The sequence below is a fragment of the Paucilactobacillus vaccinostercus DSM 20634 genome (assembly GCF_001436295.1).
GTDB lineage: Bacteria > Bacillota > Bacilli > Lactobacillales > Lactobacillaceae > Paucilactobacillus > Paucilactobacillus vaccinostercus.
In genome coordinates, this window is record NZ_AYYY01000005.1 from 1 (window position 1) to 57,671 (window position 57,671).

A 57,671-nucleotide genomic window follows, 5' to 3' on the forward strand; every position below is an offset into this window, starting at 1 on the left:
AATTCGAGGTGATGGCTCAATTAATTTTGCCGGTCTGTTATTACGTGCTTACGTTACGACTGAATTGTACTTAATTAAAAAGAGGAGATGCTTTGTGGATGAAGAAAACTAAAATAATGGGAGCGGCAATGTTAGTCGTTATTCTTTTAATCGGATTCATCATGCGGGCACCAATCACAACACCACCGCTTTTTTTAGGAAAGTTAGCGACAGCATTGAATGTGAACCAGAGTAGCTTAGGCATTTTAACAACATTACCATTGGTCATGTTCATGTTGCTATCTAACTTTGCAGCAAAACCAATGGCCTATTTTGGACTCAAGAAGGCCCTCCTGATGGCATTGGGGACTATTGTGACCGGGTCTCTTCTCAGACTCGTGATGACAATGCCAACGATGATTCTGGGGACCGTGTTGATTGGAATTGGTATTGCTCACTTAAATGTTTTTATGCCATCGATGGTAACAGCCTATTTTCCACACAAGATCGGGCTGTACACGACGATGTATTCCTTTGCAATGATTTTTGGTAATACCGTTTTTAATTTAATCACGGCGCCGGTTTCAAGAGTATTTGGTTGGAAGATGATGATGGGGATTCTCCTGTTGACACCTGTAATTGCGTTGCTTGGGTGGGGGATGATTTATCGCTTTGTTGATGAAAAAATTAGGGTTGATCGTTCAAAACAATGGCAAACAACAAAGACGCAATCCGCTAAACTGTGGCGCAATCGACGGGCATGGCCATTTTTATTAACGTTTGGTGGTCAGGCGACGTTAAGCTATACATTCACAGCGTGGATGCCGTCACTAATGCAGTACCATCATGTCAGTGCTGGTAACTCTGGCCTGATTATGGCCTGCTTTGCATTGATTGGCCTACCACTTTCAATTGTGCTACCTAACCTGTTAACAACGGCTACTAACCGAGTATTAATTGTGTTGACGATAGGGGCCGGTATGAGTGGACTAACGGCCAGTTGCATGTTATTTTGGCAGAATACGTCCTCAATGCTGTTTTGGATGCTGGAAAGTTTTTTACTGGGAATTGCGATCGGGTTCTTTTTTATGACTGCAATGACAATGTTTGCGGTTAAAACAAATTCACCCTATGAAACGGCCAGATTATCTGGGATGGCACAATCAGGTGGCTATTTGATGTCCGCGTTTGGTCCATCGTTGTACGGCATGGCGTTTGCTGCGAATCCGGTAGGAAATATCCAAAACGTGGTGTACGTTGTGTTGGTTATGTTAATGTTAATTTCTTGTGTGTTAGTCATAAAAACAGAAAAAATTTAATTTAGCGGTGTAAACACCTTTACCAATTGGTAATCAGTTGATATAATGATACCTGTTGTGGAGAGTTGGCAGAGTGGTAATGCACCGGACTCGAAATCCGGCGAACCGGCTAATACCGGCGCGCAGGTTCAAATCCTGTACTCTCCTTTAATATTTGAGTTTGAAACGTTCTAAGTGTTGACCTATCAGGGGTTACAGTATTTAGAACGTTCTTTTTTGTTCATTGACTACCATTTTGACTACCATTTGATATTAATCCATCACTTTTGCAAACAATTCAGACGCTGTTTTTTCCATTTTGTCGGTAACGTGTGAATATAAATCTAGCGTGATTTGTATACTGGCATGACCCAAACGCTCACTAATAATTTTAGGGCTTAACCCAGCTTCTAGTAATAAAGTGGCGTGGGTGTGTCGTAGACCGTGAATTGTAATTACTCGTAGGTGGTTATCGGTGATAGTTTTCGTTAACCATTTACGAGGAACGGTAAGCTGTAAAAACCTGTTGTGATCGTTACTGAATACTAGTTGATGCTTGTTCAGAGTGCTATAGCCTAGCTTGAGCATGTCCTTAGACTGTTGCACTTTCCATCGTTTAAGTATTCCCATAGTTTCAGGGTCAATACTAATAGTTCGCTTTGAATGCTTAGTTTTAGGCTGCTCAAGGTATAAACGCCGACCTTTACCCATGGCCAACGTTTGAACGATACTAATAGAATTGCTCTCAAAGTCCACATGTTGCCATTCAAGCCCTAGAAGTTCACCTTGACGGCATCCGGACGCAGACGACAGCTTCATGAATGTGTACGCCTTTTGCGTCTGTTGTTCTTTGGTCAATTCAAGGAACTGTTTAAGTTCGTCCTTGGTGTAGTAGTTTTGGCGTTTGGGTTCATCTAATGACTCTTTGCGTTTGGGGATGGTAACGTGTTGAGCTGGATTGTCCTTGATAAGTCCTAGATTGATGGCATATTCAAATATCCTAGAAATATCAGTAATGAAGTCACGATACTTCACGAACTTTTTAACGTTATCATTTGCAAAGCGTTGAATATCGGCAATTGTAATTTCATCCATCCGCTTATCACCAAACACCGGCAACGTGTGAACCTCATATTGGCTGATAGCCTTGCAGAAAGTACTTTCTTTAACAGTTAACTCGTAGTTCTCTTTCCAAAGCTCAAACACCGCCCTGAACGTCGTTAAATCATTCCCAGAAGGTTCTTCTTTGCGTCCTTTTGGTTTATAGTCCCCATTTTTGTAAGAAGCTTCTAACCGCGCTAGAACGGTTTTAGCTTCTTTTTTCGTGTCGAATCCTCTACGGGTAGTCCTATCTGGTTTGCCTGTCTTAGGGTTGATGCCTAGATAAGTTTTAAATTGCCATTTTTTAGTACCATTCTTTAATTCATATTGACTGAATACAGCCATAATTACACATCCTTTCATATTCAGCACTGTGGCGGGGCATGGATATGTATTGGACTAGTATGTAATTTGATTGAAATTAATATCATGGTTGAGGTCGTTCAGAACGACTAGGAACGTGACACGATAGGTAAGTCGAAATAATCGACCTAGCTACCAGGTGACTATTTGAACCTTGGTGTTTAAGAACGAGGTTAGAAATCCTAACCTTGTACCTTGACTGAACCGAAATAATCGGGCTTGTAGCTATCTGACAATTTGTCATGTAGTTCAACCGGTGCAGAGCTTAAACGAGCTTATCAGATAAGTTGATATAAGGTTGGTAGGCATCCCCAGACAGCATCTAATAATATTGAATCCATCAAGGTTACTCATTCAGTGGGTAGCCTTTTTTATTTGCCACTTGTGGCAATTCGTGCCCTTGTTGACAGAGTCGAAATAATCGACCCTGTTAGGGGGTGTCGTTTTAACACCCCCCAGAACCTCTTCAGTGCTAACGGTTGCTCTATTTGCGTAGTCGTTGGGCTTGTTTGATGTATTCACGGCGTTTGTCTGCTGAAATGCTGTTATCAATGTAATACGTGTGATTACCGACACGAAAGCTGGTTATAGGGGATGAGTAGGAAGCTAGGCGAGTAGGCAATGAGCGGCTAGGCAGTGAATGGACTGTATGACTAACTGAACCGTCGTTATTTGATAGGGTATCAGTCAGTGCCAGAAGCCAACACTTTAACGCCTGTTTGTAACTTTGTTTGCTCCCTAAAGTCACGGTACAGCATTCTATGCGTCTTTATCCTTATTCTCTTTTTCATTGGTCTTTCCTTTTGTTTGGGGAGTGTCTGAATCATCTGTAAGATATTTACCTAGTTCGACGTTTGCCGGATTACGGTAACGAATGTACCTATTATTGAATTTATGACTAGTCATGTATTTGGATAATTTCACATATGCTTCTTCAATGATTTTACTAATTTCATCATAAACTTCTTTATCCATATCATCGTAATAAAGCGATCCGTCGTATTCATCATCATCTATATGCCTAATTCTAACCCCATGCCAAAAAGAATTAGGATCAATTTTATTAGGGTCAATATAAAAATCATCATGAATCCTATGACTTAATTGGTGCAAGCCTCGTCTGGCTTCCTCAACGGCATTTTCATCTGTTTTACCTCGATTATCAAGAAATTCAATTGCTTTGCCAATTTGCTTTTGTAAATCATCATCTTTATTCAATCGTCCAGAATCAAGCAATTCTAGTATTTCAGCTTCAATGGTTTCACGATTATAACCCGTTGCTTCTTCCCACAAGTGCCAGCCAACGCGGTCATTAGAATAGCCCTGTAAGTAATCAATCGGGACTTTGAAGAAGTCTGCTAGTTGTTGCCAAGTTTCATGTTTTGGTTCAACGTCGCCACGTTCATATCTACTTAGGCTTGATTTAGGAATGTTCAACTGCTTGCCTAGGTCAATTAGAGTCACGTTTTTTTCTTTACGAAGTTCTTTAATTCTATTCATTTTTATAACCTCCGTGCCACTAGAATACCCGTTAAAATAGCGAAATACAATAGTTTTTCCTGATTTAAGGGAAAAAGAGTGTTGACTTTCCCTTAAATAGGGAATATATTATTCCCTGTGATAGGGAAATGAGGTGAAACGAAATGGAATTAACGCAACAACAAGTACGAGCAATGAAACGCAAACGCGGTGAATTAGATTTAACCTTGATTGGTTTGGAAAAGGAAACCGGCGTAAGTCGTTGGACCTTGAGCAGTATTTTGAAGCAAGGCCACGTTCATGTAAATTCAGCTACATTCAAACGTATCAATGATTGGATTATTGACGAGTACACAGCAAAGGAGAACTAGCCAATGACAAATGATTTAGTATTTACCGAGACTATGAATATCTTTGATGAGCCATTTACTACAGCGGAAGTAATTGCTAAGTATTCAGGTAACGGAATTAAGACAGTCAATAATCGGATTAATCAGTATAAAAGTGATTTAGAAGAATTTGGGGTTTTGCACTTTAATCGTGCTAAACCTGCTAAAGGTTCAAAGGGTGGACGTCCTCACAAGGTGTACCAATTGAACGAAGAACAAGCCACGTTATTAATTACTTACCTGGACAATACGAAACAGGTACGACGATTTAAGAAAGAGCTTGTCCGCCAGTTCTTTGCCATGAAGCAGGAACTGTTACAACGACAGTTATTCCGTGGAATTGGTAAGGTCGATCGACTAGAATTGACCGACGCAATCAAGCAAAGCGACGTGCTGAACTCACCACATGACTATGGAAACTTCACGAGGTTGGTTTACAAAACAGCAATAGGATATAACGCCAGTCAATTACGCAAAGCACGAGGGGCAAAGCCTAAAGCTGTGGTACGTAACTTCTTAACTGCTGATGAACTAAAGGCGGTCAGCAAACGAGAAGCACAAGTAACGACACTGATTGAATTAGGAATGGATTACAGTCAAGTTAAGGCCGTTCTAACTGGTAAAGGTGTTATCTATCAAACGACACTCAAACTACCAGTAACAGCACAGTAAAGGGGATGAGATGGCATGGCAAATACAATTTCATTAGAACTACCAGCAGACTTTAACGAAGCAATCCGTAAGTTGATGTTTACGACAGCGGTGGAAGCATACAAAAAAGCCGGTGAGTCTAAGACGTTACCGGAGTATATGAAGCTAGGTGAAGCATGTGAATATCTATCTGTTTCACGGGTGACGTTAGATAAATTGATTAGAACGCACGGCTTGAAAGCTACTATGATCGACGGTATCACACGGGTTCGTAAGCAAGACATTATCGAATTTATGGAAGCACACAGCATTTAAAACGGATAGCACTGTGGCGGGGCTAATTCCAGTAAGTGGGACACATAGCAAATAAGATCAATTTTAAGGCTGAAATTACACTAGCAAACGTAAGCCTACGAGATTTTAAAGTGATTCAAGGGTATTTCTACCTAATCAGGTTCAACGCTCACAGCGCCTTATACTGGCTTATCTGTGAAGTATAGAAAGCGAGGTGAATTATATGTATGTACTAGCATGGATATTTAAGGCGGCTTTAGTTATTGCTGTATGTGGTGGCACTGGCTATGGCATTGGTAAGACTGGAATTGGCAACCTATTCAATTAAGGAGAAAGCACAATGAAACTAACCGGATTGTACTTTATTGATGAGTACAAAATTGAAGATGAGCAGGCAGTTAGCAAAATGCCAATATCTGAACAGATAGTACTAAACACGCTAGGCAAAAAGGCCATGACGTTTCATGAATTGATGACTGCTAGTGGCTTAGATAGTCATGAGATATACAGCGCTATTGATTGGTTGATGGGATTAGGCTTTGTACGAATGGAAACCATGCCAGCATCCCCAGAAGACACAGAAAGAGGAGAATAACGCAATGAATGAGAATAATATTATCTATCCAGATTTAGTTGAGCACAGTTATCAAATTATGAAATCGCAAGGCGTTCAAATTACCAAAGCGAAGCTATATAAGAAGCTGGTTAAATCAGGCATGTTAGATAAATATGGACAACCAACACAAATGGCACTTGATGAGGGACTAGTTGACACATACACCCGTCTCGATGATGGTACCTATCAACCCAAGTCACTAGAAACGTTTAAGCAAGACAACCCGATGTATGCAGATTATGCAGACAACCATTTTACTTGGATAGATGGCAAAGGATGGGCGGTTGATGAATATGTAATTAGAGCAGAAGCAAACGACATTATCAACGACCCTAACAGCACACAAGAGCAACGGCAAACAGCATACGATATGTTGAAATATGCCAGCCACGAGGACTAGCACAATGAAAAACAACACAAAAAAACACACTCCCCTAAACTTTGGCCGGTCTAAGAAGTGTGCTAGTCTCTCGATATTTTGTTAACGAAAGGATTTTTACATTGAATAGCATACTATATTTTGAATTGGGTAAACAAGTATTTCATGAACATCACGTAAACGAAGCATTTATTGAATCTGCATTATGTAAATGCCAGGATTACGATCGTTCACTAAACGTACTTAATGCACTAATGGGAACAATTGACAGTAGGACTAGCAATATCTCAAAGAGAACGGGTCTCTCACTAAAGGCCCTTGAAACAACCGTGGTTGAGCTTCAAGCAGTGGGACTAATTCAATTCAGGCTGATTCATGAAAGTGAGGAGACGGAATAAATGAAAATTAACAGAGTGAATCATGACGATAGTAATACATCAACTACGATCAATAACGCCATGTTTAATAGTGGCTTATCAATGCCAGCATTGGGATTATTAGTCACACTGCTACGTACAGATACAACTTTCAGCAATCAAAAAGAAGTTATGCAAGCAACTAATGCGAAGCGAATTGCGTTTACTAATGCACGCAAGGAACTAGAACAAGCCGGCTATTTAATTATCAATCATACACGAAAAGGCGGCCAATTTTATAACGAGTGGATTGTTAATGAATCACTAAACAAATAACTATACGGAGATGGAAGCATGACAATACACCGCGCGCCACATGATAGGGGGCACCCTTACACAGTAATTGACAATACAATTTTAGATAGTGATTTATCAAATAACGCAAAGGTTGTTATGTGGACACTCCTAAGTAATCGTGATGATTGGAAGCCACACAGCCAACAATTAATGGCACGTTTAAATATGAGTAGAAAGCCATTTGATAAAGCGATCAAAGAACTTAAAGAGTATGGATTGCTAAGCATTACTAAAACCAATGGGAACAAAGGGCATTATGATTATGATTGGGATATCAAAGAAGTATCCTCGTCACTGGCTCAAACAAGTACTAATAGCAGCAAGAACGAAGAAAGCACGGAAGTAGAGCCACAACGTTCAATTAGTGATACAGCTAATGGCAACGCAACAATCTATACAATTTCATCATTGTTCAGAATAGACTTTGATTATTTTATTTCAGAATCCCCGTTATGTGATATGAGCGATCAAGATAGGACGGCACTGTTTAATTTAGCCGGTAGATTGAATCATGAAATAAAAATACATGGCTATCAGTATTCTGGCAGTACAGAAAAAGAAACCAGTAGAATGATGAAAGTAGCTTTTATCAAGTCAATACACAAGCAACCTAATCCAATAGGCTATATCATTTCAACCGTTGATGGGTGGATTAAAAGCGATTTGTTAAGTATGGATGATTTAGAACGAGACCAGTTAGAAAGATCTGATAGTGAACTATATGACGTGTTAAAAATGCATGATATTGGTGAAGATTACATAGGTATCCTAGATGATAATGGGGTTGATTGGGATATGATGTAATTCAAATAGTAAAATACATGAAACGTTGATATATAAGCATTTCCACCAGTAACAGTGTACGAGTGTCCCTTTTACGAACGTTCGTTATGGGGACAGCTAATAAGTACTAATATAACAAGTATATTTAACGTGCAGTTTGCACTGCACAACAAGAAAGAAAAAACTTTAACGTGTAATGGTAATTACACAAAATGAATCCTGCTTTTTTCTGTTAGTAATTTAATGAGATGAGACCAACAGACTAGAGCGAACATCTAACTGGAGTGAAAACCACTGAACCACCAGAGAACTAACTTAGTTGGGTGATCAATATCAGAGTTAACAGCAAACAAAGATCAGGAGCGGAAAAGAAAGAAATTTCCGCTAAAGAAAGAAAAGAGGCAAAGCATGAAGCAAACAATTATCTACCCGGCAATCGTAGAAAACATTCATAACATGATGTATCGAACTGGAAAGTATCAAGGGCAACCAGTTAGAAAGAGTGGTATTTATAAAATCATGGTGCAACATGGTTTCATTGATGAGTTAGGACAGCCACTATCTGAATCAATCGACAGTAAGACAATACTAAGAACGATCAGAAGTGAACTCAAATTAAAGTGCTATGAAGATGGCTTTTATCGTTGTATGGATGTAGCAAGCAGTAAAGAACTAGAAACTAGCAAGCTGATTTATTACGGGATTAAGTATTTAGGAAGTGGCTATGTATTTAATCCATTGAAACTAGAACACACTTTTAATTCCTTTGATTTGGTATTGATGGCTATTGATACGATCACACCTAGAAAACTAATGCAGATATTCCCGATTGATAAGAAGTATGATGGTCACAAATGGGAAAGCAAGGACTACTACACCACTATGGACGTAATGAGAGAGCATGGCATGGATAGACAAATAGGGACAGCAGAGGGGCAAGCATTCGATTTTTTGTGGGACTATATGAACCATGATGTAATGATGTTTGTAGTTCGGTTCATGAGTGTGTTATCTGATATGAGCCAGCTTAAAGGCAATGGTGACCCTACTGTAAAGTTCTTTGAAAGCCAAGGTATTGAGGTGAAACACCGTGCAGACTTTGAATAAATTGCTATGTTTAATCGGCAGACATGATTATCAGTACACTGGAGTAATGAAGCTGAACGGTAGCAAGTACCGTTGCTATGTATGTGGTCAGTGTGGCAAGCAGATCAAACAGAGATATTAGATTAGATGGCATCCCCAATTATGGAGGTGTCTTTTTATTTGGTGATAATATTAGGGTAAAGTTATCATGAACGGGGATGAGTACTTGAACCTACAAAGCTATCAAAGTGAAGTACGGAAATTAAACCGTGTCACCAATAACATGCAACAGCTCCGAGATAAGATAGCAGCGACCGACTACACAGGCATATACAACTTCAAACAACGCTTTGACCAACAGGAACTAGAAGACTACCAAACACGGATTAAACGCCTTGAGAAGAGAACACAGACAGCGAGAACGGCAGTTATGGACGCTATTAATGTGGTGGACAATTCCAAGCAACGGCAAGTATTAATCATGCGGTTCATTGATGGCTTGATGATAAAAGAAATTGCCAGCCGGTTGGGTTATTCCGTGGCCTACGTTAGCCATATATCATCATCAGGCATGAAACAGCTAGAGCATTCACAAGGTGGCAGATAGTGGCCCAATTTAGCCCAACTTTGTGGGACGTTTGACACTTATGTATATACGACCTAGCAAGCGTTAGAATGGCATTCAAGGGGGTTAGGTGGGTGATACGTAATTGGTATTGTGAAAATGTAAAGAAATGTTAAGCTTTGGCGCCTTTTTGAAGTGAAGATAATGGACTTAATGCCACTAGTGGCAACGGTTAGAGCCGTGTTAGCTAGTTTGTGAATCTTGCATGACTTATTTTGATCAAAAACAATAGAAAAAAGCAAACAGGAATCCGCCCGCTTGCTTCAAAAAAGACTATTAAACTAATGGCACCAGCTCTTATTACTCAACACACTAATTATACTAGGCGGTGTCCGTGATGGCAAAGAAGTTAAGAAGTACGTATGAATGGCTGGAGCAGTATTTAAATGTTCAACAGGAGATTAGACTGCTTGAATGGAATTTACGACGGACTAAGTTAGAATTGTCACGGTGGGAAGATGGAGACTTGCAGCATGTGGAGACTAACGAGCATTCTAAGTCGTCTCACCTCGAGGAAACTATTACAGAACTTCAAAGGCAAATTGATGAGGATAAAGAACTACTATCCCAGCTAGATGAATTGGTAAACACATTTGATGATACAATTAGCCAGATTGTTTATTTGCACCACTGTAAAGGCATGACACTGGAAGAGGTGGCGGAAGCGGTAGGGTACAGTTATGGACAAACGCGCAAGTACCATGCGGAAGCAATTAAAAGCATGAACTTCTTAGATAAGTTTGGTGATGTGCTGGCAATTAATAAACGGAGTCGGAAAGCGTCTAGATGCTAGGCGCTTTTTATTTACCCCCGTGTCTGAAAAGGTTTGGCCGTAAATTTGAAATGGGAACCGGTGGGTAGGACTCGACTGCGGAAAAATAACATTTATCTGATAGGCAGGGGGAGCCCTAAAATGGATACCCCTTGAATAAAGGTATTGAGGGCAAAATTGAGTATCGAGAATACGACCTAAATCATCCTCGTAAGGTTAACAAAAGTGAACAATTGACGGCCTTTTTTTATTGGAAAATGATGGAATAAATGTTGATACAACAAGTGCAACCACGGTTCCGCTTATTGCGTAATTGTTCAGTGCTGTAAACCCTAATCGGCAAGTAAGAATAGTGAGTTTTCATTAGTCACATTGCACACAAAAATAAAGGAACGTGTTGCACACAAAAATGGGGTAAATCGTAGTAGTATGGGGTTAGTCATTAATCACGCAACGTCAGAAATAGTCAGATTTGTTAAGGTTCATTAGGAACGTTGCACACTAAGATTTGCTAAGTTCCCTAGACGTTTGGTGGCTTAAAAATCAGCTACGACTTTACCCCGTATTCGGTGAGAACCTGTAAAAACCTGAAATATTGCCAATATGAAGATAATCAGTAGAGCAATGAGTTACCTTTATTTACTTATTATCGTTTTGGGCGTAAAGGCATCCATGATACAATAAATTTAGGCAAAAAAAATACCATACACCGTTGATTGATGTATGGAATCATGCCCCGCCAAGCTGGATAATTGACTACCATTGCAGTTACTAATTACTTAAAAACTATACTAAATCATGAATGCCTGCTATTCTATAATCGTTGATATATCAGCATTCTAACAGGTATTAAAAATAGTTAACATGGTACTGCAATACCTGTACTCTCCTTAATTGATTTGATAATAAACGCCTCACTTACGTTAACCAAATGGTTCTCGGTACGTGCGGCGTTTTTTCTGTTGTTTTTCTATTCAGGTTTAAATAGTCATGACTTCATCTGTGGGCCGTGGCTTTGTAGCATAATCAAGCATGTCTAAGTGATGTACGCGGATCGATAGAAATTCGTAAATGGGCGGTTAATGTATGTTGAAAAATGTTTCAGGTAGATTTTGGATAATTTTTTCAACTAAGTTAACACATTTGAAAGCGAGATAATTTTTTTGGGTCAGCGAATTATAACCGAAATTATATAGTTATTGATATGGGTGAGTATTCAGTTTGAATGGACAGTAAAATATAATCTATTTTATCAAATTGGTTCTTTGAGATCAGTGTCAAAATACTCAATAAAATATTAATTGAGAATCATGGATAATTGAAAAGATCAGCTTAACGATTGCTGGTATACCAGAATTATGTAATATACAAATTAAATAATTGTAGTATACATATAACGTCCTTTATTGTATCTGTATGCCGATACGAATGACCATATTGAAAATTGTAAAATGGTTTTGAATCCGTAAATTGAAATTTTATGGTGACTATGCCAGTGTGAATTAAACATCATGACAATATGGGACGTGTGATATAATAAACCCAATAAGCGTTGACTCGAAATGAATGGTGGGGGCGTGTAGGTTATGATGAAAGTAGCAATTTTTCCGGGAGGGTTTGACCCGTTAACACGTGGGCATTTGGATATTATTAAGCGTGGAAGTCAATTGTTTGACGAGTTGGCAGTGGTTGTTAATACTCGAATTGACCAAGAAACAATATTCAGTGTTGACGAGCGGGTTGAACAAGTCAAATACTTGATGTCACCATATGACAATATCACGGTGATTACGGCTAATGAGTTAAATGTTAAACTAATGGATCGGATTGGTGCACAATATTTAATTCGTGGTCTTCGGAATACGACTGATTTTCAGCGTGAACGAGATGTTGCTTCAATGAATGTGCACTTGGACAGTCGGGTAGAAACGGTTTTTATGCTCACTGATCCCAAGTATCAGCATGTTTCAAGCACTCTGATCCGAAAGTATGCCAAAGAAGGTAAAGACGTATCAGACTATCTACCACCATTGGTTAATAAACAACTATTGGAAAAAATTGAACAGATGAAATAGAGCCTGGCCCTATACGGCGAGATGTCATGTTAATAGAGGATTTAATGAATGAAAATTGGAATTGATAAGATTGGTTTTTACACGACGCCGCTATATTTAGATTTAACCGAATTAGCACAGGCACGTGGAGTTGATCCAAACAAGTATTTGATCGGAATTGGTCAGGAAAAGCAAGCAGTTATCCCACCAACTCAAGATATTGTGACAATGGGTGCTAATGCTGCGGATCGAATTTTGACTGACGAAGATCGCAAACAAATTTCAACTATTATTGTAGCGACGGAGTCTGGAATTGATAATTCAAAGGCGGCGGCGATTTATGTGAAAGAGTTGCTGCAGTTAGACCCATTTGTGCGTGCGGTTGAAGTAAAGGAAGCATGCTATTCTGGTACGGCTGCGTTGCAGTTTGCCCGAGGATTGATTAGTCTCAATCCGGACGAGAAGGTTCTAATCATTGCTGCAGATATCGCACGCTATGGTCTCGAAACCTCTGGTGAGGTAACGCAGGGCGGTGGTGCGATTGCGATGATGATTTCAGCCGAGCCGAGAGTGCTAGCAATTGATGGGCCTAGCGTGCCCTATTCGGAGGACGTCATGGATTTTTGGCGGCCACTTTATGCGAGTGAGGCACTCGTTGACGGTAAATATTCAACTAGCGTGTATATTGACTTTTTTCAAAAAACTTGGGAAAGATATCAAACACTTACTGATCAAACACTTAGTGATATGGCAGCCATGATTTTTCATTTGCCATTCACTAAGATGGGAAAGAAAGCTCTTGATGCGATATTAGGTGATCAAAATGATCCGCATAGTGTTCTCATGAGAACGCAATTGGCTGCAAGTCAAGCGTTGAGTCGCCAGGTGGGTAACTTATATACGGGATCTTTGTATTTAGCACTGTTGTCATTGTTGACCCGTAGTCATAATTTACAATCCGGTGATCGAATTGGATTGTTTAGCTATGGTTCTGGTGCGCAGGGGGAATTTTTCACCGGGATATTACAGGCTGATTTTAAAGAAATGGTTCGACAGGCTGATGTTGAAAAACTGATTATGGCAAGGAAGCAAGTGTCAGTGCCGGAATATGAACGGCTATTCCGTGCGCAGATTGGTTATAATTCGAAAAATGTATTTTTAGATTTGTCACAGGATCATGAAAAATACGTGTTGCAGGGGCAGCAAGATCAAAAGCGAGTTTACTTAATTCAATAATAAAAAGCAGTTAACAATTGTGTTAACTGCTTTTTATGTATTTGTTTAGTATATCTCATCACGATATAGACCAACCACTTGTCCCAAAATTGAGACTTGATTTAGAATAATCGGAGCCATTGTATCATTTTCTGGTTGTAGTCGATAATGGTCTGCTTCCTTGTAGAATCGTTTGCAAGTTGCTTCGTTATCTTCATTCATTGCGATAACAATTTCACCGTTGTTAGCGCTAGATTGTTTTCGAACAATTACTTTATCACCATTTAAAATACCAGCATTGATCATACTTTCTCCACGAATTGTTAGCATGAAAAGCTCGTCTTCCTCGTTCATTGTGGGTGGCAGCGGAAAATAATCTGTAGCATCTTCAACGGCCAAAATCGGTTCGCCAGCTGTGACGACACCAAGCAGAGGAATTTGCTCCTGATGTTTTGAAACACCAAGTTCGTTTAATCCATCAGGTGTAATTTCTAGTGCCCGTGGCTTGGTCGGATCTTTCTGAAGAAACCCTTTCTTTATGAGACGGTTAATATGACCGTGGACTGTGGAAGTAGATGATAAATCAACGGCCGCACAAATTTCACGAACCGTCGGTGGATATCCCTGTGCGGTAACCCGATCATGAATGAATCGAAGCACCGCCATTTGTTTGCTTTCGCCAGTTTTTGACATTTCGACACCCCTAAATAGCTTTAATAACACTAGAGTAGCATACATTTAGCAAAGTTTCAAACGTGTGTTCGCTTATTTTGAACTTTTTTAAACGTCCGGCTTGAACAGTAGCCAACGATTGATTATGATAGGAGAAGCTTAGCAACGGATTTTCAAGTGAGGTGAGAGATATTGAGCGAAACACCAGAAGAATTTGCACTTCGTAACAGGATTAATGAACTGGCACATAAGGCTAAAACGGTCGGGTTAACTGACGAAGAAGCTGCTGAACGTAAGAAGCTACGAGCTGAATTTTTGGCGAATTTCAGAGAAGCGTTCAGAAGTAATATTGAAATGTTACAGGTGTACGATAAAGAGGGGAAAGAAGTTACCCCTGAGAAGGTAAAAAAGATACAACGTGATCGCGGATTGCGTGACGATTAAAGAAAATTGCCTTGAATGTGAAGTTTTTCTTTTCAATGGCAGCTTTTTTGTGTAACATTATATATTGAATTAGTAAAGGGGGATGCAACTTGGCAACCGGCGTTTGGATTTTAATTGTAGTGATCGCATTGATCATCGGTTTGGTAGCTGGCTTTTTCATTGCACGTAAGTACATGGAAAACTATCTGAAAAACAATCCACCCATTAATGAAGACATGCTTCGGACGATGATGCTTCAAATGGGACAAAAACCTTCCAATAAAAAACTGCACCAAATGATGCAGGCAATGCAAGCACAATCAAAAAAAGGTAAATAAAAAAAGGGCCGGAATTCCGGCCCCTTTTTTTATGACAAAGGTTATTTTTGGTGCTTTTGAGGAATGACATATTGAAAATTAGGATCGATTTGCTTGTCGAGAGCATCAAAAGCAGCTTGCATTTGTTGTTCCACTAGGTGCTGATTATCATCACTGAGTTTCATTTTACGGTCAATTGTAATGGGTTGACCAAAGGCAACGGTCACTTTTTGACGTGTGAATAGAGATTTAAAAGTGAGCGGTCCTTGGTAGACGGTTGGAATCAAGGGGACGCCTGCCATTTTTGCAATGACGACGGCGCCACCTTTCAACTGGTCTGAATAGCGTGAACCGCTGGGGAAGATGATTGTGGAAAGTTCAGAATTTTTCAGCAGCCGTACTGGCCGCTTAATTACAGAAGGCCCAGGATTTTCGCGATCAACCGGATAGCCGTTAACGTGTTTCAAAATAAAACGAACAATGGGATTTTTAAACAATTCCTGTTTTGCCATGAAGCTGAACTTTTTTGGTGAAGCAGCTAAGGCATAGTAGACAGGATCGAACCATGTACGATGTGGCCCGACTAAGATATAATTACCCTCGGGTAAATTTTCGCGGTTTAAATAGTGCGGCTTACCATTAACAATATAGAGTAAAACACGGACGATGACGCGAAGAATAGAATAAAACATATACAAGACTCCTACAATAGTTTTGGTGCTGTTGTATTTTTGACACATTGCTAAGTATGCAGAAAAAAAGCTTCAGTTGCAAGTTACTTTAACAGAAAAAAGGTGCGAGTTATGGAACTAAACGAACAAAATTATGTACATGATGGTGAGCGAGTTGACCAGCTATACAGCCAAAATATTAAAATTATTCAGAGCCCAGAGGTGTTTTCTTTCTCTTTAGATGCGGTATTGCTTGCTGATTTTGTTCGGCCTGATCAAAAGCTAAAAACACGGGTAGTGGACTTATGTGCTGGTAATGGTGCGGTGGGGTTGTTTTTGAATGAGAAAATTCGTGGGCAAATTACGGAAATCGAATTACAGCCTCGACTCGCTGATATGGCCAAAAGAAGTGTGGCATTGAACCAATTAGTGGATCGCTATCAAGTTTTGAATATGGACATTGCGGATACATTCAGTCAAGTTCCCAAAGATAGTGCAGACATCGTAGTTTGCAATCCGCCCTATTTTACGGATCAACCAGCCAGCAAAAAAAATCCAAATCAGTATTTGGCAATCGCGCGCCATGAATTGACAACTAATTTGGATACGGTCATTGAGATTATGAGTGGACTACTAAAGATGAATGGTCATGGGTACTTGGTTCATCGGCCAGATCGACTGCCAGAAATTTTATCTACGCTAGCAGCTCATCGCTTGGCACCAAAACAAATTCGGTTTGTTTATCCCAAACAGGGTCGCAATGCTAACATGGTTTTGATTGAGGCAATTAAAGATGGACGCAAGGGTGGCACTAAAATTTTACCGCCGCTAATTGTGTCTCAAGATGATGATCAATATGGGCCAGAAGTGAGAGAGATGCTCTATGGCAAACGGTAATCAAGCTTATTATTTTTATGTTTTGTATTGTGCAGACGATACCTTTTATGGCGGCTTTTCTACAGATGTTATGAAGCGATTTGAAACACATCAACAGCGGCGTGGTGCGAAGTATACACGAGTTAAAAAACGTCATCCACTTCATCTAATATATTCGCAACGTTTTGATACAAAATCAGCAGCCCTTAGTGCCGAGTACTATTTTAAACATCAATCACGCAGGGCAAAGGAGCTGTTCTTAGCTCAGCATCAGATTGATTGGCAACAGTATCGAAATTAGTCATGCGTTTTCAATGCTTTCATTTTAGTGATCTGTTACTATCTAGTAGTAATTAAATTGGAGGTGTACCACCAGATGAAAATGATGATGTATGGTGTTCGCGATGATGAACGGCCATTTATTGAGCAGTGGCAAGAACAAAATCATATTGATGTACAACTTACAGATCAGCTATTAACAGAAGAAACCGTTGATCAGGCTCGGGGATATGATGGGATAGTTGCATTTCAACAATTGTCCTATTCGAACCGGATGCTACAGCGAATGACTGAAATTGGAATCTACAATTTATCACTTAGAAACGTTGGTGTTGACAATATTGACCTAAAGCAAGTGGCTAAATTAGGGATTAAACTGACCAATGTACCAGTGTATTCACCCGAAGCAATTGCGGAGTTTACGGTTACCCAGTTGATGCAACTGCTTCGTCGGACAAAGGAATATACACAGAAATTTGAAAAACATGATTTTCGTTGGGCACCACAGATATCGAAAGAACTGAACCAACAAACAGTTGGTGTGATTGGTACGGGGCACATTGGCCAGTGTGCAATTCGAATTTTTCAGGGATTTGGTGCAAAAGTAATTGCCTATGACAAGTTTCATAATCCTGAATTGGAACGGCAAGGGCTCTATGTTGATACACTGGATGAGTTGTACTGCCAAGCAACGGTCATCACACTGCATATTCCGCTATTTCCGTCGACACAGCATATGATTGATGCGACGGCAATTGCGAAAATGAACCCTGGTGTGATTATTCTTAATGCTGCTCGGGGACAGCTGATCGATGAACAAGCGTTAATTGATGGACTTGATCGTGGCATTATTGGTGGTGCTGCTTTGGATGTGATGGAAGATGAAATTAAAGTATTTAATCGTAATTTGGGCGATCAAAAGATTGATTACCCCGAGTTCAATAACCTGTTTAGTCGGGATAATGTTTTGATTTCACCACATACCGCTTTTTATACCGATGTTGCAGTCCGAAACATGGTTGAGGTCAGCTTAAATAATAATCGGCAATTAATTGAGACAGGAACCGCTGATAATCTAATTTCAACGGATTAATTGTGGAAAAAGGCTTGCGTTAAGCGGGCCTTTTTTGTATACTAATTAGCGGTGATTAAAGCCAATTCACACCCGGTGTGATGAGCTGAGTTGTGCTCAATGAGTGCTTAGCTTAATCGAGCGTCGGGGAGGAAAAAACAATTTGGAGGTATATTCATGTCAGTTATTAGCATGAAGCAATTATTAGAAGCTGGTGTTCATTTTGGACACCAAACACGTCGTTGGAACCCAAAGATGAAGCCATTTATCTTTACTGAACGTAATGGTATTTATATCATTGATTTACAAAAAACAGTCAAGATGATCGACTCAGCTTACAACTTTGTTAAGAATGAAGCTGCTGACGAAGGTGTTGTTTTGTTTGTTGGGACTAAGAAACAAGCACAAGACGCCATTGCTGAAGAAGCAACTCGTGCCGGTCAATACTACGTTAACCATCGTTGGTTAGGTGGTACTTTGACTAACTGGGACACAATTCAAACACGGATCAAGCGTTTGAAAGATCTTAAGAAGATGGCAGAAGACGGTAGTTTTGATGTCCTTCCTAAGAAGGAAGTTTCTCTTCTTAACAAGCAACGTGAAAAGCTTGAAAGATTCCTTGGTGGTATCGAAGATATGCCTCGCATCCCAGATGTGATCTTCATCGTTGATCCACATAAGGAACAAATTGCCGTTAAGGAAGCTCAAAAGTTGAACATTCCAATCGTTGCAATGGTTGATACTAACACCGATCCTGATGATATCGATGTAATCATTCCTTCAAACGATGATGCAATTCGTGCCGTACGTTTGATTACTGCAAAGATGGCAGATGCTGTTATCGAAGGTAACCAAGGTGCTGACGACCAGGCTGCTGCTGAAGCTGCTTCTAAGGAAGAAAAGCCTGCAGAAGTAACTGGTGCATCATTGAAAGATCTAAAGAAGACTGTTGAAGGCAAGTAATTTAATTTAATAGTTAAACTTAGGCTGTTTCATTGTGATTAGGACCGTATTGGCCTGAGAACATGAAACGCCTTTTTTTGTAAACCAAACTTTACCCAACTAAGGAGATTATTAAAATGGCAGAAATTAAAGCAGCACAAGTAATGGAATTACGTAAAAAAACTGGTGTCGGTATGATGGACGCAAAGAAGGCGCTTGTCGCAACCGAAGGCGACATGGAAAAAGCCGTTGACTTTTTGCGTGAAAAGGGTATGGCCAAAGCTGCTAAGAAGAGTGGTCGCGTGGCTGCAGAAGGCTTAACTGACATCAAAGTTAACGGTAATACTGCTGCAATCGTGGAAGTTAACTCAGAAACTGACTTCGTATCCGGTGGTGACCAATTTAAGGACTTAATCGAAAAGGTTTCAGCTAAAATTGCTGCGGAAGCACCTGCTGACGTTGAAGCTGCATTGGCTTTGCCTTCAGAAAATGGCACCTTAAATGATGATTTGATTCAAACAACACAGGTAACTGGTGAAAAAGTTAGCTTGCGTCGCTTTGAAGTATTGAAGAAGAGCGATAGCGAAAACTTCGGTGCCTACTTGCATATGGGTGGTCGAATTGGTGCGTTAGTTGTTATTGAAGGCGCTGATGAAGCAACTGCTAAAGACGTTGCAATGCATGTTGCCGCTGTTAATCCAGAATTTGTTTCTCGTGAAGATATCCCACAAGATCGTCTTGATCATGAACGTGAAGTGTTGACTGTTGAAGCACAAAATGAAGGCAAGCCAGCACAAATCATCGAAAAGATGGTTACTGGTCGTTTGAACAAGTTCCTTGCTGAGATTAGCTTGGCAGACCAAGAATTTGTTAAGGATCCAGATGTAACAGTGGCAAAATATGTTGAATCAAAGGGTGGCAAGTTGAAGTCATTCGTTCGTTACGAAGTTGGCGAAGGAATCGAAAAGAAAGCTGATAACTTTGTTGAAGAAGTTATGGGTCAGATCAAAGACTAATCTTGCCTGAAGACGTACAGTCTGTACGTCTTTTTTTCTGAAGCGTGTTGGCGAAATATAATGGATCATCAAGGTAATCCTGTAGGAGGAACTGCATAATGAGTGACATGAAGTACAAAAGAGTAATCCTAAAGTTGAGTGGTGAAGCACTTGCCGGAGACAAAGGCTTTGGAATCAATCCACCAGTGATTAAGACTGTTGCAGAAGAATTAAAACAAGTTCATGATATGGGTGTTCAGGTTGCTATCGTCGTCGGTGGTGGTAACATGTGGCGTGGTGAAGCTGGTGCACAAATGGGGATGGAACGCGCCCAGGCAGATTATGTCGGTATGCTGGCAACAATTATGAACGCCCTTGCCCTGCAAGACAGTCTTGAATCAATTGGTGTTCCAACTCGTGTTCAAACTTCAATTGAGATGCGTCAAATTGCAGAACCATATATCCGCCGGAAAGCTGTTCGTCATTTGGAGAAAAATCGGATTGTGATTTTTGCAGGTGGAACTGGAAGTCCATACTTTTCAACTGATACAACCGCTGCATTACGCGCGGCTGAAATTAATGCAGATGCAATCTTAATGGCTAAAAATGGTGTTGACGGTGTTTACTCAGCAGATCCGAATAAGGACCAAAATGCAGTTAAGTTTGAAAGTTTGTCACATTTTGATATCATTGAGAAGAACTTACACGTCATGGATTCGACTGCCAGTTCATTATCAATGGATAATGATATTCCGCTGGTTGTGTTTAACCTAAACGAATCTGGTAACATTATGCGTGTAGTCCGTGGTGAAAAAATCGGGACAACCGTTGGAGGAGATCAAGATGACAACAAGTAAGGAAATTTTGTCGGAAGCAAAAGATAAAATGAAAAAGTCTGGCGAAGCATTACAACGCGATTTAGGGAACATTCGTGCTGGACGTGCCAATGCTAGTATTTTAAGCCGTGTTACTGTTGACTATTATGGAGCACAGACACCGGTCAACCAAGTTGCATCAATTGCAATTCCAGAACCACGGATGCTTTTGATTACACCGTTTGATAAAACGCAGCTGGAAGCCATCGAACAAGCAATTTTCGCTTCAGACTTGGGATTGACGCCTGCTAACGACGGTAATGCAATCCGGTTAGTTATTCCGCAATTGACTGAAGAGCGTCGTAAAGAATTAGTCAAGGACGTTAAAGCTGAGACTGAAAAAGCAAAAGTTGCGGTTCGAAATGTTCGTCGTGAGGCAATGGATGCTCTGAAGAAGGGCAATAAAGCTGGGGACTTCAATGATGATGAATTTCATGATCTTGAGGACCAAGTTCAAAAGTTGACTAACAATGCGATCAAGGATCTTGAACAAATTGAAGCCGATAAGGGCCAGGAATTAATGCAGGGTTAAGTTAAATCATTCCCTGACCAAGTCCCTCTAATTGTTGATTTATCATACAATTAGAGGGATTTTTGGTTAAATAATTGTTACGCCTGTTATCAGACCTAGTTTATGGCGTGTTTTTTTGATAGAATATGGTGTATTCGATATAGCAGAATAGGAGAGACAGCAGTGTTTTCAAAGTTTAAAAAAACACAATCAAATTCAGAACAGGCGCCGGATATTGAGTTAGATATGCATCGTATTCCCGCTCATATTGCCATTATTATGGATGGCAATGGTCGCTGGGCCCAAAAACGCCATTTACCACGGATTGCTGGGCATAAAGAAGGTATGCAGACGGTCAAGAAAGTGACGATTGCTGCAAGTAAGCTCGGTGTAAAGGTACTCTCTTTGTATGCCTTTTCAACTGAAAACTGGAAGCGACCAGATGACGAAGTGAACTACCTGATGCAATTACCAATTCGCTTTTTTAATACCTTTGTTCCTGATCTAATCAAGCATAATGTTCGGGTATCGGTAATGGGAGATATTAATCAACTGCCGAGTGGGACACAAAAAGCAGTTTACGATGCGATTGATCAAACCAAAGAATGCAACGGGATGGTGCTCAATTTTGCGCTGAATTATGGCGGTCGTGATGAAATTGTAAGTGCAACTCAGAAAATTGCACAAATGGCGATGGATGGTCAAATAAAGATAGACCAAATTGATGAGTCAGTTTTATCTGATCAGATGATGACAAGCCAATTGGGAGACTATGAAGATCCTGATCTAATGATTCGAACGAGTGGTGAGGAACGGATTAGTAATTTTATGTTGTGGCAGTTGGCGTACAGTGAGTTTGTCTTTGTCGATACACATTGGCCAGACTTTAACGAAGAAACGCTTAAACAAACAATTATTGAGTATCAGGGACGGCACCGTCGTTTTGGCGGCTTGACGAAATAATGCTCAAATTTGAATAATGAATGGAGTAAATAGATGAAACAACGTGTTATAACGGCAGTGATTGCGCTGATAATTTTTATCCCGTTAATCGTATATGGACGAGTACCACTGTCCTTAGCTGCTTTGGTATTGGGAATTATCGCATTAGATGAAGTTTTAATCATGAAAAAGATGCTTCTCGTGTCATTTGAAGCTATTTTTAGTAATATTGGCGTCATTTTGCTAATTGTTCCAGATAATTGGTTAACTTGGTTGCCAAGTCAATTGAACCGTTTCTTTTTATTTTATGTCGTTGTGATGCTAATTTTGTTGCACACGGTGGTTAAGAAAAAACGATTTACATTTGATGATGCTGGTGTCTTGACGTTGGCAATGCTATATATTGGTACTGGTTTCCACTATTTCATTAGTGCCCGAGCAGATGGGCTTACGACATTGCTGTTTGCAATGTTAATCGTATGGCTGACTGATAGTGGCGCATATATGATTGGTAAACAAATTGGTAAACATAAATTGGCACCGCGAATTAGTCCCAATAAGACATGGGAAGGGTCGATTGGCGGAACCGTTGCTGCAACAATTATTCTGGCGGTTTATTTATGGTTCTTTCCCGTTGGTTACAGTTGGGTGGTCATGGTTGGCCTGACATTAATTTTGTCGATTATTGGTCAGTTTGGTGATTTGATTGAGTCTGCACTAAAACGGTTCTATGGCGTTAAAGATTCTGGTAAAATTTTGCCAGGACATGGTGGCATTTTGGATCGATTTGATAGCATGTTGTTGGTAATGCCGTGTTTGTACCTGCTAGGAATTATTTAGTCAAAACAGGTAAGAAGGAGTTCCTTTGATAGTTACGATAATTACATTCATCATTGTTTTTGGAATTCTCGTTTTAGTTCATGAATTTGGGCACTATTACTTTGCCAAGAAAGCGGGAATCTTGGTACGAGAATTTTCAATTGGTATGGGACCCAAAGTTTGGTGGTATAAAAAGAATGGGACAACATATACAATCCGGATATTGCCTTTAGGTGGCTATGTTCGCATGGCTGGATCACAGGATGATGATGAAGATACACTTAAGCCTGGGACACCTGTTAGCCTGCAAATGGGTGATGATGACGTTGTGACCATGATTAATGCTAGCCAGAAAACAACGCTATTTAGTGGTATTCCAATGCAGGTTGTCGATTCTGATTTAGTTGATGAGTTGTATATAGAAGGCTATGTTAATGGCGATGAAAGTGAACTGAAGCATTTCCATGTCGACCATGATGCAACGATTGTTGAACAGGATGGTACCGAGGTACGTATTGCACCCCGGGACGTACAGTTCCAGTCTGCCGGATTATTGCAACGAATGATGACTAATTTTGCCGGACCGATGAATAATTTTATCTTAGCCATTGTGGTGTTTATCGGATTGGGATTTATGTTGCCGGGAATCCCGACGAATAGCAATGTGTTGGGACAAGTTAATCAGTCATCGGTTGCCGCCAAAGCCGGATTAAAGTCTGGTGATAAGGTAGTTTCGGTCAATCAACATCAAACCTCAAATTGGAATGACTTAGCGACTCAAATTTCGGGACATCCCGGACAAAAATTGAAGTTAGCTGTGCACAGAGGATCTAAAAAGCTGACAATGACGGTGACGCCAAAGACAGTTAAGCAGGGTAAAACAACCGTGGGTCAAATTGGTGTGACGGAGCAATTAAATACCAGCTTTACAGCGCGAATTTCGTATGGTTGGACGCAGTTTGCGACGATTGTAAGCTTGATCTTTGGTGTTTTGGGTCATATGATTACACACGGATTTAATTTAAATGACTTTGGTGGTCCGGTCGCAATTTATGCCGGAACCTCGCAAGCAACTACTCTTGGAGTGACAGGGGTGCTTAACTTTTTGGCAGTTCTTTCAATTAATTTGGGGATTGTCAATTTACTACCGATTCCTGCACTTGATGGTGGCAAATTACTATTAAATATATTAGAAGCAATTAGAAGAAAGCCAATTCCAGAGAAAGCAGAAGGAATTGTTACCTTAATTGGGTTTGGTTTGTTGATGTTATTAATGATTTTGGTAACTTGGAATGATATTCAACGATATTTCTTTAGATAATTAGGGAGGATGTTATATTAATGCGACAGTCAAAAATTCTTATTCCAACGGTTAAAGAAGTTCCAAGTGATGCGGAGGCATTGAGTCATAAAATGATGCTTCGTGCCGGCTATATTTATCAAGTTGCAGCTGGGGCCCATGCCTATTTACCACTGGCTTACCGGGTAGTTACAAAGGTCGAGAAAATTGTTCGAGAAGAGCTAGAAAAGATTGATGCGGCCGAAATGGTCGTACCTGCAATTTTACCTGCTGAGTTGTGGAAACAAACAGGTCGGTACGAAACCTATGGTGATAATTTATTTAAGTTTAGCGATCGCCATGATCGTGAATTTGTGTTGGGTCCTACGCATGAAGAAACTTTTACTGAAATTATCCGGGACAGCATTAAGTCATACAAAAAACTACCGTTGACGTTGTATCAAATTCAAAATAAATATCGGGATGAAGATCGGCCACGGTATGGTATTTTGCGGGGACGCGAATTCAGTATGATGGATGCCTATTCATTTAGTGTCAACCAAGAAGGGCTAGATGAAGCATACAACAACATGGCCGTCGCCTATAACCGAATCTTTAATCGAATTGGGTTGAAGTACCGGACAATTATTGCTGATTCAGGTGCAATTGGTGGTAGTGGCTCACAAGAATTTTCCGCTATTGCAGCAGTTGGAGAGGATACAATTGCATATTCTGATGAAAGTGATTATGCAGCTAATTTGGAAATGGCAACGAGTCAATTTGTCAGTCATAAATCACACGCAGCACCACTTGAGTTAGAAAAAATTGAAACGCCAGGAGTTAAAACGGTTGAAGAACTTGCCAAATTTTTAAAGATTGAAACGAGTGGTGTCGTTAAGACTCTGTTCTATATGGCGGACGAAAAACCAGTGATGGTCCTTGTTCGTGGTGATCATGAGGTTAATGAGGTGAAAGTAACCAACTATTTGGATGCTGATGATCTTGAAATGGCAACGCCTGAACAGACTGCCGAAATTTTGCATGCTTCATTCGGATCATTAGGACCCGTTGGTGTTGGTGAAGACGTGACTATTTTAGCGGACCAATACGTTGAAGATATGGTTAACGTACCGGTCGGTGCTGATGAGGATGGGTTCCACTACATTAACGCAAATATCGGTCGCGATTTTCGTGTTGACCAGTTTGGTGATTTTCGACTTGTTCAAGAAGGCGAAATGGCACCAGATGGTAAGGGAACACTTAAATTCACTCGTGGAATCGAAATTGGTCACATTTTTAAGTTGGGAACTCGCTATTCAGAATCACTAAATGCACAAGTGCTAGATGAAAACGGCCGACGTGTTGACGTGATTATGGGATGTTATGGGATTGGCATGACCCGACTACTTTCTGCAGTGGCGGAACAATACGCTGATGAAAATGGGCTTGTATGGCCTAACGCAATTGCACCTTATAACGTTCATATTGTGCCAATCAACTTTAAGGATGATGCGCAAAACAAGTTGGCACTTTCCGTAGAGTCAAACTTGCAAGAGGCTGGGTTAGAAACCTTATTGGATGATCGTAAGGAACGTGCTGGTGTGAAGTTTGCCGATTCTGATCTAATTGGAATTCCAATTCGTGTTACGATTGGTAAAAAAGCAGCTGAGGGCATTGTAGAAGTTAAAATTCGTAAGACTGGCGAAACAATTGAAGTGCGTGAAGATGAACTCGTCAATACGATTCAAATTCTCTTAAAGTCTGACGACCAAAAAAATGGTTAATAAAAAGACGATGTAGTGATGGTTGGAGAAGCTTTACTGGCTCTAATTGAACGACATCGTTTTTTTCTTAGGAGGTCAAATAGTTGAGTTTAGGACAACATGAGTTATTTCAAAAATTATTACAACAAATTCATTTTGAGGATCTCCAAAATGAGGCGTTTGCCGGGGCATCAATTCAGCAAGTGGTTGTTCATCGGCAGTCAAAAACGTGGGAATTTCATTTTCACTTTCAAAATGTTTTGCCATTTGATTTGTTTTCGCAATTTACGACACAATTAAAGCTTGGTTTTGCGGATATTGCAACGGTTAACTGGCAAATTAGTACTGAGATGGAACGACTTGATCAGCGCTTGATTGCCGATTATTGGCGATACGTGATTTCAAATAGTGGTTTATCATCACCGATGTTGCAGGAACTATGTAGTCGTGGTGTGCCAAATGTGACAGATGATCGAGTGATGTTCGTGGCTGAAAACGAAATTGTCAGAAATTATCTGGTTAATCAAGCGTTAGGTCCTATCGAGACTGGATACAGGAATTTAGGATTCCCCAAATTTTCGATTCACACGATGGTGGATGAAAGTGCTTCAGAGGCTCAAATCCAAGCATTGAAGGCACAACAAGTTAAAAAAGATGCCGAACTGGCTGCTAAAGCTGCCGCTCAAATCAAGGCATCTGGGGCGCGCCAACAAAACCACACGGTTGAGGTTACGGGTCCTGTGAAACTTGGAAAAACAATCAGCGACAATGGTGAAACTCGTCGACTCGAAGATATTACTGAGGAAGAACGATCGGTAATTGTTGAAGGCTATATTTTTAGTAAGGAAGTGCGAACCCTCCGATCACAGCGTAAACTGTTGATCTTAGAGATAACGGACTATTCATCATCCATCACGATTAAAAAGTTTTCACGTAATGAAGAAGATGAGGCGCAATTTGACGCAATTAATGAAGGTGACTGGATAAAGGTTCGGGGACCAGTTCAAGAAGATACTTTTATGCGTGATCTAACAATTAATGCCTATGATATTAATGCTGTCAACCATCCAAGTCGTCAAGATACTGCGGAGGGAGAAAAACGGGTAGAATTACACTTGCATTCTTCAATGAGTACGATGGATGCTACTAATTCAATCGGTGATTTTGCTAAACAGGCGGCTAAGTGGGGGCATAAAGCAATTGCCATTACGGATCACTCTGGGGTACAGGGATTTCCAGATGCATTCCATGCAGCGGAAAAAAATGGTATTAAGATGATTTACGGTCTTGAAGCCAATGTTGTTGATGATGGGGTTCCGATTGGCTATAACTCGGCGCATGTTCCTTTGGAAGGAACGACGTACGTTATATTTGATGTTGAAACGACGGGTCTATCTGCGATCTATGATAAAGTGATTGAATTGTCGGCTGTTAAAATGAAAAATGGCGGGGTTCTTGAAGAGTTTGAGGAATTCATCGATCCTGGTTTTCATTTGTCAGAAACAACCACCAATTTAACCAGTATTACGGACGATATGGTGCGCGGTTCAAAATCGGAAGAAGAAGTTTTTAAACTATTCCGTGAGTTCTGTGGTGACTGTATTGTCGCCGGACACAATGTGACGTTTGATGTTGGGTTCATGAATACCGGTTACGCGCGTCATGGAATGCAACCAATTGCGAATCCAATAATTGATACGTTGACATTGGCACGTTTTCTATATCCAGAATTAAAGAGCTACCGATTGAATACCTTAGCTAAGAAATTTGGCGTTGCACTGGAACACCATCACCGTGCAATCTTTGATGCAGAATCTACTGGTCATTTATTACATCTGTTTTTGAAGGATGCCGAAGAACGTTACCAAATTCAATTTCATGATCAGTTAAATGAACATATGAGTGATAATGGTGCATACCGTCATGCGCGACCGTTCCATGTGACCATCTTAGTCAAAAATCAGGTTGGATTGAAAAATCTCTTTAAATTAGTATCGCTTTCGAATGTTGAATACTACTACCGAGTACCACGAATTCCACGTAGTCAGTTAAAAAAGTACCGTGAAGGATTATTACTGGGAACGGCTTGTTCTTCGGGCGAGGTATTTACTTCGATGATGCAAAAGGGGCGTGATGAAGCGCTGGAAAAAGCTAAATTTTACGATTTCATTGAGCTTCAGCCCAAGGCAGTATATGCACCGTTGATCGAAGACGAATTAATTAAAGACGATGCAAACCTAGAAGAAATTTTGATGAACATGACCGAAATTGGTGATGAGTTAGGCAAGCCAGTTGTTGCTACGGGGGATGTTCATTATCTTAATAAAGAGGACAGTATTTACCGAAAAATTTTGATTCATTCCCAGGCGGGTAATCCGTTAAATCGGCAGATGTTACCAGATGTCCATTTCCGAACCACTAATGAAATGTTAGATGCATTTGCATTTATGGGGGATGATAAGGCCCATGAAATTGTAGTCGAAAATTCGAATAAAATTGCAGATATGATTGCTGATGTTCATCCACTGAAAGATAAGCTGTATACGCCTAAGATGGTGGGGGCTGAGGATGAAATTCAGGAACGTACAATTAGCAAGGCGAAAGAATGGTATGGTGATCCACTGCCGGAACTGGTTCAAAAGCGAGTTGATCGGGAGCTCAAGAGTATTGTTGGTAATGGATTTTCGGTCATCTATTTAATTGCGCAACGATTGGTTGCAAAATCAAATAAGGATGGCTACTTGGTTGGTTCACGGGGATCTGTTGGGTCAAGTATTGTGGCGACGCTGACGGGAATTACGGAAGTGAACCCGTTGCCACCACACTATCGGTGCCCAAAGTGTAAATATACACACTTCTATACGAAGGGTGAATATAGTTCAGGATATGATTTACCGGACAAGGAGTGTCCTGAATGCGGGACTTTAATGGTTAAAGATGGTCACGATATTCCGTTTGAAACTTTCCTTGGGTTTACGGGAAATAAAGTACCAGATATTGATTTAAACTTTTCTGGTGATTATCAACCGATTGCGCATAACTATACTAAGGTATTGTTTGGTGAGAAGAATGTGTATCGTGCCGGAACCATTGGAACAGTTGCCGATAAAACCGCCTATGGGTACGTGAAAGCATACGAACGTGACACCAACCAACAACTTCGTAATGCAGAAATTGATCGCCTCGCCAAGGGCGCAACAGGTGTCAAACGGACAACTGGACAACATCCGGCCGGAATCATTGTTGTGCCGGATTATATGGACATTTATGATTTTACGCCGGTTCAATATCCTGCTGACGATCAAACTGCGGCTTGGCAGACGACCCATTTTGATTTCCATTCTATTCATGACAATATTTTGAAGATTGATATTCTGGGACACGATGATCCAACGATGATCCGAATGTTGCAAGATCTTTCTGGAGTGGATCCTCAGACAATTCCAACTGACGATCCGGGAGTGATGAGCCTGTTTTCGAGTCCAGAGATCTTGGGTGTCGACGAAGATCAAATCTTTTCTAAGACTGGAACACTTGGCGTACCTGAATTTGGGACGCGGTTTGTACGGGGGATGCTTGAAGAAACTCATCCAAGCAATTATTCAGAACTATTACAAATCTCAGGTCTTTCCCATGGTACGGATGTGTGGTTGGGAAATGCAGAAGAATTAATTAAGAATGGTACAGCCACAATTGCGAATGTGATTGGTTGTCGGGATAACATTATGACCGATTTGATTCACTATGGAATGGATTCTGAAATTGCATTTCAGATTATGGAACATGTTCGTAAGGGACGTGGGATTCCAGACGATTGGCAAGCTAAAATGAAAGAATCGAATGTGCCGGATTGGTATATCGACTCCTGTTTGAAAATTAAGTATATGTTTCCCCGTGCGCACGCGGCGGCGTATATTTTAATGGCACTGCGAATTGCGTACTTTAAGGTCTATTTCCCACTTGTTTACTATTGTTCATATTTCTCGGTGCGTGCCGATGATTTCGATATCGTGGCGATGGCGCACGGCAAGGATGCTGTCAAAGCCGCTATGAAGGAAATCAACGATAAGGGCAACGATGCTTCTGCAAAGGAAAAGGGACTGCTAACGATTCTTGAACTAGCTAATGAGATGCTAGAACGGGGATATGAATTTGAAATGGTTGATCTTGATCGTTCAGATGCTTCCAACTGGTTGATCGACGGTAACCGTCTAATTGCCCCATTTAGAGCTGTTCCTGGTCTGGGACTTAACGTTGCAAAACAGATTGTTGCAGCACGTGAAGAACGTGAATTCCTTTCAAAGGAAGATTTGGCTAACCGAGGAAAAGTTTCGAAGACGTTGATCGAATTTATGACAAATAATCATGTCTTAGATGATTTGCCAGATGAAAACCAGCTTTCGTTGTTTTAATCGATGGGCTTTCGCGGGTTTTATTTGATTAAATGATTGATTTGTGATAGATTAGTAGAGTAATTAAAACTCGTAAATGAGTGAGCAGCGATGCTCGCTCTTTTTAGTGCAAAAATATTGGAGGTGTTTTTGTGAGTAGTGTTATCGAAACTGTTACTCAGTTGGTAACTCCAATTTTAGAGGAACGTCATTTCGAATTATACGATCTTGAATTTGTTAAGGAAGGCAAAAGCTGGTACTTACGAGTTTACATTGATAAAGAAGACGGTATTAACATTGAAGAATGTGCACAAGTTAGTGATTTATTAAGTGAAAAATTAGATGAATTGGATCCCGATCCAATTCCACAAGCCTATTTCTTAGAAGTTTCATCACCTGGTGCTGAACGGCCTTTAAAAAAGCCTGACGACTATGATCGTGCGGTTGGTAAGTATATTCATGTTTCACTGTATCAGCCCATTGATGGTGCCAAGATTTTCGAAGGAACCTTAGAAAACGTTACTGAAGACGAATTAACATTAGATTATCTCGTTAAAACACGGCATAAGCAAATTGTCATTCCACGCCAAAAAGTTGCTAAGGCTCGATTAGCGATTAAGTTTTAGAGTAGAAGGAGTGTAATCATGAATAAAGAGTTGATTGGTGCCCTAGACGCCTTAGAAAAAGAAAAGGGAATCAAAAAGGAAATCGTTATCGATGCCCTTGAAGCTGCATTAGTTTCTGCATACAAGCGTAACTACGGTCAGGCTCAAAACGTTGAGGTTGATTTTGATGCTCGTAAAGGTAATATCAAGGTTTACGCTGTCAAAACGGTTGTCGAAGAAGTTGCGGATGATCGATTGGAAGTAAGCTTAGAAGAAGCTGTTCAAATTAACCGGGGATATGAATTAGGCGATGAAATTCGTTTTGAAGTTACCCCACAAAACTTTGGTCGAATTGCTGCACAGACCGCTAAGCAAGTGATCATGCAACGTGTCCGTGAAGCGGAGCGGAGTGTCATTTATGAAAAGTACAGTCAGTACGAAAATGAAATCGTAACTGGTGAAGTTGAACGCCAGGATAGCCGCTTCATTTATGTAAATATTGGTAGCGTCGAGGCTGTGATGAGCAAGCAAGATCAAATGCCAAATGAGAATTACAAGATGCATGATCGAATTCAAGTATTTGTCAGTCGGGTTGAAAATAGCACTAAGGGACCTCAAGTATTCGTCAGTCGGACAGCTCCGGAACTTTTGAAGCGATTATTTGAAAAGGAAGTTCCTGAGATTTATGATGGAGTCGTGGAAATCGTTTCGATCGCTCGTGAAGCTGGAGACCGTGCTAAAATTGCGGTCCGCTCGAATGATGCCAATATTGATCCAGTTGGTACTTGCGTTGGTCCCCGGGGCCAACGAGTGCAAGAAATTGTTAACGAACTGGGTGGCGAGAATATGGACATTGTCGAATGGGTCGATGATCCCGCACAATATATTGCCAATGCACTCAACCCAGCTGAGGTTTTAGATGTAATTTTTGACGAAGAAAACGAACGAGCATGTACCGTCATTGTTCCTGATTATCAATTGTCATTAGCAATTGGGAAAAAGGGTCAAAATGCACGATTGGCGGCTCGCCTGACGAACTTCAAAATTGATATCAAGCCTGAATCTGAGGCGGAGTCGATTGCTGAAGGAACACAAACTGATCATGCAGATGAAGACGAAGTTAGTGATGATCAAACAGTTGACGATACGTCAACAAGCATTGAAGAAGACGAATAACCAAGCGGGGTGAAGAGCGATGAAGCAACGTAAGGTACCAATGCGCAAGGACATTGTGACTGATGAAATGATGCCTAAAAAGGAACTTATTCGAATTGTCAAAAACAAGGAGAATGAGGTTTCATTGGATCCAACTGGTAAAAAGCCAGGCCGAGGAGCGTATGTTTCAATTAATGTTGATGTTGCCAAAAAGGCGCAGAAGTTGCGGACTTTTGACAAGGCGTTTGGCATAAAGATTGAAGATTCATTTTATGATGAATTAATCAACTATGTCGATCATCAACAGGCCAGAAGAGAATTATTTGGCAATGACAAATAGACAGTCAATTTTAAATTTACTTGGAATTGCGCGACGAGCTGGAGAACTAATTTCTGGTGAAGATACTGTATTAAAAGCGATTAGGTCTCAGAAGGTGCAATTGGTTTTGATTGCCAGTGATGCTGGTAAGACAACAAGTAAAAAATTTCAGGATAAATGTCACTATTATCAAGTGCCATTTGATATCACATTTGAAAAGCAACAGCTGAATACTGCCACAGGTCAAGCTCGGACCGTCTATGGAATTACTCAATCTGGGTTCGCCCATAAAATTGAGGAGCTGCTGCATATGTAAATAAAGGAGCGTGAGCTAATGGGAAAAGAAAGAATTTATGAATTAGCTAAGGAACTCAAGGTTGAAAGTAAGGATGTCCTTGATGTTGCTAAGAAAAAAGGCATGAGTGTTAAGAACCATATGTCATCAGTTGATGAACAACAAGCGAAGGAGCTTCGTTCAGCACTGGGTTCCAAAAAAGCTCAAACAACGTCGACAACCAACAACCATTCAAATAATACGCACAGTCAACATCCTGTTAGAAGTCATGAACCAGCGAAGTCATCGACGACTAGCAGTCAAACTAATGGGCATAGTAATCAGACGCGGCCACATTCAAATAATGGTCAACAACGACCACAAAACCGAAGTAATGGTAATAACAATAACCATCGTTCGGATGGTCAACAACGTCGGAATTCTCAGAGTGGCAATGGTCAAGTAAATAACAACCACCGTCGCGATAATAGTACTTCGACAAAACCAAGCACGACTAACAATAACAACCATCGTTTTTCAAACAATGGTTCACAACGGGCTAACGATCAACGTACTAATAACAACGATCGTCGCGGACAAAACAACAATAGCCGAAATAATGCAGGGAGTAACAATGCTGGCCATCAACATAATAATAGTAACGGCGGCCGCTTTGGTGGAAGTTTGAAGAATAATAACAATAGTAAGTACAATCGGAACAATAACCGATTCAATAAGAAGAATAAAAAGAAAAACAAGAATCAACGAATTCGTGAGACGAATAACAAGCCAGTTGCTGTTCGTAAAGATCGTCCGTTACCAGAAACCTTAATTTATTCAGTTGGGATGAATGCGCAGGATTTGGGTAAAATTTTGCACCGGGAACCAGCCGAAATCGTTAAGAAACTCTTTATGTTGGGTGTCATGGTTAACCAGAACCAGTCGTTAGATAAGGATACAATTGAAATCTTAGCTGCCGATTATGGCATTGAAGCCCAAGAAAAGGTAGAGGTTGACGTTGCTGATATTGATAAGTTCTTTGATGAAGAAGAAAAGAATACCGATCATTTAGTATCACGGCCTCCAGTTGTCACGGTCATGGGACACGTCGATCATGGTAAAACGACATTGCTTGATAAGTTACGTCATACCCATGTTACTGAAGGTGAAGCTGGTGGGATCACGCAAGCAATCGGTGCTTATCAAGTTAAGTACAACGACAAAGAGATCACGTTCCTTGATACACCCGGGCATGCTGCCTTTACTGAAATGCGGGCTCGTGGTGCCAATATCACTGATATTACTGTTTTAGTTGTTGCGGCTGACGATGGTGTCATGCCACAAACGGTTGAAGCAATTAACCATGCCAAGGCTGCCGGAACTCCAATTATTGTTGCTGTTAACAAGATTGATAAGCCAGGTGCTAATCCATCACACGTTACTGAACAATTAACGGAGTACGGGTTAATCCCAGAAGACTGGGGTGGCGATACCATCTTTGTTGAAATTTCAGCTAAGTTTGGTAAGAATCTTGATGAATTGCTCGACATGATCTTGCTTCAAGCCGAAGTGATGGAATTAAAGGCCAATCCAGATCAACACGCCGCTGGTTCTGTGGTTGAAGCCCGTCTTGATAAGGGGAAGGGTTCAGTGGCGACCTTATTGGTACAACACGGAACGCTCCACGTTGGTGATCCAATCGTTGTCGGTAATACTTATGGGCGTGTTCGGACGATGACCAACGAACGTGGCCGTCGTATTAAAGAAGCAACACCTTCAACACCAATTGAAATTACTGGATTGAGTGATGTGCCAGAAGCTGGGGATCGGTTTATTGTCTTTGAAGATGAAAAGACAGCCCGTGCTGCCGGTGAAGAACGTGCTAAGCGAGCACTTGTAGCGGAACGTGCTAACACGAACCACGTCACACTCGACAACTTGTTTGACTCTCTTAAAGAGGGTGAGATGAAGTCTGTTCCTGTCATCATTAAGGCAGATGTTCAAGGTTCTGTTGAAGCCCTAGCACAAAGTCTGAAGAAGATTAAGGTTGATGGTGTGAAGGTTGACATTATCCATACAGCTGTTGGTGCGATTAATGAAAGTGATGTAACCTTGGCAGAAGCTTCAAACGCGATTATCATTGGATTTAACGTTCGTCCAACGCCACAAGCTAAGTCTCAGGCTGATAGTGGTAGCGTTGATATTCGCCTACACCGTGTCATTTACAATGCCATTGATGAGGTTGAATCGGCCATGAAGGGGATGCTTGAACCAGTATACGAGGAACAAGTTACTGGCGAAGTTGAAGTACGTGAACTATATAAGGCTTCGAAGGTTGGTACAATTGTCGGTGGAATGGTCACTTCTGGTGCCATTACCCGTGATGCCAGCATCCGTTTGATTCGTGATGGCGTTGTCGTGTATGAAGGCAAGTTAGGAAGTTTGAAACGCTTTAAAGACGATGTTAAGGAAGTTAAACAAGGCTATGAGCTTGGTTTGACGATTGAAAACTTCAATGATGTTAAGGTCAATGATGTGATTGAGTCATACATTATGAAAGAAGTTCCGGTTAAGTAGGTTAACTTTTAAGGAGGAAACCAATGCCAGATAAACGTTATCGTGTCGGACGCTTAAGTCAAGAAATTCAACGTGAAGTTGACGATATTTTATTGAAGCGGGTCAGAGATCCACGGGTACAAGGCATTACCATTACGGGTGTTGATGTAACGGGCGATCTACAACAAGCAACGATTTTTTATAGTTTGCTATCTGATAAGGCTTCGGATGGTCAGAAGGCGCAGACCGGTCTTGAAAAGGCGACTGGATTAATTCGTAGCGAACTTGGTTCACGTCTTAATATTTTTAAGACCCCAGAGCTGATTTTTGAACGTGATCGTTCAGTACAGTATGGTTCGCGAATTGATCAACTAATCAATGAAATGCATAAGCGTGACTAAAATAAAAACAATCATTTGTTTTAACACAGATGATTGTTTTTATTATGCTATAATATTAGCTTAGTTGGAGGAAAGATAAAGTTATGGACGGAATAATTCCACTGTATAAAGAACGCGGCATGACGAGTCATGATTGTGTTAATCAATTAAGAAAAATTTTACACACGAAGAAAATTGGTCATTCGGGAACGTTGGATCCGAACGTCGATGGTGTTCTACCAATTTGTATTGGTAAGGCGACTAAGGTCGTTGAGTATTTGATGGCATCAGGAAAACAGTATCGAGGACAATTACTGATTGGTAAAATGACGACGACCGAAGATTTGGATGGCGAGGTGGTTGAGACTGCGTCAGTTGATCGTCCCATCGAAGTCGAGAAAATCGAACATCAGATGCAGACGATGACGGGGCTAATTACCCAAATTCCCCCTATGTATTCAGCAGTTAAGGTTAATGGCCGTAAACTGTATGAATACGCACGAGCCGGAGAAACAGTGGTTCGCCCGGAAAGACAAGTGATGATTACTAAGTTTGAATTAACTAGTAGTCATTATGATTCAGTCCAACATCAGCAAACAGTTTCCTTTGTTGTTGAGTGTAGTAAGGGAACATACGTGAGAACCTTAGCAGTTGATTTAGCGCGTCACCTAGGGTATCCGGGTGTTATGAGCGATCTAACACGACTTAAGAGTGGCGGCTTTAGCTTAGACCAAGCCAAAAGCTTAGCGGAAATTGAAGCAGCAGTTGCGACTGATTCGTTAAATGAAATCATGTTCCCACTGGACTATGCGTTGGATGAATTTCCACGCGTGACGATTACGGGCGACATATGGGCCGGTGTTAAGAACGGAATTTGGCTCAAGCTTAGCGAGGTGCCTGTCGACGACCCAATCGTTGCGATTGAATTTGATCATCAAATTCGAGCACTTTACCAGAAAAATACACAACATGCTTGTTATCAGCCACTGAAAATGTTGAACTTAGATTAGTAAAATGAGTAATAAAGGAGACTTCATCTTGCAGGTCATTAATATTAGACATCCATTTAATCCCGATCAAATTCCTACCGGGAAAGTTGTTTTGGCAATGGGCTTTTTTGATGGTGTTCATCGCGGACACCAAGCAGTCATTGAACAAGCTAAAAAAATTGCTCAGCAAAAGCAACTACCTTTGGCAGTGCTGACCTATGATCACCAACCAGCAATTGTCTATCAGGCCAGTAAGAAACGAGTTACGTACCTTTCGACCGTTAATCGTAAGTTGGATCTGCTACAACAACTGGAGGTTGACCTAGTCTATGTTGTTAGTTTTACTTCTGCTCTATCAGCACTAAAACCACAAGAATTTGTTGATCAGTACATGATCGGTTTTCATGCGGATACGGTGGTGGCCGGGTTTGACCACACATATGGGCCGAAAACGGTGGCCACGATGCAAAACTTGCCGCGCTACAGTCAACAACGATTTGATATTGTAGAAGTTCCAGCACAAATGGATAAGCGATTAAAAATTAGTTCATCAAGAATTCGACAGACTATCGATAATGGGGATATGGTATTGGTCAATGACTTGTTAGGCTACCGCTATCAAACAACAGGGGTCGTTGTTCATGGGGAAGCGCGTGGTCGAACGCTTGGCTTTCCGACTGCTAATGTTGAATGGCCAGAAGAAGAACGAATGCCGAGTGTCGGTGTCTATGCGGTGCAATTACAAATTGGTGATCGCTGGTACGATGGCATGGCATCAATTGGTTATAATGTTACTTTTGGTGATCAGCGGCCGAAGACGTTAGAGATCAATCTCTTTGACTTTAAACAGATGATCTATGGTGAAAACGTGAAAGTTCGATGGATTGCGCGATTACGGGATGAGATTAAATATACAACCGTTGAGGCGTTGATTGAACAGTTGGAGCATGATGAGCTGAATACTAAACATGCATTAGCACAAGCGAGGCAGCAAACATATTCTTTGATATAAGAAACAAAAAATTCGAGCAAATTTGCTCGAATTTTTTTAATGGCGGGATGATCGGTGCCCGCTGGTTGAATTATTCTTAATAACATGGCGCTTGAATTGTACAGTGTTTTCAGCCGCAAATTTAAAGTGCTTCATTTTAGCGTGGAAGGGCTGGTTTGTCATTCGGGTTCGAGTCCATGATTGCATGAGCTGAATCATGGTGGTTAGGGCTGCTAATTGTGCGGCATTGTTTTCGCGAACAGCCTCTTGGTAAATATCTCCCTGCAAGCGACCAATTAAATTTTGGTGGTAACTGAGTAGTTCTTGCGTCAGAGGTGCATGGCGGTATTGATTAAACAATTTTTCGATTGTCATCATTGCATCGTGTACGTTTTGTGGTTGAACGTAGCGCTGATTTTTATGTTTCATTAGAAATCCTTTCTAAAATAGTGTCTTTTCTTGACTTTCATTCGGGTGGTTGGTATATTATACATTGTGTTTAGCACTTAGAACCTTCGAGTGCTAAAAAGGAAGTGATAATGATGTTAACACAGCGTCAAGATGCGATCCTGCAAGCGATTGTACGCCAATATACCGTTACCGGTCAACCGGTCGGGTCAAAAGTTTTAGCGCAACATTTACCGATGAAGGTTAGTTCAGCAACGATTCGAAATGAAATGGTAGACCTTGAAGAACAGGGGCTACTCGTTAAAGAACACTCGTCGTCTGGTCGGATTCCGTCGACTCAAGGGTATCGTTACTATGTCGATCATCTTCTTGATCAAAAGATGGTTATTGATAATAATGATATGGCAATTATTCGTAATTCATTTGGATCTAATTTTCATAAAATTGATGAAATTGTCTCACGGTCAGCCGATATTCTTTCTGATCTGACGTCGTTCACGACCTTCACCTTGAAACCTGAGCAAAAACATGCTCGCCTGAGTGGCTTTCGTCTGGTGCCGTTAGGAAACCATCAAGTGATGGCGATCTTGGTTACCGATACGGGGGATGTTGAGAATCAGACCTTCGCCATTCCTCGAGATATGAATACCGAGGAGTTAGAGGCCGTCATTCGGTTAATTAATGATCAGCTCGCGGGGCTACCGTTGGATGAAGTTTTAGTGCGACTGCAACGAGATATTCCGATGCAGGTTGTGCAGTATATGCATAGTCCTGACGGCTTACTGGGGATTTTTGATAGCATTTTATCACATGCGGCATCCGAACGATTTTTCGTTGGTGGTCGAATGAACCTACTTGGTTTTTCGCATAATCATGATCCCAATGATTTACAGGAACTGTATGGCATGCTTGATAAAAATGAGAACCTGTCACAATTCCTTGATCCTGAGGATGATGACATTCATGTTCGAATTGGGAGTGAAATTTCAAACAAGTTATTGGATGACTTTAGTTTGATCACCGCAACCTATGACGTGGATCAGTATGGCAAAGGTATTATCGCTGTGTTAGGACCAACACGAATGCCATATTCACGAACTATCGGCATTGTCAGTGCCTTTCGTCAAGAATTGGCGCGTCAATTGTTAGATTATTATCATCATTATTATGATCAGTAGGAGGAATGTTAAATGACTGACAAACAAGCCGATCAAGAAAAACAACAAGCGGCTGAGCAAGCACAATCTGAAGATGTAAAACAGACAGATGATCAAGCAACTGCGGCCGATGACCAATCGGCGGATCAAGTATCTGATGAACAAAAGAAAATTGATGAATTAAAGCAAAAAGCGGACGACTTTGAGGATAAATACTTGAGAGCCGAAGCTGAAATTCAAAATATGAATGGCCGTTTTAAAAAAGAACAGGCCCAAATCCTTAAGTATGACGGTCAATCTTTAGCAAAAGATATTTTGCCAGTGATGGATAATCTAAAACGGGCCCTGGAAATTGACGTTGATGACGAGAGTGGACAACAGTTGAAAAAGGGCATTCAAATGGTTCATGATCATCTTAGTGAGGCACTGACTAAGAATGGTGTTAAAGAGATTGAATCATTAAACCAAAAGTTTGATCCATCCGTTCACCAAGCTGTTCAAAGTGTTGCCGTTGAAGGTGATCAAAAGCCAGATACGGTTGTGAAGGTTTTACAGGCCGGTTATCAGCTCCAAGACCGGGTTTTACGTCCGGCAATGGTTGTCGTTGCACAATAATAAATGACTAAAAGAAGAGGTAATTAAATATGGCAAGTAATAAAATTATCGGAATTGATTTAGGAACTACTAACTCAGCAGTTGCTGTGATGGAAGGTAGCGAACCAAAGATTATCACTAACCCAGAAGGTAGTCGGACAACACCATCTGTTGTTTCATTTAAAGATGGCGAGACTCAAGTAGGGGAAGTTGCTAAACGTCAAGCAATCACAAACCCCAACACAATTGTTTCAATTAAGAGCCACATGGGCGAAGCAGATTATACTGTCGAAGTTGAAGGCAAGAAATATACCCCTCAAGAAATTTCAGCAATGATCTTACAGTACTTGAAAAAGTATGCTGAAGACTATTTAGGCGATGAAGTTAACCAGGCCGTTATCACAGTTCCTGCATACTTCAATGATGCACAACGTCAAGCAACTAAAGATGCTGGTAAAATTGCCGGTTTGGAAGTTAAGCGAATTATCAATGAACCAACGGCATCATCCTTGGCATATGGTCTTGATAAGCAAGACAAAGATGAAAAGATTTTGGTTTACGATCTTGGTGGTGGGACGTTTGATGTTTCTGTCCTTGAATTAGGGGATGGCGTTTTCCAAGTACTCTCAACTAATGGTGATACACACCTTGGTGGTGATGATTTTGACCAAAAGATCATTGACTGGTTAGTTGATGAATTCAAACAAGAAAATGGCGTTGATTTAAAGCAGGACAAGATGGCTTTACAACGGTTGAAAGATGCTGCTGAAAAGGCGAAAAAAGATTTGTCTGGTGTAAGTGAAGCTCAAATTAGCTTACCATTTATCTCTGCAGGTGCCGCAGGCCCATTGCATTTGGAAAAATCATTATCACGGGTTAAGTTCAACCAATTAACTGTGGACCTTGTTGAAAAGACAAAGCAACCCGTTCTGAATGCCCTGAAGGATGCCGGATTATCATTCAGTGAAATTGATGAAGTAATCCTTAACGGTGGTTCAACTCGGATTCCAGCTGTTCAAGATATGGTTCGTGATTTAACGGGTAAGGAACCTAACCACTCAATTAACCCTGACGAAGCGGTTGCTTTAGGTGCTGCCGTTCAAGGTGGTGTGTTGACTGGTGATGTTAAAGATGTTGTTCTCCTTGATGTCACACCACTTTCATTAGGAATTGAAACCATGGGTGGTGTCTTCACGAAGTTGATTGACCGTAACACCACAATTCCAACTTCAAAGAGCCAAGTTTTCTCAACTGCCGCAGATAACCAACCGGCTGTTGACATCCACGTTTTACAAGGTGAACGGCCAATGGCTGCTGACAATAAGACGTTAGGTAACTTCCAGTTGACTGATATTCCAGCTGCCCCACGTGGCGTTCCTCAAATTCAAGTGACATTCGATATCGATAAAAACGGGATTGTTAATGTTTCTGCGAAGGATATGGGAACTAATAAGGAACAAAAGATTACGATCAAGAGTAATTCAGGATTAACTGATGAAGAAATTGAACGTATGAAGAATGAAGCTAAGGAAAACGAAGAAGCCGACAAGAAGAAACGTGAAGAAGTTGACTTGAATAACGAAGTTGACCAACTTTTGTTCCAAGTTGATAAGACCTTGGAAGATTTGAAGGGTAAGGTTTCTGACGAAGAAGTCAAGAAGGCTGAAGATGCACGTGATGCATTGAAGAAGGCTAAAGAAGACAACAACGTTGAAGAAATGAAGACTAAGAAAGATGATCTGAACAAGATTGTCCAAGATCTTTCCGTTAAACTTTATCAACAAGCACAACAGGCTCAAGGTGGTGCTGATGGTGCCGCCGACGATAAGGGCGACAAATCAGGCGACGATGGTAAGACTGTTGACGGTGACTTCGAAGAAGTTGATCCAGACGACAAGAAGTAGTGTTTGTCTAGACGCCGCTTTTGCTAAGGAATAGTGTTATTTAAATTAGATTTAGTGAAGGCCAAAGGACATTTTGTGGACTTTGGCTTTTACTTCGTCTAACAAAATGTGGTATAAATAATGCAGTAATTGTTTTGGAGGACCATAATGGCAGAAAAAGATTATTATGATGTTCTGGGTGTGTCTAAGGATGCCTCGCAGGATGAAATTAAAAAAGCATATCGGAAGCTCTCCAAAAAGTATCACCCGGATATCAATAAAGAACCGGGAGCAGAGCAAAAGTTTAAGGACGTTAACGAGGCCTACGAGATGCTTAGTGACGGACAAAAAAGACAGCAATACGATCAGTATGGATCAGCTGGACCACAAGGCCAAGGGTTTGGTGGCTTTGGCGGCGGTCAAGACTTCAGTGGTTTTGGCGGCGGTGGCGGTTTTGATGACATCTTCAGTCAGTTCTTTGGTGGCGGTGGTGGCCGTCGGCGCGATCCGTCGGCACCACAACCAGGACGCGATCTACAGTATACGATGACGCTTAAATTTGAAGAAGCAATCTTCGGTAAAACGACCACTATCAAGTATAATCGTGATGCGCAATGTGAAACTTGTCATGGTACAGGGGCTAAGGAAGGCACTTCTCCCGTGACCTGCTCGAAGTGTGGTGGCCGCGGTGTGATTGATGTGATTCAGAATACACCGCTGGGCCGGATGCGGACACAAACGACCTGTGATGTTTGTGGTGGTACAGGAAAAGAAATTAAAGAAAAATGCACTACTTGCGGTGGCTCCGGACATGTTGCACAGCGCCATGAACTAAAGGTGAATGTTCCCGCCGGTGTTGACGATGGTCAACAAATGCGGTTACAAAATCAAGGGGAAGCTGGTGCCAATGGAGGCCCATACGGTGATCTTTATATCATTTTCCATGTAACGCCGAGTCGTGAATTTCGTCGTGATGGGGCTGATATCTACTTTGATCAACCGATTAGTTTTTCACAGGCAGCCTTAGGGGATGAAATTCAGGTTAAAACGGTTCATGGTGACGTTAAACTAAAGGTCCCTTCTGGAACGCAAACTGAAACTAAATTCCGCTTACGTGGTAAAGGTGCTCCTAAACTCAACGGTAAAGGGAATGGTGACGAGCACGTGACCGTTCGCGTTGAAACACCGAAGAACCTCAACAAACGGCAAAAAGAGGCCCTCACGGCTTTTGCTGCTGCTAGTGGCGAACGCGTTTCGGGTGTTAAAAAAAGCGTGTTTGACAAGTTAAAAGATGCTTTCGATGATTAATCAAATGAATTAAGGGTGTGGCTGTGCTGTCACACTCTTTTTTGAGTGGGTTTTGGATATAGATTGAGATGTATGGAAAGCATTGTTATACTTAGAAGAGTGAAACACGGAGAAAGTGAGTTTAACGATGAATTTACAGGAAATGAAAGAACGACAGAAACATATTCGCAATTTTTCCATTGTTGCCCATATTGATCATGGAAAATCAACATTGGCCGATCGAATTCTTGAATTGACGGATACGGTATCTAAGCGGGAGATGCAAGATCAACTGTTAGATACAATGGATTTGGAACGTGAACGGGGCATTACGATCAAACTAAACGCGGTGGCATTGAAGTATCATGCAAAGGATGGTGAAACGTACACCCTTCACTTAATTGATACTCCTGGTCACGTGGACTTCTCTTATGAGGTTTCACGATCATTGGCTGCCTGTGAGGGTGCCGTATTGGTAGTCGATGCGGCTCAAGGTGTCGAAGCGCAGACGCTGGCCAATGTTTATTTAGCAATCGACAATGATTTGGAAGTATTGCCGGTAATCAACAAAATTGATTTACCATCGGCAGAACCTGAAAAAGTGCGGCAACAAATCGAGGATGAAATTGGAATTGATGCCTCTAATGCGGTTTTGGCGAGCGCCAAGGCTGGAATAGGTATTGAGGATATTTTGGAGCAAATTGTTAAAAATGTGCCGGCCCCCGATGGCGACCTAACCGCGCCACTGAAAGCGTTGATATTTGATTCAGTGTACGATGATTACCGTGGTGTGGTTCTTAGTGTGCGAGTCTTTGAGGGAACCGTGAAGGCGGGTGATCGGATTCGACTTGTCAATGGTGGCACTGAGTATGATGTTACTGAAGTCGGCGTTAATTCGCCCAAGCCGTTAGCAACCGAGATGTTGATGGCGGGTGATGTTGGTTACATTACGGCTAGTATCAAGGATATTCAGGATACTCAAGTCGGTGATACCGTTACCGATGCTAAAAATCCAACGGATAAGGCATTAGCGGGTTATCGAAAAATGACACCGATGGTATATTCAGGTCTTTATCCGACCGACAATGCTAAGTTTAATGATTTACGGGAAGCACTCGAAAAATTGCAACTCAATGACGCGGCCTTAACTTTTGATCCGGAATCGTCCCAAGCATTGGGATTTGGTTTTCGCTGTGGCTTTTTGGGACTATTGCATATGGATGTTGTCCAAGAGCGTTTGGAACGTGAATTTAACCTAGATTTGATTACGACTGCGCCCTCTGTCACATATCGTATCGATTTGGCAGACGGTACACAAAAAGCGGTGGATAATCCAGCTGAAATGCCAGATGCAGCTGCTATTAAAACAATTAATGAACCCTATGTTAAGGCACAGATTATGGTGCCAAATGATTATGTTGGTGCTGTAATGGAACTGTGTCAACGTAAACGTGGGATCTTTGAAACAATGGAATATCTGGATGATATTCGGGTGAATGTTATTTATCATATTCCGTTGTCTGAAATTATTTATGACTTTTTCGATAAATTGAAGAGCAATACGCGTGGATATGCATCATTGGATTACGAGTTAGAGGACTATCGTGCTGGTGATTTGGTGAAAATTGATATTTTACTTAATGGTGATAAAGTAGATGCCTTGAGTTTTATTGCACACCGAAGCTTCGCCGCTCAACGGGGTCGTGAAATTACGGCGAAGTTGAAGACAATTATTCCACGACAAAACTTTGAAATTCCGATTCAAGCTGCGATTGGTGCTAAAATCATTGCTCGAACTAATATTCGAGCCTACCGAAAGGATGTTACCGCACGCATTCATACCGGTGACCCTGATCGTCGCGCTAAGCTTCTGGAGAAACAAAAGCGAGGTAAGAAACGGATGAAGTCTGTTGGTGTTGTGGACATTCCACAAGAGGCCTTTATGGCCGTTTTGCAGACGGATGAAGAAGAAACACACAAAAAATAGCGTCATATCAACGATTAAAGGACTAGCCCGATTTTAGAGTTAGTCCTTTTTAGTGTTTTGGCTCCATTTTGGCTTTATGTTGATAAGATACCCAGGATTTCATAAGTTTTAGCAAATTAATCAACATTTAACCCGTGAAGTTACATTTTTTCATGTTGATGTGATGTAATAAATTTTAAAAATAGGTGACATCAAATCATGTAATCCGTTAGAATAAAGAAGAATCAGTTTTTTTGCTAGATTTTACTGATTTAACTAACCATCCATTCGGATGCAGTGTTTTTTCTGCGCACTTCCCAAGAGTGCAAGTTGCAACATACTAGACAACCCTTAGCCGGGGCTGTCTTTTTTCTACCATTAGTTAAGTACAAATGCTGAAAGATTAGTATTTTAGTGGTTATTGATTGCATTTTTGGAAAACATCATATAGTATTACTTATATAAATAATAAGCTGCTTTCGCGATTGACCATAGGAGGTTTTTACTATGAAAAAACCGGAAAAGAAGACAGACGCAAGTACTCGGCGTGCTGACAAGCGAACGAGCGAGACAGATGCTCCTGAAAAGGTAATCAAGAACACACATAACCATGCACCGGCACACCGTGCTCAGAAGCATTTGATTCACACAGAAGCAAAACGAAAAAACGGAATTTAAATCGCAACTTTTACTTAAAGTCGACAAAAGTCGGCTTTTTCTATTGGTGAAAGCAGATATGAAATAGGGACAATTCACACTAATCTAATTAAATCGGTTAAACTGCGCTAAATGGAGAATAATTATGGTAAACTAATCCTATTAGTGAACCAGATTACAAGGTGGGATTAAGAATTTGATAATTGTAAGTATTGCGATCAAAAATATTTCACAAAAAAAGGGTTTACATGTTACAGTTAATAAAGTATGATATTAACTTAAAAGTTAATCGGTAGGAGGTGATTACCATGCTAAACAAAACCAAACAATTCATGCGTAAACATGACTTGAAATACAAAAAAGAATATATTCGACCGATGATGATTTCACAACATGTTTATGTTTTCACTTTTGGGAAAAATGAATTGAATAATCGGGTAATCATTCGTTACTCCCATACATGGACAGGACGGTTGAAAATCAATGAAATTGATCTTCGACTGCATCGCCAGCATCATCCACGCAAATTCAAAACTGAGGCTGAATTGGTTTCTTATCTTGAGCGCCATTTGGAGTCAAATATTTTGAAGTATGCGGATGAGCCAGCAAATTATCAAGACCTGGAACAGGTTGCTGAAAAGCGAGCTGAAGAAAAAGAGGTTGAGAAGGAAAAGTCTGAACAGGGCTAACAATTGAATAACTCGGGGGGCGTGATTAGACAATTGGTTGATCACGCTTTTTTGATTTATATGATAAAATGTAGATATTCGTTTTTCGGTGGGTTATAAAACAATACGAGGAGGACACTCGATGCAGTGGACACAAGTAACAGTTAAAACTGAAAGTGAAGCCGTCGAAGCAGTTAGTTTCATCCTAAATGATCTAGGTGCAACCGGTGTTAAAATAGAAGATGCGAAAGATTTTGAAAAATTACGGCCGGGTAAGTTTGGTGCCCACGGGGAAATTATTGATCCAAACGACATTCCCCATTTAGAAAAGGGAGCAGCTGTAACGGCCTACTATCCACAAAATATTTTTGTACCAGAAATTTTACCGACAATTAAGCAACGGGTTCTGGCACTTAAAGAATTCGGGTTAGATCCTGGTGCTGGAGAAGTAGTCACTAGCGCCGTCTCAGATGAAAATTGGGCAACCGCTTGGAAAAAGTATTACCATCCCGTCAGAGTGACGAGGCATTTAACGGTTGTTCCCGACTGGGAAGAGTATCAAGCTGCACAAGACGATGAGCGGGTTATCTATCTGGATCCGGGGATGGCCTTCGGGACTGGGACTCATCCAACAACGAAACTCATGTTGCAGGCACTGGAAATGACGCTTCGTGGCAACGAAACGGTCCTTGATGTTGGTACGGGTTCAGGTGTATTAAGCATTGCCGCACGTTTGTTGGGAGCTGCAAAGGTTAATGCTTACGATGTTGACGACGTGGCCGTTAAGTCAGCATTAGATAACATTGAGCTTAATCCTAAGGCGCAACCGATTAAAGTGGCCGCTAATGATTTATTAGCCGGCATTCATGAGCAGGTTGATGTGATTGTAGCTAATATTTTAGCTGAAATCATTATTCCATTAGTTCCGCAAGCGTTTGAGAATCTGAAAAACAATGGCTACTTTCTATGTTCGGGAATTATTGCTGATAAAATTCAAGTTGTGACGGAAGCTATTGAAAATCAGGGCTTTGTGATCGAAGAAAAAATGCAGATTAAAGATTGGTACGGGGTAATTGCGCGGAAGCCGTTGCCTGACGAATAGGTGAATTAAAGTGCAACGTTATTTTTTAAAGCAAACTAAAATTATAGATGGTGGTTTTGAGTTGTCCAGCGAGGTGGCTCATCATTTTGTGACGGTCATGCGGGCACAAGTGGGGGATTTAGCAGAATTCGTTTTGGATGATGGGGTCGAAGTTGTTGCACAGTTAATTAAAGTTGACGGAAAACGAGCTTGGGTACAGGTAGATCATGAAATAACGACGTCCAGTGAACTGCCAGTTAATGTCACATTAGCGTGTGGTGTTCCGAAGGGGGAAAAGGCACAGCTGATCGTTCAAAAGGCAACGGAACTTGGGGTCGATAAAATTATTTTTTTCGAGGCGGAACGGTCAATTTCTAGGTGGCATTCCGATCGGCGACAGAAAAAAATTGAAAAATTAGTGAAAGTTGCTCGGGGTGCGGCCGAGCAGTCGCATCGAACTGTGATACCACAAATTGTTTATCAAACCGATTTGTTACAGGCGGTCAATGAGGCTGCGGCTGAACATCAAATTGTTGCATGGGAGGAGTCGGCGAAGCAAGGTGAACAGTCAAATTTATCTCGTGTGTTTCATCAAATGCAAAACGGTGATACACTATTGGCTGTTATCGGTCCTGAGGGTGGCTTAACTGAAGATGAGATCAAGCGATTAACTGATCGTGATGTTATTCCAGCTGGATTAGGACCAAGAATACTACGAACCGAAACTGCACCATTATATTTACTGGCAGCAATTTCTTACTACTTTGAATTGGAGAAATGATCGATGACATATGGACGTAAATTTTGGCAGACACTCGATAAATCATTATTTGGATGGTCAATTATAATTGGTATTGTGCTGACGGCGCTCGGAGAGTACGCACCCTTTATCCATCGTGTGACATCCGTTATCTTACTTTTGATTCTGATAAACGGTGGCTATGCCATTTATTCTGGAATTAGAATTACCAAGCAACGGCTCGGCTGGTGGAAGCTATTTGTTTTTCCGGTATGCTACTTGATTGGTGCTTATCTATATTTGCCAAAGTACACGTATTATTTTGCGCTGGTTTATCTTGGTGTAGCGTACCTTAGCTATTCAATGACGAAACAGCAGGCATAGTTGCTATTAATTATTAGTTACATGTATAATTAATCAAACGAGAATTTGGATAAACTAATTGGAAAGCAAGTTGGTGAATAATGCCTAAAGAAAAGAATCTAACCCATGAAGATGTAAAAAATATTGTTGCTTCGTACATGAATGAAGAACATGTCAAGATGGTTGAAAGTGCCTACCACTTTGCTGAAACAGCTCACAATGATCAACGAAGAAGGTCAGGTGAGCCTTATATTATCCATCCCATCCAAGTAGCAGGAATCTTGGCCAAATTACACATGGATCCGGAGACGGTTGTGTCCGGTTATTTACATGATATCGTTGAAGATACTGGTGTCGTGTTGGAAGATGTGCGTATTTTGTTTGGTCCGGAGGTTGCCATGATCGTGGATGGCGATACAAAGCTCAGTAAAATTAAGTATAAGTCGAATAAAGAGCAGATGGCCGAAAACCATCGCAAACTATTGTTGGCGATGTCGAAAGATATTCGAGTGATGATTGTTAAATTGGCCGATCGGTTGCATAATATGCGGACACTTCAGCATTTGCGTCCTGATAAGCAACGACGCATTGCGAATGAGACACTCGAAATTTACGCGCCAATTGCTGATCGATTAGGGATTAGTACTATCAAGTGGGAACTAGAAGATCTTTCACTACGGTATTTAAATCCACAACAGTACTATCGAATTGTGCATCTAATGAATTCTCGTCGGGATCAGCGCATTGAATATATTAATCACGCGATTGAAGATATCAAACGTGCGATTAGTGATTTAGAATTGGGCGGTGATACGGAAATTTACGGACGCCCAAAGCACATCTATTCGGTATACCGTAAAATGGTAACTAAGCATAAGCAATTTAGTCAAATTTATGACTTGTTGGCCATTCGTGTGGTAGTGGATTCGATTAAGGATTGTTATGCGGTCCTAGGAGCCATTCATACTAGCTGGACACCAATGCCGGGTCGATTCAAGGATTATATTGCCATGCCAAAGGTGAATGGTTATCAGTCACTGCATACGACGGTTGTTGGTCCAGAAGGGCGTCCATTAGAGATTCAAATTCGAACCCATGAGATGCATGAAGTGGCCGAATTAGGGGTTGCGGCCCATTGGGCATACAAAGAAGGCAAGACTAACGGGGTTAAACAAAGCGAATCTGGTAAAAAGCTCAATCTGTTCAAAGAGATACTGGAACTGCAAAGTGAAAGCAGTGATGCTGATGAATTTATGCAGGGGGTACAGGGGGATATTTTTGCGGATCGTGTTTATGCGTTTACCCCCAAAGGCGATGTCTTTGAGCTACCGAAGGGTGCCGGACCGCTTGATATGGCGTACACAATTCATACTGAAGTTGGGAATAAGACAACCGGTGCTAAAGTAAATGGTAAAATTGTACCGTTGGACTATGAAATTAAGAATGGTGATATTGTCGATATTTTAACGTCGACTTCTTCAGCTGGTCCCAGTCGTGATTGGCTAAATCTAGTTTCAACACGACGCGCCCGTAACAAGATTAAGCAGTTTTTCCGGCAGGCTGATCGTAAAGAAAATATTGTCGTGGGCCATGAAATGGTGGAAAAAAAGCTTCGTGATGCCGGTTTTAATGCTCATGGAATCATGACGCCAGATAAAGAGGCTGAAGTTGCAGCACAGCTGCATTATAGTAGCCATGATGACATGTTTGCCGCTATTGGGTTCGGTGATTTACAACCTGCGGGGGTGGCTAACCGAATGTCCAAAGATGCGCGGCAACAAATTGAAAACGATAAGCAACGGCAAACAGAGCGGGCATTGTTGGAAGAACACAAAACATTGGCCGAAGATGAAGTGCACCATGAAAAGAAACGGTCAACGGCGCAGGGCGGCGTTATTATTGAAGGGGTCGATAATTTATTGGTCCGTTTAAGCCATTGCTGCAGTCCCATTCCAGGTGATGAAATTGTTGGTTATATTACCAAGGGCCGTGGTGTGTCGGTTCATCGAGTTGGATGTCCTAATATTATAGCGGCAGAAGAACATGGTGAGCGGATTATCAAGGTTAAGTGGGAGAATCCCGATGGTGATAAGACCAATTACAATGCCGATTTAGAGGTCCAAGGCTATAATCGTAATGGATTACTGAATGATGTTTTGAAGTCCATTAATAATAGTACGAAGTTCTTGAATTCGGTCAATGGAAAGGTCGATCATGATAAGATGGTGACGATTAATGCTTCCATTGGTATTCGCAATCGTGACCATTTGCAACACATTATGGATAACTTAAAAAACATTCCAGATGTTTATGTTGTAAAGCGGACAATTCATTAATTTATTCTAGTTAGGTAGGAAAATAAAATGCGCGTTGTATTACAAAAGGTTAACCATGCCCAAGTTACGATCGACCAAGAAGTTGTTGGTAAAATCGGCGTTGGTTACATGCTACTGGTCGGGTTTGCTCCGGAAGACGGAGAAGAACAATTAGATTACTTAGTTCATAAAATCATTAACGTCAGAATTTTTGAAGATGAAGATGGTAAAATGAATTTGGGCTTAAACGATGTTCAAGGTGCCATTTTGTCAGTTTCGCAGTTTACTTTGTATGCAGATACAAAGCATGGAAATCGACCTGGATTTTCGCTAGCGGCTAAGCCGGATATTGCGGAACCCCTGTATAATTTGTTCAATGAGAAGCTCAGGGCTGCTGGTGTTCACGTTGAAACTGGTCATTTTGGTGCAGAAATGCAAATTGAACTGGAAAACGATGGTCCAACGACAATTATTTACGAAAAGTAAGCTTGGCTAAGCCGAAGAAAGGGTAGGGGGAGCTTGATGTATACGACATTTTTCTGGGATTTAGATGGTACTTTGTATGACACTTATCCCAAAATGGTATTGGCCTTCGCTAAGACGCTAACGCATTTTGAAATACCAGTTGAGAAACATCATATTTATCAGCTGATGCGGCAGGAAAGTTTAGGCGTGGCATTTGATCAGTATGCGCGTGAATATCATATCCAAAGGCTGGCATTAGAAGCTATTTACTATCCACTAGAAAAACAACTGCAACATCCCCAGCTTTTTAAAGGTGTCCGTGAAGTACTACAGACAATCGTTTCGCGTGGTGGAGCAAACTATTTACTAACACATCGAAACGGTAGTTCATTAACGTTTATGGATCATGATGAAATTACGAATCTTTTTACGGACTTTGTCACAGCAGAGAATCCTTTTCCCCGAAAACCAGATCCCACTTCATTGAACTATTTATTAGATCGACATCAGGTTGATCGACAAGATGCCGTAATGGTAGGTGATCGGAACCTGGACATTGAAGCTGGACATAATGCTGGTATTGCGGGAGTTTTATTTGATCCTGATGATTTAATTCATCGAACGGTACAACCGGAGCAGAGCATTCACCAAATGTCAGAGTTGTTACCCTTGATAAAATAAGCTACTTCAAATAATTTATGTTATGTAAACTAGACACAACTAGATGCAGTTAGACTCAATACCCACGGATTAATATCAAAAAAGACATCCTTTCTTCACGTGAAGTGAAAGGATGTCTTTTTTAGTATCGACCTAAGATTCGGTCCACACTACCGCCGTATGACTCACCAAAGAGGTTTAAGTGCATACACAGATAATAGAATTGATACCACGGTAACCGGTCGTTAATGCCGGGGGTCAATGGATACTGGGCTTGGTAGGCTTGGTAAAAATGATCATCAAAACCACCAAAAATGGTCGTCATTGCAAGATCCAATTCACGATCACCGTAAAAAGCGTCTGGATCGATCAATACGGGTGTGTGATTTTGATCGAACATATAGTTACCAGACCATAGATCACCATGCAATAGACTGGGCTGGACTGGATGGCTGGCGTAGTAGTCGATGAATGCCTGCCGCATTTGGTTGAAATGGGTTTGACGCCAGGTATTCCAAACGTGATTTTGTGCAGCTGCCTGTGCGAGCATATCCAAACGCTGCTCAGTGTAGAAGAGTGTCCAGCTGGACTGCCAATGGTTATTTTTTGTTAAATTACCAGACTGATGATTGAAATCAAAACCAAATTGCTGACGGTGTGTCTGGTGGAGTCGGGCCACTGCGGTCCCCAAGTCGCTTTGACTGCCATTACTACTTGAAACCCAATTAAGTAATAGGTAGGCATCCCCATTAATTTGCCCTTTTGCAATGGGATGGGGGACTTGGACAGCAGCTTCCAGAGCAGTTAGACCGGCTTCTTCATGATCAAAGTAAGATGCTGGGTGATGAGGTTGGACCTTCAAAAAATATTTTTTCAGATCAGTGGTGATCTGGTAAGCGTCATTGATATCGCCACCACTGACAGCGACCGCTGATTGAATATGATTGAGTGGCAGTTGGGATAGCCAATTTGAATCTAAACGATTAAACATGAGTCTCATCCTTTCTCTAGTTTATTCATTAAAGTAATTGCTCAGTCCCTGGGTGACCAAGTGGGCGACTTTCATTTGATAAGTCGTGCTCTTGATTGATTTAAAGTCGTGGGTGTCATTAATATAACCCATTTCGCAAAGAACGGCCGGTCTTGTATTATCACGAATGACAAGAAAATCACCAAATCCAATTCCTCGATTGGTTAGCGGAAGACTATTGAATTGCCGATTTAAGGTCTGAGCTAATTTTTTTGATTCCCCCTTATGGTAGTAGTAAGTTGTTAGGCCGGATGCTTCATTTCTTTGTGGCGAGGAGTCAAAATGGAAGCTGATAAATGCATCGGCGTGGACCTTTTCGGCGAGGGCGGGCCGAGCCTTGAGCCCCACAAATTTATCACTATCTCGTGTGAGAATGACATGAGCACCCTTAGTTCGTAAATCGGCAGCGACGAGTTTCGCCATCTTAAGGGTATATGTTTTTTCCATGTACTGTGCTTTTTTACTGTTGGTTTTATACTCTGCACCAGAGTCCCAACCACCATGGCCAGCATCAATGACAATTGTTGCTTCAGATAACTTAGTGGCCTTTTTGAGATTGTCGCGCCGATTGACTAGCCAGCTTGCAATCCAGCCAAATTGATGATCGTTAATTCGAACCTTGTACCAGTCGTTTTTTTCAGCGAGTACGTTGAGTCGTTCCTTTGATTTTAAGGTTTTAACTTTTTTATATTTCAAACCAGGGCCTTGCCGGACATTGACGTTTTCGACACTTACGACGACAGTTTTTTGACGGGTAAGGGCGAAAGTTAATCCCAATGCAAGCACCACGAAAAGTGTTGTGATGATGATTTGGAGGCGAGTGGGACGAAAGTGTGACATAAGCAGACTCCTTAATAATTATGTTCTTTTCAGATAAGTTTAAGAATTTTTAGGGGTAAAAGCAAGGCTAATTCAGAATATGGGTTGACTTTAGCCGTAAATTCGAGTAATTTTGACTGTGGAATTTAAATAGATTAAGCCGATGATGAAGAGGGCTTCACCAAGAAAGTTTTTTAGAGAGCAAAACAGTGCTGAAAGTTTTGTAAGCTTGGGGTGAGGTTGACACTTCGGAGGATGGAATTATCCCGTCAAATTAGACGTTATCAATGAGTAACACTAAGGTGGTACCGTGCGTCAAGCACCCTTGTATTTCAAGGGTGCTTTTTATATTTTATTAGGTTAATTCTATTTAAACGAATCCCATGGGTATACGATTATTCGTGAGTAATTCACGGATAAAAGAGTAAAAGGAGGATATGCATGCGTTATCAACGTCCTAAAGGAACCGCTGATATTTTGCCAGAAGAATCTGAGAAATGGCATTTTGTCGAAGAGACGGCTCGCTTATTGTTTGCGGATTATCAATACCGTGAAATTAGAACACCATTATTTGAAAATTTTGAAATCTTTTCCCGTTCAGCAGGGGACACTTCTGATGTGGTCACTAAGGAAATGTATGATTTCCATGACAAGGGCGATCGCCATGTGGCATTGCGTCCAGAAGGAACTGCGGGGGTTGTTCGGGCCTACGTTGAAAACAAGTTGTACGGACCAGAACACACGAAGCCCTACAAGGCATTTTACATCGGTCCGATGTTTCGCTACGAACGACCACAATCTGGTCGTCAGCGACAGTTTCATCAAATTGGGGTTGAGGCATTCGGCAGTGATAGCCCAGCCTTAGATGTTGAAGTGATCGCAATGGCATTAGCGTACTTTAAGCAACTAGGGATTGATGGCCTACGGGTGGCTGTTAATTCATTGGGAGACACGCAAAGTCGCGCTGACTATCGTCAGGCCTTGATCGATTATCTGAAGCCACACTACGATGAATTAAGTGCCGATTCACAGGAACGCTTGGAGAAAAATCCATTGCGTGTCTTAGATAGCAAGGAACCTGAAGACCAGCAATTCGTTGCTGATGCGCCTTCAATTTTAGATTATCTGACTGATGAAGCACGTAGTCATTTTGAACAGGTTAAACAACTATTAGATGTACTTGGAATCGACTACGTTGTTGATCCAACCATGGTTCGGGGACTGGATTATTATAACCATACGATCTTTGAAGTGATGGTTCAGTCTAAAGCGCTTGGTCATGGCTATACCACTGTTTGTGGTGGTGGCCGCTATAGTGGTCTGGTCAAGGAACTGGGAGGACCAGATGATGCAGGTGTCGGATTTGCAATTGGATTAGAACGGTTGATGCTGTTACTGGCTGATAAGGGAATCGAAGTTCCTGATGGTCACCAATTGGATGTCTACGTTGTTGGTATTGGAGATGAAACCAACGTTGAAACGCTAAAACTAGTACAGGCGATTCGTGGTTTTGGCTTCTCAGCTAACCGTGATTTTCTTGGCCGTAAACCAAAGGCACAATTTAAGTCGGCCAATAAGGAAAATGCGTCGTTTGTGATTACAATTGGGCAATCGGAACTGGAAAGCCGGACAGCGCATTTTAAATCGATGGTCACGAGTGAAGAAGTTTCGTTGCCACTAGATGATTTATACACGAAATTTCCAGAAATTTACGATAAATATATAGGAGAATAGTAATGAAACGAACAAATTATGCGGGTTTGGTTGACGAAACGTTAGCTAACCAAGAAGTTGTACTAAAGGGCTGGGTTCAAAAACGACGTGATTTAGGTGGGTTGATTTTTATCGACTTACGTGATCGTGAAGGCATTTTACAATTGGTCTTCAGTCAAGAATTTAGCGAAGATGCATGGAAGGTTGCTGATCAACTTCGGAATGAATACGTGATCGAAGCTCGAGGAACGGTCAAGTTACGTGCCGACAACGAAATTAATCCAAAGATGAAAACAGGTAAGGTGGAAATTGAAATCCATGAGGCTAACTTACTAGCAGCAGCTAAAAACCCACCGTTTTACATTGAAGACGATATTAACGTTTCAGACGAACTGCGGTTGAAGTATCGTTATCTTGACCTTCGCCGCCCTGAAATGCAAAAGGGACTTAAGATTCGGAACGCTATCACGCGTGCCACACATACTTTCTTTGATAACAATGGATTTTACGACATTGAAACGCCAGATTTAACTGCGTCAACTCCTGAAGGGGCTCGGGACTATTTGGTACCATCACGTGTTTACCCAGGTCATTTTTATGCGTTACCACAATCCCCACAGATCTTTAAGCAATTGCTGATGGGTGCCGGGTTTGATCGCTATTATCAAATTGCACGTTGCTTCCGTGACGAAGATTTGCGTGGAGATCGTCAACCTGAATTTACACAGATTGATATGGAAACGAGCTTCTTATCTGCTGAAGAAATTCAGGAGATTACTGAAGGATTGCTCAAGCAAGTCATGCACGATGCTGCTGGTGTGGATATTACGACACCAATTCCACGAATTGACTGGCAAGAATCAATGGACCGATTTGGTTCTGATAAACCAGATATTCGGTTTGACATGGAATTAAAGGATTTGTCAGACGTTGTGAAGGATATTGATTTTAAAGTTTTCCAGAACGCGTTGAAGAATGGTGGTTTTGTAAAGGCGATCTGTGTTCCTGGCGGTGCTGCACAATATTCACGTAAGGACTTAGATGCTAAAACAGCTTATATTGAACGTTTTGGTGCCAAAGGGATGGCCTGGATTAAGGTTACAGAAGATGGCTTTACTGGCCCCGTTGGTAAGTTTTTAAAGGTTAAGCAAGATGAGATTAGTGCGGCTGTCGGTGCTAAGCCTGGCGATTTGATCCTATTTGCTGCTGACAACTTTAAAATCGTTTCGGATACGTTGGGTTACTTGCGTAAAGCAATCGCTCACGAAATGGGAATGATTGACGAATCAGAGTTCGCCTTTATCTGGGTTGTTAACTGGCCATTGTTCGAATATGATGAAGGAATCAAACGTTGGACGGCTGCGCACCATCCATTCACGATGCCTAACGAAGAAGATCTACACTATCTTGATGAGGGTGAAGATCCTCACAAAGCGCATGCACAGAGTTACGATATTGTCTTAAACGGCTATGAATTAGGCGGTGGTTCAATTCGTATTCATACACGGGAGACACAAGAAAAGATGCTGAAAGCTTTGGGATTCACTCCTGAGCGGGCAGAAAAAGCCTTTGGCTTCCTTATGAATGCCTTAGACATGGGCTTCCCACCACATGGCGGCCTTGCAATTGGTCTGGATCGTTTTGCCATGTTACTTGCTAAGCGGGATAACATTCGTGATGTGATTGCCTTCCCTAAGAACTCTAAGGCCACAGAACCAATGACCGAGGCACCATCGACGGTTGCCGACAAGCAATTGATGGAACTAGGCCTCTTCGTCAACCCTAACGACGAGAACTAGACCAAAATAGTAAGCATGAATTATGCAAAAAAAGGTGTATCGATGATGATGCACCTTTTTTTGAGGTGTTAGTTAGAAAGCGGTTTGTTATAATCAGACTAGTAGTGAGAGATTAGTGAGAATGGAAAGGTAAAAAATGGAAGACTTACAAAAGTTAATTGAGCGTCATCAGTA

The 57,671-nt window shown here is 41.2% G+C and carries 58 protein-coding genes and 1 tRNA gene (1 of these 59 running past the window's edge); 52 read left to right on the forward strand and 7 right to left on the reverse strand.

Going from position 1 to position 57,671, the window contains the following annotated elements; genetic code table 11:
- Positions 1-98: 98 nt before the first annotated feature.
- Both FC26_RS00690 and FC26_RS00695 read left to right on the forward strand, forming a co-directional pair.
- Positions 99-1,298: an MFS transporter gene (locus FC26_RS00690; protein WP_057777127.1), complete on the forward strand. Its 1,200-nt coding sequence runs from the start codon at positions 99-101 to the stop codon at positions 1,296-1,298.
- Between the two features lie 59 nt (positions 1,299-1,357).
- Positions 1,358-1,445, forward strand: a tRNA-Ser gene (locus FC26_RS00695).
- A gap of 105 nt (positions 1,446-1,550) precedes the next feature.
- Here the strand turns inward: FC26_RS00695 and FC26_RS00700 are convergent.
- Both FC26_RS00700 and FC26_RS00705 read right to left on the reverse strand, forming a co-directional pair.
- Positions 1,551-2,723 (reverse strand): site-specific integrase, encoded by a 1,173-nt coding sequence (locus FC26_RS00700; RefSeq protein ID WP_057777128.1) that lies wholly within the window; start codon positions 2,721-2,723, stop codon positions 1,551-1,553.
- Positions 2,724-3,500: 777 nt separating this feature from the next.
- Entirely contained in the window at positions 3,501-4,241 is a 741-nt protein-coding gene (locus tag FC26_RS00705; RefSeq protein ID WP_057777129.1) for a helix-turn-helix domain-containing protein, read from the reverse strand.
- A 143-nt stretch (positions 4,242-4,384) separates the two neighbouring features.
- On the opposite strand from FC26_RS00705, the gene FC26_RS00710 reads away from it, so the two are divergent.
- The 12 genes from FC26_RS00710 to FC26_RS00770 all read left to right on the forward strand — a co-directional run bounded on the left by FC26_RS00710 (position 4,385) and on the right by FC26_RS00770 (position 13,818).
- Positions 4,385-4,591: a transcriptional regulator gene (locus tag FC26_RS00710; protein ID WP_057777130.1), complete on the forward strand. Its 207-nt coding sequence runs from the start codon at positions 4,385-4,387 to the stop codon at positions 4,589-4,591.
- 3 nt (positions 4,592-4,594) lie between these two features.
- Positions 4,595-5,281, forward strand: coding sequence for a Rha family transcriptional regulator (locus FC26_RS00715; protein ID WP_057777131.1), 687 nt, complete (start codon positions 4,595-4,597; stop codon positions 5,279-5,281).
- A gap of 15 nt (positions 5,282-5,296) precedes the next feature.
- The gene (locus tag FC26_RS00720; protein WP_057777132.1) at positions 5,297-5,575 is read left to right on the forward strand and encodes a helix-turn-helix domain-containing protein; all 279 of its coding nucleotides are present in this window, start codon (positions 5,297-5,299) and stop codon (positions 5,573-5,575) included.
- 319 nt (positions 5,576-5,894) lie between these two features.
- Positions 5,895-6,149 carry a hypothetical protein gene (locus tag FC26_RS00725; RefSeq protein WP_057777133.1) on the forward strand — a complete coding sequence of 85 codons (255 nt, stop codon included), beginning with the start codon at positions 5,895-5,897 and terminating at the stop codon, positions 6,147-6,149.
- Between the two features lie 4 nt (positions 6,150-6,153).
- On the forward strand, positions 6,154-6,570 hold the full coding sequence (locus FC26_RS00730; protein ID WP_057777134.1) for a hypothetical protein: 417 nt from the start codon (positions 6,154-6,156) through the stop codon (positions 6,568-6,570).
- A gap of 377 nt (positions 6,571-6,947) precedes the next feature.
- Positions 6,948-7,241: a hypothetical protein gene (locus FC26_RS00740; RefSeq protein WP_057777136.1), complete on the forward strand. Its 294-nt coding sequence runs from the start codon at positions 6,948-6,950 to the stop codon at positions 7,239-7,241.
- Between the two features lie 18 nt (positions 7,242-7,259).
- Positions 7,260-8,066 carry a hypothetical protein gene (locus FC26_RS00745; RefSeq protein WP_057777137.1) on the forward strand — a complete coding sequence of 269 codons (807 nt, stop codon included), beginning with the start codon at positions 7,260-7,262 and terminating at the stop codon, positions 8,064-8,066.
- A 387-nt stretch (positions 8,067-8,453) separates the two neighbouring features.
- Positions 8,454-9,152: a hypothetical protein gene (locus tag FC26_RS00750; protein ID WP_057777138.1), complete on the forward strand. Its 699-nt coding sequence runs from the start codon at positions 8,454-8,456 to the stop codon at positions 9,150-9,152.
- 187 nt (positions 9,153-9,339) lie between these two features.
- Entirely contained in the window at positions 9,340-9,738 is a 399-nt protein-coding gene (locus FC26_RS00755) for a sigma factor-like helix-turn-helix DNA-binding protein (RefSeq protein WP_057777139.1), read from the forward strand.
- Positions 9,739-10,093: 355 nt separating this feature from the next.
- Positions 10,094-10,549, forward strand: a complete 456-nt coding sequence (locus tag FC26_RS00760; protein WP_057777140.1) for a sigma-70 RNA polymerase sigma factor region 4 domain-containing protein — start codon at positions 10,094-10,096, stop codon at positions 10,547-10,549.
- Positions 10,550-12,117: 1,568 nt separating this feature from the next.
- Complete coding sequence (gene coaD / locus FC26_RS00765; RefSeq protein ID WP_057777346.1) at positions 12,118-12,603, forward strand: pantetheine-phosphate adenylyltransferase; 486 nt, start codon at positions 12,118-12,120, stop codon at positions 12,601-12,603.
- A gap of 48 nt (positions 12,604-12,651) precedes the next feature.
- A complete protein-coding gene (locus FC26_RS00770) occupies positions 12,652-13,818 on the forward strand; it encodes a hydroxymethylglutaryl-CoA synthase (protein WP_057777141.1) in 1,167 nt (388 codons plus the stop codon).
- 45 nt (positions 13,819-13,863) lie between these two features.
- On the opposite strand, the gene lexA is transcribed toward FC26_RS00770, so the two are convergent.
- Positions 13,864-14,490, reverse strand: a complete 627-nt coding sequence (gene lexA / locus FC26_RS00775; protein ID WP_057777142.1) for a transcriptional repressor LexA — start codon at positions 14,488-14,490, stop codon at positions 13,864-13,866.
- 171 nt (positions 14,491-14,661) lie between these two features.
- On the opposite strand from lexA, the gene FC26_RS00780 reads away from it, so the two are divergent.
- Both FC26_RS00780 and FC26_RS00785 read left to right on the forward strand, forming a co-directional pair.
- Positions 14,662-14,913 carry a DUF896 domain-containing protein gene (locus tag FC26_RS00780; protein ID WP_057777143.1) on the forward strand — a complete coding sequence of 84 codons (252 nt, stop codon included), beginning with the start codon at positions 14,662-14,664 and terminating at the stop codon, positions 14,911-14,913.
- A gap of 89 nt (positions 14,914-15,002) precedes the next feature.
- A complete protein-coding gene (locus tag FC26_RS00785; RefSeq protein ID WP_057777144.1) occupies positions 15,003-15,230 on the forward strand; it encodes a YneF family protein in 228 nt (75 codons plus the stop codon).
- A 41-nt stretch (positions 15,231-15,271) separates the two neighbouring features.
- Here FC26_RS00785 and FC26_RS00790 read toward each other — a convergent pair whose 3' ends face one another.
- The gene (locus FC26_RS00790; protein WP_057777145.1) at positions 15,272-15,901 is read right to left on the reverse strand and encodes a lysophospholipid acyltransferase family protein; all 630 of its coding nucleotides are present in this window, start codon (positions 15,899-15,901) and stop codon (positions 15,272-15,274) included.
- A gap of 111 nt (positions 15,902-16,012) precedes the next feature.
- Between FC26_RS00790 and FC26_RS00795 the strand changes: the two genes are divergently transcribed.
- From FC26_RS00795 to ribF, 20 genes are all read left to right on the forward strand, one after another.
- Positions 16,013-16,777 (forward strand): tRNA1(Val) (adenine(37)-N6)-methyltransferase, encoded by a 765-nt coding sequence (locus tag FC26_RS00795; RefSeq protein ID WP_057777146.1) that lies wholly within the window; start codon positions 16,013-16,015, stop codon positions 16,775-16,777.
- Positions 16,764-17,057: a GIY-YIG nuclease family protein gene (locus FC26_RS00800; protein ID WP_057777147.1), complete on the forward strand. Its 294-nt coding sequence runs from the start codon at positions 16,764-16,766 to the stop codon at positions 17,055-17,057. Before FC26_RS00795 ends, FC26_RS00800 begins: the two co-directional genes overlap by 14 nt.
- 75 nt (positions 17,058-17,132) lie before the next feature.
- Positions 17,133-18,128 (forward strand): D-2-hydroxyacid dehydrogenase, encoded by a 996-nt coding sequence (locus tag FC26_RS00805; protein ID WP_057777148.1) that lies wholly within the window; start codon positions 17,133-17,135, stop codon positions 18,126-18,128.
- A 156-nt stretch (positions 18,129-18,284) separates the two neighbouring features.
- On the forward strand, positions 18,285-19,070 hold the full coding sequence (rpsB, locus tag FC26_RS00810; protein WP_057777149.1) for a 30S ribosomal protein S2: 786 nt from the start codon (positions 18,285-18,287) through the stop codon (positions 19,068-19,070).
- A 116-nt stretch (positions 19,071-19,186) separates the two neighbouring features.
- Positions 19,187-20,065, forward strand: a complete 879-nt coding sequence (tsf, locus tag FC26_RS00815) for a translation elongation factor Ts (protein WP_057777150.1) — start codon at positions 19,187-19,189, stop codon at positions 20,063-20,065.
- 98 nt (positions 20,066-20,163) lie between these two features.
- On the forward strand, positions 20,164-20,901 hold the full coding sequence (pyrH, locus tag FC26_RS00820; protein ID WP_057777151.1) for a UMP kinase: 738 nt from the start codon (positions 20,164-20,166) through the stop codon (positions 20,899-20,901).
- The gene (gene frr, locus FC26_RS00825) at positions 20,888-21,451 is read left to right on the forward strand and encodes a ribosome recycling factor (protein ID WP_057777152.1); all 564 of its coding nucleotides are present in this window, start codon (positions 20,888-20,890) and stop codon (positions 21,449-21,451) included. The genes pyrH and frr overlap by 14 nt, the downstream gene beginning before the upstream one ends.
- A 162-nt stretch (positions 21,452-21,613) precedes the next feature.
- A complete protein-coding gene (locus tag FC26_RS00830) occupies positions 21,614-22,393 on the forward strand; it encodes an isoprenyl transferase (RefSeq protein WP_268872639.1) in 780 nt (259 codons plus the stop codon).
- A 33-nt stretch (positions 22,394-22,426) separates the two neighbouring features.
- Positions 22,427-23,212 carry a phosphatidate cytidylyltransferase gene (locus FC26_RS00835; protein WP_057777153.1) on the forward strand — a complete coding sequence of 262 codons (786 nt, stop codon included), beginning with the start codon at positions 22,427-22,429 and terminating at the stop codon, positions 23,210-23,212.
- A 25-nt stretch (positions 23,213-23,237) separates the two neighbouring features.
- The gene (gene rseP / locus FC26_RS00840; protein WP_057777154.1) at positions 23,238-24,512 is read left to right on the forward strand and encodes an RIP metalloprotease RseP; all 1,275 of its coding nucleotides are present in this window, start codon (positions 23,238-23,240) and stop codon (positions 24,510-24,512) included.
- Between the two features lie 20 nt (positions 24,513-24,532).
- The gene (locus tag FC26_RS00845) at positions 24,533-26,254 is read left to right on the forward strand and encodes a proline--tRNA ligase (RefSeq protein WP_057777155.1); all 1,722 of its coding nucleotides are present in this window, start codon (positions 24,533-24,535) and stop codon (positions 26,252-26,254) included.
- A gap of 83 nt (positions 26,255-26,337) precedes the next feature.
- Positions 26,338-30,645: a PolC-type DNA polymerase III gene (locus FC26_RS00850; protein ID WP_057777156.1), complete on the forward strand. Its 4,308-nt coding sequence runs from the start codon at positions 26,338-26,340 to the stop codon at positions 30,643-30,645.
- A 131-nt stretch (positions 30,646-30,776) separates the two neighbouring features.
- A complete protein-coding gene (rimP, locus tag FC26_RS00855; protein WP_057777157.1) occupies positions 30,777-31,250 on the forward strand; it encodes a ribosome maturation factor RimP in 474 nt (157 codons plus the stop codon).
- An 18-nt stretch (positions 31,251-31,268) separates the two neighbouring features.
- The gene (nusA, locus tag FC26_RS00860) at positions 31,269-32,405 is read left to right on the forward strand and encodes a transcription termination factor NusA (protein WP_057777158.1); all 1,137 of its coding nucleotides are present in this window, start codon (positions 31,269-31,271) and stop codon (positions 32,403-32,405) included.
- 19 nt (positions 32,406-32,424) lie between these two features.
- Positions 32,425-32,724 carry an RNase P modulator RnpM gene (gene rnpM / locus FC26_RS00865; RefSeq protein WP_057777159.1) on the forward strand — a complete coding sequence of 100 codons (300 nt, stop codon included), beginning with the start codon at positions 32,425-32,427 and terminating at the stop codon, positions 32,722-32,724.
- Entirely contained in the window at positions 32,714-33,019 is a 306-nt protein-coding gene (locus FC26_RS00870) for a YlxQ-related RNA-binding protein (protein ID WP_057777160.1), read from the forward strand. Before rnpM ends, FC26_RS00870 begins: the two co-directional genes overlap by 11 nt.
- 18 nt (positions 33,020-33,037) lie before the next feature.
- Positions 33,038-35,554, forward strand: a complete 2,517-nt coding sequence (gene infB / locus FC26_RS00875) for a translation initiation factor IF-2 (protein WP_057777161.1) — start codon at positions 33,038-33,040, stop codon at positions 35,552-35,554.
- 23 nt (positions 35,555-35,577) lie between these two features.
- Complete coding sequence (gene rbfA, locus FC26_RS00880; RefSeq protein ID WP_057777162.1) at positions 35,578-35,934, forward strand: 30S ribosome-binding factor RbfA; 357 nt, start codon at positions 35,578-35,580, stop codon at positions 35,932-35,934.
- 83 nt (positions 35,935-36,017) lie between these two features.
- On the forward strand, positions 36,018-36,923 hold the full coding sequence (gene truB / locus FC26_RS00885) for a tRNA pseudouridine(55) synthase TruB (protein WP_057777163.1): 906 nt from the start codon (positions 36,018-36,020) through the stop codon (positions 36,921-36,923).
- 28 nt (positions 36,924-36,951) lie between these two features.
- Positions 36,952-37,914, forward strand: a complete 963-nt coding sequence (gene ribF, locus FC26_RS00890; RefSeq protein WP_057777164.1) for a riboflavin biosynthesis protein RibF — start codon at positions 36,952-36,954, stop codon at positions 37,912-37,914.
- A 36-nt stretch (positions 37,915-37,950) separates the two neighbouring features.
- On the opposite strand, the gene FC26_RS00895 is transcribed toward ribF, so the two are convergent.
- Positions 37,951-38,322, reverse strand: coding sequence for a hypothetical protein (locus FC26_RS00895; protein ID WP_057777165.1), 372 nt, complete (start codon positions 38,320-38,322; stop codon positions 37,951-37,953).
- Between the two features lie 113 nt (positions 38,323-38,435).
- Between FC26_RS00895 and hrcA the strand changes: the two genes are divergently transcribed.
- From hrcA to FC26_RS00955, 13 genes are all read left to right on the forward strand, one after another.
- Entirely contained in the window at positions 38,436-39,479 is a 1,044-nt protein-coding gene (gene hrcA, locus FC26_RS00900; protein ID WP_057777166.1) for a heat-inducible transcriptional repressor HrcA, read from the forward strand.
- A gap of 12 nt (positions 39,480-39,491) precedes the next feature.
- A complete protein-coding gene (gene grpE / locus FC26_RS00905) occupies positions 39,492-40,073 on the forward strand; it encodes a nucleotide exchange factor GrpE (RefSeq protein WP_057777167.1) in 582 nt (193 codons plus the stop codon).
- Between the two features lie 29 nt (positions 40,074-40,102).
- On the forward strand, positions 40,103-41,956 hold the full coding sequence (dnaK, locus tag FC26_RS00910) for a molecular chaperone DnaK (protein ID WP_057777168.1): 1,854 nt from the start codon (positions 40,103-40,105) through the stop codon (positions 41,954-41,956).
- A 147-nt stretch (positions 41,957-42,103) separates the two neighbouring features.
- Positions 42,104-43,243: a molecular chaperone DnaJ gene (dnaJ, locus tag FC26_RS00915; protein WP_057777169.1), complete on the forward strand. Its 1,140-nt coding sequence runs from the start codon at positions 42,104-42,106 to the stop codon at positions 43,241-43,243.
- Positions 43,244-43,370: 127 nt separating this feature from the next.
- Positions 43,371-45,209, forward strand: coding sequence for a translation elongation factor 4 (gene lepA / locus FC26_RS00920; RefSeq protein WP_057777170.1), 1,839 nt, complete (start codon positions 43,371-43,373; stop codon positions 45,207-45,209).
- 486 nt (positions 45,210-45,695) lie between these two features.
- Positions 45,696-45,866 carry a hypothetical protein gene (locus FC26_RS12650; protein ID WP_157060995.1) on the forward strand — a complete coding sequence of 57 codons (171 nt, stop codon included), beginning with the start codon at positions 45,696-45,698 and terminating at the stop codon, positions 45,864-45,866.
- A gap of 311 nt (positions 45,867-46,177) precedes the next feature.
- Entirely contained in the window at positions 46,178-46,534 is a 357-nt protein-coding gene (locus tag FC26_RS00925) for a hypothetical protein (RefSeq protein ID WP_083483712.1), read from the forward strand.
- A gap of 121 nt (positions 46,535-46,655) precedes the next feature.
- Positions 46,656-47,615: a 50S ribosomal protein L11 methyltransferase gene (gene prmA, locus FC26_RS00930; RefSeq protein WP_057777171.1), complete on the forward strand. Its 960-nt coding sequence runs from the start codon at positions 46,656-46,658 to the stop codon at positions 47,613-47,615.
- A gap of 10 nt (positions 47,616-47,625) precedes the next feature.
- Entirely contained in the window at positions 47,626-48,375 is a 750-nt protein-coding gene (locus FC26_RS00935; RefSeq protein WP_057777172.1) for a 16S rRNA (uracil(1498)-N(3))-methyltransferase, read from the forward strand.
- A 3-nt stretch (positions 48,376-48,378) separates the two neighbouring features.
- Positions 48,379-48,717, forward strand: coding sequence for a hypothetical protein (locus tag FC26_RS00940; RefSeq protein ID WP_057777173.1), 339 nt, complete (start codon positions 48,379-48,381; stop codon positions 48,715-48,717).
- A gap of 80 nt (positions 48,718-48,797) precedes the next feature.
- Positions 48,798-51,032, forward strand: coding sequence for a RelA/SpoT family protein (locus tag FC26_RS00945; protein ID WP_057777174.1), 2,235 nt, complete (start codon positions 48,798-48,800; stop codon positions 51,030-51,032).
- A 27-nt stretch (positions 51,033-51,059) separates the two neighbouring features.
- Positions 51,060-51,497, forward strand: a complete 438-nt coding sequence (gene dtd, locus FC26_RS00950; protein ID WP_057777175.1) for a D-aminoacyl-tRNA deacylase — start codon at positions 51,060-51,062, stop codon at positions 51,495-51,497.
- 36 nt (positions 51,498-51,533) lie between these two features.
- Positions 51,534-52,157, forward strand: coding sequence for an HAD-IA family hydrolase (locus FC26_RS00955; protein ID WP_057777176.1), 624 nt, complete (start codon positions 51,534-51,536; stop codon positions 52,155-52,157).
- A 121-nt stretch (positions 52,158-52,278) separates the two neighbouring features.
- Here FC26_RS00955 and FC26_RS00960 read toward each other — a convergent pair whose 3' ends face one another.
- Both FC26_RS00960 and FC26_RS00965 read right to left on the reverse strand, forming a co-directional pair.
- Positions 52,279-53,127 (reverse strand): fructosamine kinase family protein, encoded by an 849-nt coding sequence (locus FC26_RS00960; protein ID WP_057777177.1) that lies wholly within the window; start codon positions 53,125-53,127, stop codon positions 52,279-52,281.
- A gap of 21 nt (positions 53,128-53,148) precedes the next feature.
- On the reverse strand, positions 53,149-54,006 hold the full coding sequence (locus FC26_RS00965; RefSeq protein ID WP_057777178.1) for an N-acetylmuramoyl-L-alanine amidase family protein: 858 nt from the start codon (positions 54,004-54,006) through the stop codon (positions 53,149-53,151).
- A 420-nt stretch (positions 54,007-54,426) separates the two neighbouring features.
- Here FC26_RS00965 and hisS point away from each other — a divergent pair, with 420 nt between their 5' ends.
- The 3 genes from hisS to FC26_RS00980 form a co-directional block, all read left to right on the forward strand.
- Positions 54,427-55,719, forward strand: coding sequence for a histidine--tRNA ligase (hisS, locus tag FC26_RS00970; protein ID WP_057777179.1), 1,293 nt, complete (start codon positions 54,427-54,429; stop codon positions 55,717-55,719).
- A gap of 2 nt (positions 55,720-55,721) precedes the next feature.
- Entirely contained in the window at positions 55,722-57,497 is a 1,776-nt protein-coding gene (aspS, locus tag FC26_RS00975) for an aspartate--tRNA ligase (RefSeq protein ID WP_057777180.1), read from the forward strand.
- Positions 57,498-57,633: 136 nt separating this feature from the next.
- Positions 57,634-57,671 carry the 5' portion of a YitT family protein gene (locus FC26_RS00980; protein ID WP_057777181.1) on the forward strand. 838 nt of this gene lie beyond the right edge of the window, so the window shows 38 of its 876 coding nt (coding positions 1-38); the start codon lies at positions 57,634-57,636; its stop codon lies off the right edge, out of view.

Excerpts from the sequence above, each read along its gene's own strand:
- FC26_RS00690 (WP_057777127.1), top strand. The coding sequence starts at position 99 with ATGAAGAAAACTAAAATAATGGGAGCGGCAATGTTAGTCGTTATTCTT.
- FC26_RS00700 (WP_057777128.1), bottom strand. The coding sequence starts at position 2,723 with ATGGCTGTATTCAGTCAATATGAATTAAAGAATGGTACTAAAAAATGG.
- FC26_RS00705 (WP_057777129.1), bottom strand. The coding sequence starts at position 4,241 with ATGAATAGAATTAAAGAACTTCGTAAAGAAAAAAACGTGACTCTAATT.
- FC26_RS00710 (WP_057777130.1), top strand. The coding sequence starts at position 4,385 with ATGGAATTAACGCAACAACAAGTACGAGCAATGAAACGCAAACGCGGT.
- FC26_RS00715 (WP_057777131.1), top strand. The coding sequence starts at position 4,595 with ATGACAAATGATTTAGTATTTACCGAGACTATGAATATCTTTGATGAG.
- FC26_RS00720 (WP_057777132.1), top strand. The coding sequence starts at position 5,297 with ATGGCAAATACAATTTCATTAGAACTACCAGCAGACTTTAACGAAGCA.
- FC26_RS00725 (WP_057777133.1), top strand. The coding sequence starts at position 5,895 with ATGAAACTAACCGGATTGTACTTTATTGATGAGTACAAAATTGAAGAT.
- FC26_RS00730 (WP_057777134.1), top strand. The coding sequence starts at position 6,154 with ATGAATGAGAATAATATTATCTATCCAGATTTAGTTGAGCACAGTTAT.
- FC26_RS00740 (WP_057777136.1), top strand. The coding sequence starts at position 6,948 with ATGAAAATTAACAGAGTGAATCATGACGATAGTAATACATCAACTACG.
- FC26_RS00745 (WP_057777137.1), top strand. The coding sequence starts at position 7,260 with ATGACAATACACCGCGCGCCACATGATAGGGGGCACCCTTACACAGTA.
- FC26_RS00750 (WP_057777138.1), top strand. The coding sequence starts at position 8,454 with ATGAAGCAAACAATTATCTACCCGGCAATCGTAGAAAACATTCATAAC.
- FC26_RS00755 (WP_057777139.1), top strand. The coding sequence starts at position 9,340 with ATGAACGGGGATGAGTACTTGAACCTACAAAGCTATCAAAGTGAAGTA.
- FC26_RS00760 (WP_057777140.1), top strand. The coding sequence starts at position 10,094 with ATGGCAAAGAAGTTAAGAAGTACGTATGAATGGCTGGAGCAGTATTTA.
- coaD (WP_057777346.1), top strand. The coding sequence starts at position 12,118 with ATGAAAGTAGCAATTTTTCCGGGAGGGTTTGACCCGTTAACACGTGGG.
- FC26_RS00770 (WP_057777141.1), top strand. The coding sequence starts at position 12,652 with ATGAAAATTGGAATTGATAAGATTGGTTTTTACACGACGCCGCTATAT.
- lexA (WP_057777142.1), bottom strand. The coding sequence starts at position 14,490 with ATGTCAAAAACTGGCGAAAGCAAACAAATGGCGGTGCTTCGATTCATT.
- FC26_RS00790 (WP_057777145.1), bottom strand. The coding sequence starts at position 15,901 with ATGTTTTATTCTATTCTTCGCGTCATCGTCCGTGTTTTACTCTATATT.
- FC26_RS00795 (WP_057777146.1), top strand. The coding sequence starts at position 16,013 with ATGGAACTAAACGAACAAAATTATGTACATGATGGTGAGCGAGTTGAC.
- FC26_RS00800 (WP_057777147.1), top strand. The coding sequence starts at position 16,764 with ATGGCAAACGGTAATCAAGCTTATTATTTTTATGTTTTGTATTGTGCA.
- FC26_RS00805 (WP_057777148.1), top strand. The coding sequence starts at position 17,133 with ATGAAAATGATGATGTATGGTGTTCGCGATGATGAACGGCCATTTATT.
- rpsB (WP_057777149.1), top strand. The coding sequence starts at position 18,285 with ATGTCAGTTATTAGCATGAAGCAATTATTAGAAGCTGGTGTTCATTTT.
- tsf (WP_057777150.1), top strand. The coding sequence starts at position 19,187 with ATGGCAGAAATTAAAGCAGCACAAGTAATGGAATTACGTAAAAAAACT.
- pyrH (WP_057777151.1), top strand. The coding sequence starts at position 20,164 with ATGAGTGACATGAAGTACAAAAGAGTAATCCTAAAGTTGAGTGGTGAA.
- frr (WP_057777152.1), top strand. The coding sequence starts at position 20,888 with ATGACAACAAGTAAGGAAATTTTGTCGGAAGCAAAAGATAAAATGAAA.
- FC26_RS00835 (WP_057777153.1), top strand. The coding sequence starts at position 22,427 with ATGAAACAACGTGTTATAACGGCAGTGATTGCGCTGATAATTTTTATC.
- FC26_RS00845 (WP_057777155.1), top strand. The coding sequence starts at position 24,533 with ATGCGACAGTCAAAAATTCTTATTCCAACGGTTAAAGAAGTTCCAAGT.
- nusA (WP_057777158.1), top strand. The coding sequence starts at position 31,269 with ATGAATAAAGAGTTGATTGGTGCCCTAGACGCCTTAGAAAAAGAAAAG.
- rnpM (WP_057777159.1), top strand. The coding sequence starts at position 32,425 with ATGAAGCAACGTAAGGTACCAATGCGCAAGGACATTGTGACTGATGAA.
- FC26_RS00870 (WP_057777160.1), top strand. The coding sequence starts at position 32,714 with ATGACAAATAGACAGTCAATTTTAAATTTACTTGGAATTGCGCGACGA.
- infB (WP_057777161.1), top strand. The coding sequence starts at position 33,038 with ATGGGAAAAGAAAGAATTTATGAATTAGCTAAGGAACTCAAGGTTGAA.
- rbfA (WP_057777162.1), top strand. The coding sequence starts at position 35,578 with ATGCCAGATAAACGTTATCGTGTCGGACGCTTAAGTCAAGAAATTCAA.
- truB (WP_057777163.1), top strand. The coding sequence starts at position 36,018 with ATGGACGGAATAATTCCACTGTATAAAGAACGCGGCATGACGAGTCAT.
- FC26_RS00895 (WP_057777165.1), bottom strand. The coding sequence starts at position 38,322 with ATGAAACATAAAAATCAGCGCTACGTTCAACCACAAAACGTACACGAT.
- hrcA (WP_057777166.1), top strand. The coding sequence starts at position 38,436 with ATGTTAACACAGCGTCAAGATGCGATCCTGCAAGCGATTGTACGCCAA.
- grpE (WP_057777167.1), top strand. The coding sequence starts at position 39,492 with ATGACTGACAAACAAGCCGATCAAGAAAAACAACAAGCGGCTGAGCAA.
- dnaK (WP_057777168.1), top strand. The coding sequence starts at position 40,103 with ATGGCAAGTAATAAAATTATCGGAATTGATTTAGGAACTACTAACTCA.
- dnaJ (WP_057777169.1), top strand. The coding sequence starts at position 42,104 with ATGGCAGAAAAAGATTATTATGATGTTCTGGGTGTGTCTAAGGATGCC.
- lepA (WP_057777170.1), top strand. The coding sequence starts at position 43,371 with ATGAATTTACAGGAAATGAAAGAACGACAGAAACATATTCGCAATTTT.
- FC26_RS12650 (WP_157060995.1), top strand. The coding sequence starts at position 45,696 with ATGAAAAAACCGGAAAAGAAGACAGACGCAAGTACTCGGCGTGCTGAC.
- FC26_RS00925 (WP_083483712.1), top strand. The coding sequence starts at position 46,178 with ATGCGTAAACATGACTTGAAATACAAAAAAGAATATATTCGACCGATG.
- prmA (WP_057777171.1), top strand. The coding sequence starts at position 46,656 with ATGCAGTGGACACAAGTAACAGTTAAAACTGAAAGTGAAGCCGTCGAA.
- FC26_RS00940 (WP_057777173.1), top strand. The coding sequence starts at position 48,379 with ATGACATATGGACGTAAATTTTGGCAGACACTCGATAAATCATTATTT.
- FC26_RS00945 (WP_057777174.1), top strand. The coding sequence starts at position 48,798 with ATGCCTAAAGAAAAGAATCTAACCCATGAAGATGTAAAAAATATTGTT.
- dtd (WP_057777175.1), top strand. The coding sequence starts at position 51,060 with ATGCGCGTTGTATTACAAAAGGTTAACCATGCCCAAGTTACGATCGAC.
- FC26_RS00955 (WP_057777176.1), top strand. The coding sequence starts at position 51,534 with ATGTATACGACATTTTTCTGGGATTTAGATGGTACTTTGTATGACACT.
- FC26_RS00960 (WP_057777177.1), bottom strand. The coding sequence starts at position 53,127 with ATGTTTAATCGTTTAGATTCAAATTGGCTATCCCAACTGCCACTCAAT.
- FC26_RS00965 (WP_057777178.1), bottom strand. The coding sequence starts at position 54,006 with ATGTCACACTTTCGTCCCACTCGCCTCCAAATCATCATCACAACACTT.
- hisS (WP_057777179.1), top strand. The coding sequence starts at position 54,427 with ATGCGTTATCAACGTCCTAAAGGAACCGCTGATATTTTGCCAGAAGAA.
- aspS (WP_057777180.1), top strand. The coding sequence starts at position 55,722 with ATGAAACGAACAAATTATGCGGGTTTGGTTGACGAAACGTTAGCTAAC.